General features: G+C 71.1%; 52 protein-coding genes (1 of these 52 only partly in view). 30 read left to right on the top strand and 22 right to left on the bottom strand.

Translation table 11 applies throughout. From position 1 onward, the window contains the following. Positions 1 to 417: 417 nt before the first annotated feature. Both FNV62_RS19190 and FNV62_RS19185 read right to left on the bottom strand, forming a co-directional pair. Positions 418 to 1,221: a DUF3097 domain-containing protein gene (locus tag FNV62_RS19190; RefSeq protein WP_060901962.1), complete on the bottom strand. Its 804-nt coding sequence runs from the start codon at positions 1,219 to 1,221 to the stop codon at positions 418 to 420. 31 nt (positions 1,222 to 1,252) lie between these two features. Beyond that, positions 1,253 to 2,038: an MBL fold metallo-hydrolase gene (locus FNV62_RS19185; protein ID WP_143601604.1), complete on the bottom strand. Its 786-nt coding sequence runs from the start codon at positions 2,036 to 2,038 to the stop codon at positions 1,253 to 1,255. A gap of 226 nt (positions 2,039 to 2,264) precedes the next feature. On the opposite strand from FNV62_RS19185, the gene hrcA reads away from it, so the two are divergent. The 10 genes from hrcA to FNV62_RS19135 all read left to right on the top strand — a co-directional run bounded on the left by hrcA (position 2,265) and on the right by FNV62_RS19135 (position 13,261). Further along, entirely contained in the window at positions 2,265 to 3,287 is a 1,023-nt protein-coding gene (hrcA, locus tag FNV62_RS19180) for a heat-inducible transcriptional repressor HrcA (protein ID WP_054231958.1), read from the top strand. Beyond that, positions 3,288 to 4,424, top strand: coding sequence for a molecular chaperone DnaJ (dnaJ, locus tag FNV62_RS19175; RefSeq protein ID WP_054231959.1), 1,137 nt, complete (start codon positions 3,288 to 3,290; stop codon positions 4,422 to 4,424). Positions 4,425 to 4,535: 111 nt separating this feature from the next. Next, entirely contained in the window at positions 4,536 to 5,624 is a 1,089-nt protein-coding gene (locus tag FNV62_RS19170) for a nitronate monooxygenase (RefSeq protein WP_054231960.1), read from the top strand. Then, the gene (locus FNV62_RS19165; RefSeq protein WP_097284682.1) at positions 5,621 to 6,370 is read left to right on the top strand and encodes a 16S rRNA (uracil(1498)-N(3))-methyltransferase; all 750 of its coding nucleotides are present in this window, start codon (positions 5,621 to 5,623) and stop codon (positions 6,368 to 6,370) included. The genes FNV62_RS19170 and FNV62_RS19165 overlap by 4 nt, the downstream gene beginning before the upstream one ends. Before the next feature lie 24 nt (positions 6,371 to 6,394). Next, a complete protein-coding gene (locus tag FNV62_RS19160; RefSeq protein ID WP_054231962.1) occupies positions 6,395 to 6,787 on the top strand; it encodes a VOC family protein in 393 nt (130 codons plus the stop codon). A gap of 111 nt (positions 6,788 to 6,898) precedes the next feature. Continuing rightward, the gene (locus FNV62_RS19155; protein WP_225900295.1) at positions 6,899 to 7,480 is read left to right on the top strand and encodes a hypothetical protein; all 582 of its coding nucleotides are present in this window, start codon (positions 6,899 to 6,901) and stop codon (positions 7,478 to 7,480) included. A gap of 45 nt (positions 7,481 to 7,525) precedes the next feature. Further along, positions 7,526 to 10,807, top strand: a complete 3,282-nt coding sequence (locus FNV62_RS19150) for a S41 family peptidase (RefSeq protein ID WP_143601603.1) — start codon at positions 7,526 to 7,528, stop codon at positions 10,805 to 10,807. 77 nt (positions 10,808 to 10,884) lie between these two features. Next, positions 10,885 to 11,238 carry a histidine triad nucleotide-binding protein gene (locus FNV62_RS19145; RefSeq protein WP_054231965.1) on the top strand — a complete coding sequence of 118 codons (354 nt, stop codon included), beginning with the start codon at positions 10,885 to 10,887 and terminating at the stop codon, positions 11,236 to 11,238. Positions 11,239 to 11,244: 6 nt separating this feature from the next. Next, positions 11,245 to 12,222 (top strand): ribonuclease Z, encoded by a 978-nt coding sequence (locus tag FNV62_RS19140; protein WP_144315445.1) that lies wholly within the window; start codon positions 11,245 to 11,247, stop codon positions 12,220 to 12,222. A gap of 46 nt (positions 12,223 to 12,268) precedes the next feature. Next, complete coding sequence (locus FNV62_RS19135) at positions 12,269 to 13,261, top strand: adenosine deaminase (protein ID WP_097284679.1); 993 nt, start codon at positions 12,269 to 12,271, stop codon at positions 13,259 to 13,261. Between the two features lie 12 nt (positions 13,262 to 13,273). Here the strand turns inward: FNV62_RS19135 and FNV62_RS19130 are convergent, their stop codons facing one another. Then, positions 13,274 to 14,587: an MFS transporter gene (locus FNV62_RS19130; protein ID WP_143601601.1), complete on the bottom strand. Its 1,314-nt coding sequence runs from the start codon at positions 14,585 to 14,587 to the stop codon at positions 13,274 to 13,276. A 277-nt stretch (positions 14,588 to 14,864) separates the two neighbouring features. Between FNV62_RS19130 and FNV62_RS19125 the strand changes: the two genes are divergently transcribed. From FNV62_RS19125 to FNV62_RS19105, 5 genes are all read left to right on the top strand, one after another. Further along, the gene (locus FNV62_RS19125) at positions 14,865 to 15,974 is read left to right on the top strand and encodes a carbohydrate kinase family protein (RefSeq protein ID WP_179858164.1); all 1,110 of its coding nucleotides are present in this window, start codon (positions 14,865 to 14,867) and stop codon (positions 15,972 to 15,974) included. 188 nt (positions 15,975 to 16,162) lie between these two features. Further along, the gene (locus tag FNV62_RS19120; RefSeq protein WP_060896461.1) at positions 16,163 to 17,230 is read left to right on the top strand and encodes a PhoH family protein; all 1,068 of its coding nucleotides are present in this window, start codon (positions 16,163 to 16,165) and stop codon (positions 17,228 to 17,230) included. 13 nt (positions 17,231 to 17,243) lie between these two features. After that, the gene (ybeY, locus tag FNV62_RS19115) at positions 17,244 to 17,741 is read left to right on the top strand and encodes an rRNA maturation RNase YbeY (RefSeq protein WP_054235448.1); all 498 of its coding nucleotides are present in this window, start codon (positions 17,244 to 17,246) and stop codon (positions 17,739 to 17,741) included. Beyond that, the gene (locus FNV62_RS19110) at positions 17,738 to 19,051 is read left to right on the top strand and encodes a hemolysin family protein (RefSeq protein ID WP_060896462.1); all 1,314 of its coding nucleotides are present in this window, start codon (positions 17,738 to 17,740) and stop codon (positions 19,049 to 19,051) included. The genes ybeY and FNV62_RS19110 overlap by 4 nt, the downstream gene beginning before the upstream one ends. A gap of 40 nt (positions 19,052 to 19,091) precedes the next feature. Further along, on the top strand, positions 19,092 to 19,448 hold the full coding sequence (locus FNV62_RS19105; protein WP_144315444.1) for an MmcQ/YjbR family DNA-binding protein: 357 nt from the start codon (positions 19,092 to 19,094) through the stop codon (positions 19,446 to 19,448). Here FNV62_RS19105 and FNV62_RS19100 read toward each other — a convergent pair. Then, entirely contained in the window at positions 19,410 to 20,861 is a 1,452-nt protein-coding gene (locus tag FNV62_RS19100) for an MFS transporter (RefSeq protein WP_143601600.1), read from the bottom strand. The genes FNV62_RS19105 and FNV62_RS19100 overlap by 39 nt on opposite strands. Before the next feature lie 120 nt (positions 20,862 to 20,981). Between FNV62_RS19100 and FNV62_RS19095 the strand changes: the two genes are divergently transcribed. Then, a complete protein-coding gene (locus FNV62_RS19095; RefSeq protein ID WP_097288952.1) occupies positions 20,982 to 21,803 on the top strand; it encodes a helix-turn-helix transcriptional regulator in 822 nt (273 codons plus the stop codon). A gap of 41 nt (positions 21,804 to 21,844) precedes the next feature. Further along, positions 21,845 to 22,198 (top strand): cytidine deaminase, encoded by a 354-nt coding sequence (locus tag FNV62_RS19090; RefSeq protein WP_060896467.1) that lies wholly within the window; start codon positions 21,845 to 21,847, stop codon positions 22,196 to 22,198. Between the two features lie 349 nt (positions 22,199 to 22,547). Here the strand turns inward: FNV62_RS19090 and era are convergent, their stop codons facing one another. After that, entirely contained in the window at positions 22,548 to 23,507 is a 960-nt protein-coding gene (era, locus tag FNV62_RS19085) for a GTPase Era (protein ID WP_181360885.1), read from the bottom strand. A gap of 188 nt (positions 23,508 to 23,695) precedes the next feature. Here era and FNV62_RS19080 point away from each other — a divergent pair, with 188 nt between their 5' ends. Both FNV62_RS19080 and FNV62_RS19075 read left to right on the top strand, forming a co-directional pair. Beyond that, positions 23,696 to 25,042 (top strand): ammonium transporter, encoded by a 1,347-nt coding sequence (locus tag FNV62_RS19080; protein ID WP_060896469.1) that lies wholly within the window; start codon positions 23,696 to 23,698, stop codon positions 25,040 to 25,042. Next, positions 25,039 to 25,377 carry a P-II family nitrogen regulator gene (locus FNV62_RS19075; protein WP_054235454.1) on the top strand — a complete coding sequence of 113 codons (339 nt, stop codon included), beginning with the start codon at positions 25,039 to 25,041 and terminating at the stop codon, positions 25,375 to 25,377. Before FNV62_RS19080 ends, FNV62_RS19075 begins: the two co-directional genes overlap by 4 nt. On the opposite strand, the gene FNV62_RS19070 is transcribed toward FNV62_RS19075, so the two are convergent. The 8 genes from FNV62_RS19070 to FNV62_RS19035 all read right to left on the bottom strand — a co-directional run bounded on the left by FNV62_RS19070 (position 25,271) and on the right by FNV62_RS19035 (position 34,200). Further along, positions 25,271 to 26,356 carry a WxL protein peptidoglycan domain-containing protein gene (locus tag FNV62_RS19070; protein ID WP_143601599.1) on the bottom strand — a complete coding sequence of 362 codons (1,086 nt, stop codon included), beginning with the start codon at positions 26,354 to 26,356 and terminating at the stop codon, positions 25,271 to 25,273. The two genes, FNV62_RS19075 and FNV62_RS19070, sit on opposite strands and share 107 nt — an antisense overlap. 86 nt (positions 26,357 to 26,442) lie before the next feature. Further along, entirely contained in the window at positions 26,443 to 27,792 is a 1,350-nt protein-coding gene (locus FNV62_RS19065; protein WP_181360884.1) for a beta-xylosidase, read from the bottom strand. Positions 27,793 to 28,031: 239 nt separating this feature from the next. Next, positions 28,032 to 28,508, bottom strand: coding sequence for a hypothetical protein (locus FNV62_RS19060; protein ID WP_075032686.1), 477 nt, complete (start codon positions 28,506 to 28,508; stop codon positions 28,032 to 28,034). 326 nt (positions 28,509 to 28,834) lie between these two features. Continuing rightward, entirely contained in the window at positions 28,835 to 29,647 is an 813-nt protein-coding gene (locus FNV62_RS19055) for a GNAT family N-acetyltransferase (protein ID WP_097284670.1), read from the bottom strand. Between the two features lie 419 nt (positions 29,648 to 30,066). Further along, positions 30,067 to 31,329: an MFS transporter gene (locus tag FNV62_RS19050; protein WP_143601598.1), complete on the bottom strand. Its 1,263-nt coding sequence runs from the start codon at positions 31,327 to 31,329 to the stop codon at positions 30,067 to 30,069. Then, positions 31,326 to 32,654, bottom strand: a complete 1,329-nt coding sequence (locus FNV62_RS19045; RefSeq protein WP_181360883.1) for a GH1 family beta-glucosidase — start codon at positions 32,652 to 32,654, stop codon at positions 31,326 to 31,328. Before FNV62_RS19045 ends, FNV62_RS19050 begins: the two co-directional genes overlap by 4 nt. Before the next feature lie 173 nt (positions 32,655 to 32,827). After that, positions 32,828 to 33,094: a protealysin inhibitor emfourin gene (locus FNV62_RS19040; RefSeq protein ID WP_060896474.1), complete on the bottom strand. Its 267-nt coding sequence runs from the start codon at positions 33,092 to 33,094 to the stop codon at positions 32,828 to 32,830. Positions 33,095 to 33,126: 32 nt separating this feature from the next. Then, a complete protein-coding gene (locus tag FNV62_RS19035) occupies positions 33,127 to 34,200 on the bottom strand; it encodes a M4 family metallopeptidase (RefSeq protein WP_054235462.1) in 1,074 nt (357 codons plus the stop codon). Positions 34,201 to 34,553: 353 nt separating this feature from the next. Between FNV62_RS19035 and leuA the strand changes: the two genes are divergently transcribed. The 3 genes from leuA to FNV62_RS19015 all read left to right on the top strand — a co-directional run bounded on the left by leuA (position 34,554) and on the right by FNV62_RS19015 (position 38,454). Continuing rightward, entirely contained in the window at positions 34,554 to 36,275 is a 1,722-nt protein-coding gene (gene leuA / locus FNV62_RS19025; protein WP_097284668.1) for a 2-isopropylmalate synthase, read from the top strand. 186 nt (positions 36,276 to 36,461) lie between these two features. After that, the gene (locus tag FNV62_RS19020; RefSeq protein WP_060896476.1) at positions 36,462 to 37,157 is read left to right on the top strand and encodes a TerB family tellurite resistance protein; all 696 of its coding nucleotides are present in this window, start codon (positions 36,462 to 36,464) and stop codon (positions 37,155 to 37,157) included. Positions 37,158 to 37,254: 97 nt separating this feature from the next. Next, the gene (locus tag FNV62_RS19015; RefSeq protein ID WP_144315443.1) at positions 37,255 to 38,454 is read left to right on the top strand and encodes a sialidase family protein; all 1,200 of its coding nucleotides are present in this window, start codon (positions 37,255 to 37,257) and stop codon (positions 38,452 to 38,454) included. Positions 38,455 to 38,626: 172 nt separating this feature from the next. On the opposite strand, the gene FNV62_RS19010 is transcribed toward FNV62_RS19015, so the two are convergent. From FNV62_RS19010 to FNV62_RS18990, 5 genes are read right to left on the bottom strand one after another with little or no spacing between them, the layout of a single operon-like run. Next, positions 38,627 to 39,562, bottom strand: a complete 936-nt coding sequence (locus tag FNV62_RS19010) for a dihydrodipicolinate synthase family protein (protein WP_144315442.1) — start codon at positions 39,560 to 39,562, stop codon at positions 38,627 to 38,629. Between the two features lie 19 nt (positions 39,563 to 39,581). Then, the gene (locus FNV62_RS19005; protein ID WP_143608039.1) at positions 39,582 to 40,631 is read right to left on the bottom strand and encodes an ABC transporter ATP-binding protein; all 1,050 of its coding nucleotides are present in this window, start codon (positions 40,629 to 40,631) and stop codon (positions 39,582 to 39,584) included. Continuing rightward, complete coding sequence (locus FNV62_RS19000; protein ID WP_143613342.1) at positions 40,628 to 42,607, bottom strand: dipeptide/oligopeptide/nickel ABC transporter permease/ATP-binding protein; 1,980 nt, start codon at positions 42,605 to 42,607, stop codon at positions 40,628 to 40,630. Before FNV62_RS19000 ends, FNV62_RS19005 begins: the two co-directional genes overlap by 4 nt. After that, positions 42,604 to 43,563, bottom strand: coding sequence for an ABC transporter permease (locus FNV62_RS18995; RefSeq protein ID WP_060896480.1), 960 nt, complete (start codon positions 43,561 to 43,563; stop codon positions 42,604 to 42,606). The genes FNV62_RS19000 and FNV62_RS18995 overlap by 4 nt, the downstream gene beginning before the upstream one ends. Positions 43,564 to 43,568: 5 nt before the next feature. Beyond that, positions 43,569 to 45,197 (bottom strand): ABC transporter substrate-binding protein, encoded by a 1,629-nt coding sequence (locus FNV62_RS18990; RefSeq protein WP_143608037.1) that lies wholly within the window; start codon positions 45,195 to 45,197, stop codon positions 43,569 to 43,571. A gap of 210 nt (positions 45,198 to 45,407) precedes the next feature. On the opposite strand from FNV62_RS18990, the gene FNV62_RS18985 reads away from it, so the two are divergent. Beyond that, the gene (locus tag FNV62_RS18985; protein WP_225900294.1) at positions 45,408 to 46,157 is read left to right on the top strand and encodes a FadR/GntR family transcriptional regulator; all 750 of its coding nucleotides are present in this window, start codon (positions 45,408 to 45,410) and stop codon (positions 46,155 to 46,157) included. A 55-nt stretch (positions 46,158 to 46,212) separates the two neighbouring features. Here the strand turns inward: FNV62_RS18985 and FNV62_RS18980 are convergent, their stop codons facing one another. The 3 genes from FNV62_RS18980 to FNV62_RS18970 all read right to left on the bottom strand — a co-directional run bounded on the left by FNV62_RS18980 (position 46,213) and on the right by FNV62_RS18970 (position 49,195). Then, positions 46,213 to 47,334 carry a hypothetical protein gene (locus FNV62_RS18980; protein WP_144315441.1) on the bottom strand — a complete coding sequence of 374 codons (1,122 nt, stop codon included), beginning with the start codon at positions 47,332 to 47,334 and terminating at the stop codon, positions 46,213 to 46,215. A 101-nt stretch (positions 47,335 to 47,435) separates the two neighbouring features. Continuing rightward, positions 47,436 to 48,284, bottom strand: a complete 849-nt coding sequence (locus FNV62_RS18975) for an ABC transporter permease (protein ID WP_144315440.1) — start codon at positions 48,282 to 48,284, stop codon at positions 47,436 to 47,438. Further along, positions 48,281 to 49,195 (bottom strand): ABC transporter ATP-binding protein, encoded by a 915-nt coding sequence (locus FNV62_RS18970; RefSeq protein WP_179858160.1) that lies wholly within the window; start codon positions 49,193 to 49,195, stop codon positions 48,281 to 48,283. The genes FNV62_RS18975 and FNV62_RS18970 overlap by 4 nt, the downstream gene beginning before the upstream one ends. 134 nt (positions 49,196 to 49,329) lie before the next feature. Here FNV62_RS18970 and FNV62_RS18965 point away from each other — a divergent pair, with 134 nt between their 5' ends. Further along, positions 49,330 to 50,568 (top strand): sensor histidine kinase, encoded by a 1,239-nt coding sequence (locus FNV62_RS18965; RefSeq protein WP_144315439.1) that lies wholly within the window; start codon positions 49,330 to 49,332, stop codon positions 50,566 to 50,568. After that, positions 50,568 to 51,230, top strand: coding sequence for a response regulator (locus FNV62_RS18960; RefSeq protein ID WP_097284658.1), 663 nt, complete (start codon positions 50,568 to 50,570; stop codon positions 51,228 to 51,230). Before FNV62_RS18965 ends, FNV62_RS18960 begins: the two co-directional genes overlap by 1 nt. A 30-nt stretch (positions 51,231 to 51,260) precedes the next feature. On the opposite strand, the gene FNV62_RS18955 is transcribed toward FNV62_RS18960, so the two are convergent. Then, positions 51,261 to 51,752, bottom strand: coding sequence for a GNAT family N-acetyltransferase (locus tag FNV62_RS18955; RefSeq protein ID WP_054235470.1), 492 nt, complete (start codon positions 51,750 to 51,752; stop codon positions 51,261 to 51,263). Positions 51,753 to 51,904: 152 nt separating this feature from the next. Between FNV62_RS18955 and FNV62_RS18950 the strand changes: the two genes are divergently transcribed. The 5 genes in view from FNV62_RS18950 to FNV62_RS18930 are tightly spaced (at most 12 nt apart) and all read left to right on the top strand, a layout consistent with a single transcriptional unit that may run on beyond the window. Continuing rightward, positions 51,905 to 52,714, top strand: coding sequence for an SCO2525 family SAM-dependent methyltransferase (locus tag FNV62_RS18950; protein ID WP_143654989.1), 810 nt, complete (start codon positions 51,905 to 51,907; stop codon positions 52,712 to 52,714). A 12-nt stretch (positions 52,715 to 52,726) separates the two neighbouring features. Next, complete coding sequence (locus FNV62_RS18945; RefSeq protein ID WP_097284655.1) at positions 52,727 to 54,568, top strand: SCO2524 family protein; 1,842 nt, start codon at positions 52,727 to 52,729, stop codon at positions 54,566 to 54,568. 3 nt (positions 54,569 to 54,571) lie between these two features. Further along, a complete protein-coding gene (locus FNV62_RS18940; RefSeq protein ID WP_097284654.1) occupies positions 54,572 to 55,489 on the top strand; it encodes an SCO2523 family variant P-loop protein in 918 nt (305 codons plus the stop codon). Continuing rightward, complete coding sequence (locus FNV62_RS18935) at positions 55,486 to 56,451, top strand: SCO2522 family protein (protein WP_143608031.1); 966 nt, start codon at positions 55,486 to 55,488, stop codon at positions 56,449 to 56,451. The genes FNV62_RS18940 and FNV62_RS18935 overlap by 4 nt, the downstream gene beginning before the upstream one ends. A gap of 1 nt (position 56,452) precedes the next feature. After that, a protein-coding gene (locus tag FNV62_RS18930) for an SCO2521 family protein (RefSeq protein ID WP_054235474.1) crosses the window boundary here: on the top strand, positions 56,453 to 56,764 show its start. 657 nt of this gene lie beyond the right edge of the window; the window shows 312 of its 969 coding nt (coding positions 1–312); the start codon lies at positions 56,453 to 56,455; its stop codon lies beyond the right edge, outside the window.

The raw sequence follows: 56,764 nt of genomic DNA, 5'->3' as shown, positions 1-56,764 counted from the left end.
CTTCGGCTGCGGGTGGGTGGGGGCCGATCGCGCAGTTCCCCGCGCCCCTAGAGGATCGGGGCTGCGCCCCGGATTCCCGGCTGCCCGTTGTTCTTTGGCTGCGGGTGGGTGGGGGCTGGTCGCGCAGTTCCCCGCGCCCCTGGAGGGTCGGGGCTGCGCCCCGGATTCCCGGCTGCCCGTTGTTCTTTGGCTGCGGGTGGGTGGGGGCTGGTCGCGCAGTTCCCCGCGCCCCTGGAGGGTCGGGGCTGCGCCCCGGATTCCCGGCCGCCCGTTGTTCTTTGGCTGTGGGCCGGTGGGGGCTGGTCGCGCAGTTCCTCGCGCCCCTGGAGGGTCGGGGCTGCGCCCCGGATTCCCGGCTTCCCGTTGTTCTTTGGCTGCGGGTGGGTGGGGGCTGGTCGCGCGGTTCCTCGCGTGTTGTCAGTGTGGGGCTGTGACGAAGTCGATGAGTTCTTCCACTCGGCCCAGGAGTTCCGGCTGCAGGTCTTTGTAGGAGTGGACGCGGGACAGGATGTGCTGCCAGGCGGCGCCGGTGTTCTCGGGCCAGCCGAGGGCGCGGCAGACGCCGGTTTTCCAGTCCTGGCCGTGGGGGACCCGGGGCCAGGACGGGATGCCTACGGAGGACGGCTTCACGGCTTCCCAGATGTCGATGTAGGGGTGGCCGAGGACCAGGGCGTGATCGCTCGTGACCGACGCCGCGATACGGGACTCCTTGCTGCCGGGCACCAGGTGGTCGACGAGGACCCCGAGGCGGGCGTCCGGGCCGGGTGAGAAGTCCGCCACGATCGCGGGCAGGTCGTCGACGCCCTCCAGGTACTCGACCACGACGCCCTCGATGCGCAGATCGTCGCCCCAGACCCGTTCGACCAGCTCGGCGTCGTGGCGGCCCTCCACGTAGATCCGGCCGGCGCGGGCGACCCGGGCCCGCGCGCCGGGGACGGCCACCGAACCGGAGGCCGTGCGGGTGGGACGGGTGGTGGTGGAGGAGGGGCGGGTGAGGGTGACCACCTGGCCCTCCAGGAGGAAGCCGCGCGGTTCCAGGGGGAACACGCGGTGCTTGCCGAAGCGGTCCTCCAGCGTCACCGTGCCCGCCTCGCAGCGGATCACCGCACCGCAGAAACCGGTACCCGGCTCCTCGACCACCAGGCCCGGCTCCGCCGGAACCTCCGGCACGGGCTTGGGCTTCTTCCACGGCGGAGTCAGGTCCGGAGAGTACTGGCGCATTCGGATGACGATAGGAGAAGCCCGGCGGGGCTCAACGCGACACGCCGAAATCCGACGCGTCGAAACCCGGCGTGGCGAGACCCGGCTCGCCGAAACCCGACACGCCGAAACGCGCGGCCAGCGCGTCCCGCTGGGACCGTACGAACCCGGCGTCCACGACCGCCCCGTGACCGGGCACGTACAGCGCGTCCTCGCCCCCGAGTTCGAGCAACCTGTCGAGGGCCCCGGGCCAGCGTGACGGTACGGCATCGGGGCCCGCCTGGGGTTCGCCGGACTCCTCGACCAGGTCGCCGCAGAACACCACCGTCGGGTCGCCCGGCACCACGACCACGAGGTCGTGGGCGGTGTGGCCCTCGCCCGTCCGCACCAGCAGGACCTCGACGCCGCCGGTCAGCTCGAGTCGCCGGGTGCCCCACACGTAGTGCCGGGGTCGCACCAGGGTGTCCGCCGCGTCCTCCGCCGCCCGCGCGTCCAGCCCGCCCCGTACCGCGTCCGTGTACAGCTCCTCGCGCCCGTGCTCGTACACCTCGGCCGAGCCGCCCGCGACGAGGACCTCCGCGCCCGCGAACGCCGCCGCGCCGAGGACATGGTCGAAGTGGGGGTGGGTCAGCGCGAGGAAGGTCACACGGCGGCCGGCGAGCGCCTGCGCCTCCTCGCGCAACCGTGCGCCCTCCGCGAGGCTCGACCCCGCGTCGACGATCAGCGCCCCACCCTCGCCCACGACCAGTCCGACCGTGCAGTCCCAGACCGGAAGCCGCCGCCGTCCCACCCGCGGGGTCAGCTGTTCCCACCCCGCCTCTTCCCAAGTCACCTTCATACGCCGACGCTAGCGGGAGGGCGTGGACGCCACGACATTCGGGGGCAGGGACGGTGTGACATCGCGCGACACGTCGGTGTACGTCCGTGCACCTTGCACAAGATCGCGGGGCCGCCCTTGCCGGGGCCGTACCCACCGGCCGTAGACTGGGCCGGGGAATGCTGGCACTCGCACACGCTGAGTGCCAAGCGAGGCGCCGAGGGGTCGACAGCTGGAGGTGTGCGCGATGCTCAGTGAACGCAGGCTCGAAGTGCTGCGCGCCATCGTCCAGGACTATGTCGGCACCGACGAGCCGGTCGCGGTCGGGTCCAAGGCGCTGACCGAGCGGCACCGGCTGGGGGTCTCCCCGGCCACCGTCCGCAACGACATGGCGGCCCTGGAGGACGAGGGGTACATCGCCCAGCCGCACACCAGCGCCGGGCGGATCCCCACCGACAAGGGCTACCGGCTCTTCGTCGACAAGCTGGCCGGCGTCAAGCCGATGACCGCGCCCGAGCGGCGGGCCATTCAGAACTTCCTGGATGGTGCCGTTGATCTCGACGATGTCGTCGGGCGGACCGTGCGGCTGCTCGCGCAGCTGACCCGGCAGGTCGCCGTCGTGCAGTATCCGTCGCTGACGAGATCGACCGTGCGGCACGTGGAGCTGCTGTCGCTCGCGCCTGCCCGTGTGATGCTCGTGCTGATCACGGACACCGGGCGGGTCGAGCAGCGCATGATCGACTGCCCGGTCCCGTTCGGAGAAACGTCACTCGCGGATCTGCGGGCCCGGCTCAACAGCAGGGTCGCGGGCCGTCGCTTCGCGGACGTCCCGCAGCTCGTGCAGGACCTCCCGGACGCGTTCGAGGCGGAGGACCGGGGTACGGTCGCGACGGTGCTCTCCACTCTTCTGGAGACGCTCGTCGAGGAGACCGAGGAGCGGCTGATGATCGGCGGAACCGCCAATCTGACGCGCTTCGGACATGACTTCCCTCTCACCATCCGGCCGGTGCTCGAAGCGCTGGAGGAGCAGGTCGTGCTTCTCAAGTTGCTTGGTGAGGCCGGGGATTCGAGCATGACCGTGCGAATCGGTCACGAGAACGCGTATGAGGGACTCAACTCCACGTCCGTGGTCTCGGTCGGCTACGGTTCGGGCGACGAGGCAGTAGCGAAACTCGGCGTGGTCGGACCGACCCGCATGGATTACCCCGGCACGATGGGAGCGGTACGAGCGGTGGCACGGTACGTCGGACAGATCCTGGCGGAGTCTTAAGTGGCCACGGACTACTACGCCGTACTCGGCGTGCGCCGCGACGCGTCCCAGGACGAGATCAAGAAGGCCTTCCGGCGGCTCGCACGCGAGCTGCACCCGGACGTCAATCCCGATCCGAAGACGCAGGAGCGGTTCAAGGAGATCAACGCCGCGTACGAGGTGTTGTCGGACCCGCAGAAGAAGCAGGTCTACGACCTCGGCGGCGACCCGCTGTCCCAGTCGGGCGGCGGCGGTGCGGGCGGCTTCGGCGCCGGCGGGTTCGGGAACTTCTCGGACATCATGGACGCCTTCTTCGGTACGGCGTCGCAGCGCGGTCCGCGGTCGCGTACGCGGCGTGGCCAGGACGCCATGATCCGGCTCGAGATCGAGCTGGACGAGGCGGCCTTCGGCACGACGAAGGACATCCAGGTCGACACGGCCGTCGTCTGCGCCACCTGCAACGGTGAGGGCGCGGCGCCGGGTACCTCGGCCCAGACCTGTGACATGTGTCGCGGGCGGGGTGAGGTGTCCCAGGTCACGCGGTCCTTCCTCGGGCAGGTCATGACCTCCCGGCCGTGTCCGCAGTGCCAGGGCTTCGGGACCGTCGTCCCGACTCCCTGCCCCGAGTGCGCCGGTGACGGGCGGGTCCGGTCGCGTCGCACGCTGACCGTCAAGATCCCCGCCGGTGTCGACAACGGCACGCGGATCCAGCTCGCGGGCGAGGGCGAGGTCGGGCCCGGTGGCGGTCCCGCCGGTGACCTCTACGTCGAGATCCACGAGCTGCCGCACTCCACGTTCCAGCGGCGCGGGGACGATCTGCACTGCACGGTGACCATTCCGATGACCGCGGCCTCGCTCGGCACCAAGGTGCCGCTGGAGACCCTCGACGGTCTCGAGGAGGTCGACATCCGTCCGGGCACGCAGTCCGGGCAGTCGATTCCGCTGCACGGGCGGGGTGTCACGCATCTGCGGGGCGGTGGCCGCGGCGACCTCATCGTGCACGTCGAGGTGACCACGCCCACGAAGCTCGATCCCGAGCAGGAGCGGTTGCTGCGGGAGCTGGCGCTGCTGCGCGGGGAGGAGCGGCCCACCGGGCAGTTCCAGCCCGGGCAGCAGGGGCTGTTCTCGCGCCTGAAGGACGCGTTCAACGGTCGCTGACGGGTGTTCCTGGGGGCTCCGCCCCCAGGTGCTCGAGCGTCCATCCCGGTGGCCTATGCCAGGCGGAAGGCCCGATTCGGACTTGTTCGGAGGACGTGACAACATGCCGTCATGTCCACCGCACTGACCGATCTCCTCCCTCACCCGATCGTGCAGGCCCCCATGGCGGGCGGCGTCTCCGTCCCGCATCTCGCGGCCGCCGTGTCCGAGGCCGGCGGGCTCGGGTTCCTTGCCGCCGGGTACAAGACCGCCGACGGCATGTACCAGGAGATCAAGCAGTTGCGCGGGCTCACGGGCTGCCCCTTCGGGGTCAATCTGTTCATGCCGCAGCCCGAGTACGCGGACCCCGCGGCGGTCGAGGTCTACGCCCACCAGCTCGCGGGCGAGTCCTCCTGGTACGAGACCGAACTCGGTGAACCCGACAGCGGCCGTGACGACGGCTACGACGCCAAACTCGCCGTCCTCCTCGACAACCCGGTGCCGGTGGTCTCGTTCCACTTCGGCATCCCGAGCACCGACGTCCTGGAGTCCCTGCGCCGCGCCGGCACCCTCACCGTGATCACCGCGACCACGGCGGAGGAGGCCCTCGCCGTCCAGCGGGCCGGCGCCGACGCGGTCATCGCGCAGGGCGTGGAGGCGGGCGGCCACCAGGGCACCCACCGCGACAACCCGGAGACGGACGGCACGGGGATCGGGCTGCTGTCGCTGATCGCGCAGGTCCGCGAGGCCGTGGACATCCCGATCATCGCCGCCGGCGGCATCATGCGCGGCAGCCAGATCGCCGCGGTGCTGGCCGCGGGCGCGAACGCCGCGCAGCTCGGCACCGCGTTCCTCGCCACCCCGGAGTCCGGCGCCAACGCCGTGCACAAGCAGGCGCTGACCAACCCGCTGTTCGTACGGACGGAGCTGACGCGCGCGTTCTCCGGGCGGCCGGCGCGCGGCCTGGTGAACCGGTTCATGCGCGAGCACGGCCCGTACGCGCCCGCCGCGTACCCCGAGGTCCACCACCTCACCTCCCCGCTGCGCAAGGCGGCGGCCAAGGCGGGCGACGCACAGGGCATGGCGCTGTGGGCCGGGCAGGGGCACCGCATGGCGCGCGAGCTGCCCGCCGGGCAGCTGGTGGAGGTGCTGAGCGCGGAGCTCGAGGAGGCCAGGACAGCGTTGTCGGCCGCCGGGGAAGCGGGGGGTGAGGTCCGATGACGGCACCCGTGTTCGTGGTCGAGCACTTCGAGGCGGGCAGCGGCGGACGGTACGTGCTGGACGGCCCGGAGGGGCGCCACGCCGTCTCCGTGAAGCGGCTGAACCCTGGTGAGGACGTCGTCCTCACGGACGGGGCCGGGCGGTGGGCCGAGTGCGTGGTCGTCGCCACCGAGGGCAAGGACCGGCTGATCGTCCAGATGGACTCGTACAGCGAGGAGCCCCCGGAGGAGCCCCGCATCACCGTCGTCCAGGCGCTCCCCAAGGGCGACCGGGGCGAGGTGGCCGTGGAGACGATGACCGAGACCGGCGTCGACGCGATCGTCCCCTGGGCCGCGTCCCGCTGCATCACGCAGTGGAAGGGCGAGCGAGGTCTGAAGGCGCTCGCCAAGTGGCGGGCCACGGCCCGGGAGGCCGGCAAGCAGTCGCGCCGGGTGCGCTTCCCGGAGGTCGCGGACGCGGCGACGACCAAGCAGGTTGCCGCACTTCTGGCCAGTGCCGACTTCGCGGCGGTGCTGCACGAGGACACGGAGGTCGGCACCGAGCCGTTCGTGACGGCCGAACTCCCCACCTCGGGCGAGATCGTGCTGGTGGTCGGCCCCGAGGGCGGGATCTCCCCCGGGGAGATCGAGCTGTTCACCGGGGCGGGCGCGAAGACGTGCCACCTGGGGCGTACCGTGCTGCGTACATCGACCGCCGGGACGGTGGCGACCGCGCTGCTGATGGCGCGCACCGGCCGCTGGTCCTGACCTCGCGCACGCACGGGGGACGCCTTGGAACTCGCCCAAGTACGGCTGCTCGTCTCGGACTTCCCGGTCTGCTACCACTTCTACGCCGAGGTCCTCGGCCTCAAGCCCCAGTCGGGCGCGACCGAAGGACCGTACGAGAAGTTCAGTCCCACCGTCGGTTCGGCGGGCATCGCGCTCCAGGACCGCGCGATGATGGCCCGGATACTCGGTGAACTGGGCGACTCGGCGACCGGCCACCGCTCCCTGGTGGTCCTGCGCGTCGACGACCTCGACTCCTACTGCGAGGCCATCACCTCGCGCGGCGCCGTCCTCGTGCACGGCCCGGACTTCATGACGGACCGGATGCGGGTCGCCCACCTCAAGGACCCCGAGGGCAACCTGGTGGAACTTCAGGAGTGGCTCCTCCTGCGGACCTGACAGAGTTTCACGCATACGCGTTCGACGGGGGCGCACGAGGGTGTGTAGTGGCCGTATGGGGTCTACCGCGACGCCCGGGACAGTGGCACTCTGCCGTCTATGGGGGCATTGATGCGTTTTCGACGAGTGGTGAGGCGACTGGTGACGGGCCGTCGGGGACCGATGGTCGCCGGGCTCGCCGTGGTGAGCGCCTTCGGGGTGGCCGCGTGCGAACCGGTCGGCGGGCTGAGCGCCTCCGCGGTGGCGTACACGACCGACCGGGCCGGGACCGCGGAGCTGCAGCGACAGCACGTCGACGTGCAGTACCTGAGCTGCACCGGGTCCTACGGCGGCGGGAACAAGGCCTACACTCCGGGGCGCACACCGTCGGCCTCGAGTTCCACGCCCTCCGTGGTGGAGGTGGACTGCCGGGGGCAGACCAAGGACCGGCGGCAGATCACCATCACCGGGAAGGTCACCCGCGAGGTCGAGGGCAAGTGCGTCCGCGGGGACCTGACGGCCAAGGTCGGCGGCAAGCAGTGGTTCCACGTGAACGTACTGGGCAACTGCAACGCCCCGAGCACGCCCTCGTACACACCCCCCACCTACGGCGCGCCCACCTACCACCGCCCGGGCCCCACCACCACCGTCACGGTGACGAAGACCATGTGGTGCAAGGGCGATCCCACCTGTTGGCCCTCCCAGGGCAAGTGATCCAAACCCCTGTCGGGCCGAGCTGTCCCTGCATAGGGTGATCGGGTGACTCAGTCTGCATCGTCCGCGTCGTCGGTATCACCCGCGTATCTCCGGTTTCCGCATCTGCACGGTGAGCTGGTCGCCTTCACCGCCGAGGACGACGTCTGGGTCGCCCCCCTCGACGGCGGCGGTCGCGCCTGGCGGGTCAGCGCCGACAACATGCCGGTGAACCACCCCCGCATCTCCCCGGACGGTACGACCGTCGCCTGGACGTCGACCCGCGACGGAGCGCCCGAGGTGCACGCCGCGCCCCTGGAGGGCGGACCGTCCACGCGGCTGACGTACTGGGGGAGTTCGAAGACCCAGGTGCGCGGCTGGACCCCGGACGGGCGCGTGCTCGCGCTCAGTACCCAGGGCCAGGCCAGCCTGCGCCGCACCTGGGCCCGGGCCGTCCCGCTCGACGGGGGCCCCGCGACCACCCTCCCGTACGGGCCGGTCGGCGACGTGGTCCACGGCGATCCGGGTGTGCTGCTGCTGTCCGCTCCCATGGGACGCGAGGCCGCCTGGTGGAAGCGGTACCGGGGCGGCACGGCGGGCAAGCTGTGGATCGACAGGGCCGGCGGCGACGGGGCGGGGGCCGGCGAGTTCGTACGGCTGCACGAGGACCTGGACGGAAACCTCGAATACCCCCTGTGGGTGGGGGAGCGCGTCGCCTTCCTGTCCGACCACGAAGGTGTCGGAGCGCTCTACTCCTCCCTCGCCGACGGATCCGATCTGCGCCGCCACACGCCGGGTGGGGGTACCTCCCGCTTGAGCGAAGCCGAGAGTGGGGGAGGCTTCTACGCCCGGCACGCGGCGACCGACGGCGCCCGGGTCGTGTACGCGTCCGCCGGTGAACTGTGGCTCCTCGACGACCTGGACGGCGCCGAGCCGCGCCGGCTCGACCTGCGGCTCGGCGGACAGCGTGTCGACCAGCAGCCGCACCTCGTGAGCGCCTCCCGCTGGTTCTCGGCCGCCGCCCCCGACCACACCGGACGCGGCAGCGCGGTCTCCGTGCGCGGCGCCGTCCACTGGGTCACCCACCGCTCCGGACCGGCCCGCGCGCTCGCCGCCCGGCCCGGTGTGCGCGCCCGGCTGCCCCGCGCCTTCCGGGTGGAGGGCGAGGAGTACGTGGTGTGGGTGACGGACGCGGCGGGTGACGACGCGCTGGAGTTCGCCCCGGCGACCGGTCTCGCGCCCGGAGCGACCCCGCGCCGGCTCGCCGCCGGACAGCTGGGGCGGGTCCTCGGGCTCGCCATGGCACCGGACGGCAGCCGCGCCGCCGTCGCCTCGCACGACGGACGGGTGCTGCTCGTCGAGCGGGAGACCGGCGAGGTACGGGAGGTCGACCGGAGCGAGGACGGCGAGGTCTCCGGGCTCGTCTTCTCGCCGGACTCCGCCTGGCTCGCCTGGTCGCACCCCGGCCCGCGCCCGCTGTGCCAGCTCAAGCTGGCCAACACCGCCGACCTGTCGGTGACCGAGGCGACTCCGCTGCGTTTCCGCGACTACGCGCCCGCGTTCACCCTCGACGGCAAGCACCTCGCCTTCCTCTCGGCCCGCTCCTTCGACCCCGTCTACGACGAACACGTCTTCGACCTCGCGTTCGTCGGAGGCTCCCGGCCGTATCTGATCACCCTGGCCGCGACCACCCCGTCCCCCTTCGGACCGCAGCGCCACGGCCGCCCCTTCGAGGCACCCGACAAGGACGAGACACCCGACAGCGAGGGCGCCCCCACCACCCGTATCGACCTCGACGGACTCGCCGACCGGATCGTCCCGTTCCCCGTCGAGGCGGCCCGCTACTCGACCCTGCGCGCCGCCAAGGACGGGCTGCTGTGGCTGCGCCACCCGGTCGTCGGAGTCCTCGGCGCCTCCCGCGCCACCCCGGACGACCCGGACCCGAAGACCGAACTGGAGCGCTACGACCTCGCCCAGCAGCGCGTCGAGCACCTCGCCGCGGACGCCGACCACTTCGCCGTCAGCGGCGACGGCAAACGCGTCCTGCTGTGGACCGACGGCAAGCTCAAGGTCGTCCCCAGCGACCGCCGCGCCTCGAACGACGACGAGAGCGACACGAACATCACCGTCGACCTCTCCCGGGTCCGCCAGACCGTCGACCCGGCCGCCGAGTGGCGGCAGATGTACGACGAGACCGGCCGCCTCATGCGCGACAACTTCTGGCGGCCCGACCTGGGCGGGGTCGACTGGGAAGGCGTACTGGACAGGTACCGGCCGGTGCTCGAACGGGTCGCCACGCACGACGACCTCGTCGACCTGCTGTGGGAGGTGCAGGGCGAACTCGGCACCTCGCACGCGTACGTGACCCCGCGCGGCGGCTGGGGCGGCGGCGACCGGGCGCAGGGACTGCTCGGGGCGGACATCTCCCGTCATGAGGACGGCAGTTGGCGCATCGACCGGATCCTCCCCTCGGAGACGTCCGACCCGGACGCGCGGGCGCCGCTCGCCGCGCCCGGCGTCGCGGTGCGCGCCGGGGACGCGATCGTCGCGGTCGCCGGGCAGCCGGTGGACCCGGTGGCCGGACCCGGGCCGCTGCTCGTCGGCACCGCGGGCAAGCCGGTCGAGCTGACCATCTCTCCGTCGGGCGGCGGCGATCCGCGGCACGCCGTGGTCGTCCCGCTCGCCGACGAGGAGCCGCTGCGCTACCACGCCTGGGTCGCGGACCGGCGTGCCTACGTCCACGAGAAGTCCGGCGGACGGCTCGGCTATCTCCATGTGCCCGACATGCAGGCGCCCGGCTGGGCCCAGATCCACCGCGACCTGCGCGTTGAGGTGGCCCGGGAGGGGCTGGTCGTGGACGTCCGGGAGAACCGCGGCGGCCACACCTCCCAGTTGGTCGTGGAGAAGCTCGCGCGGCGGATCGTGGGCTGGGACCTGCCGCGCGGGATGCGGCCGTACAGCTATCCGGAGGACGCGCCGCGCGGACCGGTCGTCGCCGTCGCCAACGAGTTCTCCGGCTCGGACGGCGACATCGTCAACGCGGCGATCAAGGCGCTGGGCATCGGGCCGGTCGTCGGGACGCGGACGTGGGGCGGGGTCATCGGCATCGACAGCCGGTACCGGCTCGTCGACGGCACCCTCGTCACCCAGCCCAAGTACGCGTTCTGGCTGGACGGTTACGGGTGGGGCGTGGAGAACCACGGTGTCGACCCGGACGTCGAGGTCGTCCAGACGCCGCAGGACTACGCGGCCGGGCGCGACGCGCAGCTCGACGAGGCGATCCGGATCGCGCTGGCCGCGCTCGAGGAGAACCCGGCGAAGGCGGCACCGACGCTGCCGGACCTCTGATCCGGGCACCCACCCGTACCTACTGAGGCCGATACGATGCACGACGTAATGATCAGACGGCGTGAGGAGGCACACGCATGACGGGAGAGCCGCAGGACGATTGCTTGTTCTGCAAGATCGTCGCGGGGCACGTTCCCGCGAACGTCGTCCGGGAGACCGACACGACCGTCGCCTTCCGCGACATAAACCCCCAGGCGCCCACGCACATCCTGGTCATCCCCAAGGTGCACCACCCGGACGTGGCCTCCCTCGCCGCCGCCGAGCCCGCCATCGCCGCGGACCTGCTGCGCGAGGCCGGCGAGGTGGCGTCCGAGGAGAAGCTGGAGAGCTACCGCATCGTGTTCAACACGGGCGGCGGCGCGGGCCAGACCGTCTTCCACGCGCACGCCCACCTCCTGGGCGGCCGTGGCATGCAGTGGCCGCCGGGGTAACCGACCTTGTCCGTACGTGAACTGGTGGTCCTCGGCACCGCCAGCCAGGTCCCCACCCGGCACCGCAACCACAACGGCTATCTGCTGCGCTGGGACGGGGAGGGCCTGCTCTTCGACCCCGGTGAGGGCACCCAGCGGCAGATGCTGCGGGCCGGGGTCGCCGCGCACGACCTGCACCGGATCTGCGTCACCCACTTCCACGGCGACCACTCCCTCGGCCTCGCCGGGGTGATCCAGCGCATCAACCTCGACCGTGTCCCGCACGAGGTGACCGCGCACTACCCGCGCTCCGGGCAGCGCTTCTTCGACCGGTTGAGGTACGCGACGGCCTACCGCGAGACCGTCGAGCTGACCGAGGCACCGGTCGAGACGGACGGGGTGCTCGCGACCACCCCCTCGTACACCCTGGAGGCCCGCAGGCTCTCCCACCCCGTGGAGTCCTTCGGCTACCGGCTGGTCGAGCCGGACGGTCGGCGGATGCTGCCCGAGCTGCTCGCGGAGCACGGGATCAAGGGGCCGGACGTGGGGCGGATCCAGCGCGAGGGCGTGCTCGGCGGGGTCTCCCTCGACGACGTGAGCGAGTTGCGGCGTGGACAGCGGTTCGCGTTCGTCATGGACACGCGGCTGTGCGAAGGCGTGGACGCCCTCGCCGAGGGCTGCGACCTCCTCGTCATCGAGTCGACGTTCCTGGACGGTGATCACCAGCTCGCCGTCGACCACGGTCACCTGACGGCCGGTCAGGCGGGCCGGGTGGCGCGGGACGCGGGCGTACGGCATCTCGTGCTCACGCACTTCAGCCAGCGGTATGCCGAACCTGGGGGCACCTCCCAGGCGGAGTCCGGGGGAGAATTCGAGCGGCAGGCCCGGGCCGCCGGGTTCGAGGGGGAGCTGACCGTGGCGCACGATCTGGTGCGGGTGCCGGTCCGAAGCGGCGATGAGCCGTCGTCGTACGAGTCGACGAGCCGTCGTCGTACGAGTCGCTGAGGCGTCATCGCACGAGATCGTCGGTACACAGCCGTACGATATTTCGATGCCCCTCCCCAAAGCAGAACTGCACCTCCACATCGAAGGCACTCTCGAACCCGAGCTGGCCTTCGAGCTCGCCGCGCGCAACGGCGTCACGCTCCCCTACGCGGACACCGAGGAGCTGCGCAAGGCGTATCTCTTCGACGACCTCCAGTCGTTCCTGAACCTGTACTACGAGCTCATGGCCGTCCTGCGGACCGAGCAGGACTTCGCCGACCTCGCCGACGCCTACCTCGCACGGGCCGCCGCGCAGGGCGTGAGGCATGCGGAGATCTTCTTCGACCCGCAGGCCCACATCGCCCGGGGCGTCGGCATGGGGACGGTCGTCGAGGGGCTGCACCGGGCGCTCTCCCGCAGCGAGGAGACGCACGGCGTCTCCACCCAGCTGATCATGTGCTTCCTGCGCGACGAGTCCGCCGAGTCGGCGCTCGCGACCCTGGAGGCCGCGAAGCCCTACCTCGACCGGATCGTCGGCATCGGCCTCGACTCCGCCGAGGTCGGGCACCCGCCGGTCAAGTTCCGCGAGGTCTACGAGGCCGCCGCCGCGCTCGGCCTGCGGCGCGTCGCCCACGCGGGCGAGGAGGGGCCGCCGGAGTACATCACCGAGGCGCTGGACGTGCTCGGCGTCGAGCGCATCGACCACGGGCTGCGCTGCATGGAGGACCCCGAGCTGGTCGAGCGGCTCGTACGGGACCGGGTGCCGCTGACGCTCTGCCCGCTGTCGAACGTACGGCTGCGCGCCGTGGACGTCCTGGAGGACCACCCGCTGCCCGCGATGCTGGACGCCGGGCTGCTGTGCACGGTCAACTCCGACGACCCCGCGTACTTCGGCGGGTACATCGGCGACACCTTCCACGCCGTGCACGGGGCGCTGGGGCTGGACCGGGAGCGGATGCGGGAACTGGCGCGCAACTCGTTCGTGGCGTCCTTCCTCGAGCACGACGAGGAGCGGCGGGCGCGCTACCTCGCCGAGGTCGAGGCGTACGAGTTCGGATAGACCGCGGCGGGACTACCTGCTTCCGGGCCCCGGTCCGGCCACCGCACCCGCGGTCGCCTGCCGGGGCCCTGCCGTGTCGTACGCCGTCCGGGGAACCGGGACGGCGTCCAGCGGGATCTCCACGACCGGGATCTCCACGACCGGGTGCTCCACGACGGGGTGCTCCTGCGGGAGCGGCGCGGCGCGCCGGGTGCGCAGGGCCACGGCCGTCATCGGGACGGTGATCAGGAGCAGACCGAGGGCCAGGATCACGCCCATCCCCGGGTATCCGACCCGGGCGGAGAGCAGACTGCCCGCGAGCGGGCCGCACGCCGTGCCGAGCGAGGAGGCGGAACCGACGAGGACCGCCCACCGGCCGCGCCGGTCCAGGGACGCGGCGAGGCCGATGACGTAGGAGAGCACGACCGGGTAGACCGTGTTCCAGGCGATCTCGCCCGTCGCGAAGGACGTCAGGTCGGTGGCCGCCGCGCTGAGCGCGATGCATCCGGCGATCAGGGCCGTGCCCGCGCCGATGGGCAGCGCCCGGCCCAGGCGTTGGCCGAGCGCGCCCGCGCCGATCACCCCGAGCAGCCCCGCGCCGAGCGCCACCGCGAAGACCGCGCCGACGGTCACCTCCGTCAGCCCCGCCTGCCGCAGACCGATCCGGCCGCTGACACCCCAGAGTGAATTCTGGGCGAGGGACCAGCAGAGCATCGAGGCGGCCAGGACGAGACCGGCGCGGCGGTGGGGGAGTGGAGTGGTGGTGGCGCGGAGGATGCGGGCGGCGGGGGTGTGGGGGGTCTCAGGGGCGCCGGCGGTGGGGAGGCGGCGGGTCACGGGCAGCACGAGCAGCGCGGTGACGGCGATCGCGGCGAGGGGGTGGCCGTGGCCAGGGCCCAGGTGGGGGATCGTCAGATACAGCGCGCCCGCGAGGGCGGAGACGCCCAGCAGGCCCAGGGTGGTGGTGCGGTGGGGGTCGCGCTGGCCGGCGATCCCGGTGGCGGCGACGCTGGTGATCGTGCCGGAACCGAGGCCGCCGACGATCGCGCCGAGGACGACCAGGGGGATGGTCGTCGTGAGGGCGGCGGTGCCGTAGCCGGCGGCGGCCAGGAGCAGGCCGCCGCGGGCGAGCCCGCGGGGGCCGAAGCGGTCCACCCGGGACGCGAGCAGGAAGCCCGCCGTCGCCGAACTCAGCAGCAGGGCGCTGCCGATGGAACCGGCCTCGGTGGCGGAGAGGGGGAGACCCGCGCTCAGCCGGCCGACGGTGGTCGGGAGCAGGTACGGGGCGAGGTACCCGGCCGTGAAAAGGGCGACGAGGGGCCAGGGCGTGGTGGTGCGGGCGGACACGGGCGTTCCCAGGGCATGCGAAAGAGCGGCTCGATAAGGGGGGTTGGGCGGCTGTCGACGGACAGGAACGCGCGGGCAATTTGTATCAAGCGGGTGGGGGTGCGACGTAGGCGGGGAGGTGTGATCCGGGTCACGTTCTGTTTGCGGGGGGAAGGGTGGGGTAGGCGCAGGCTTTTTACCCGGCTGTTCATCGGTCCCATCCGGCCTCGACCGGCGCCGTGCCGTGTGCCGTTTGGTGCACACTGGCCTGAATCCGCACCACCTCAGGGAGCGCACCGTGATCGAGACCAACGGAGAGCGACCGTACTGTCACGCTCACGTCGACCCGCTCGCCGGTCTGCGCACCCCTCAGGACCCGCCCTGGGACGTCTACCTCACCGGCACCGTCTTCCTCGACATCATCTTCACCGGGCTCGACACCGCCCCGGTGCGTGGCACCGAGTCCTGGGCGCGCGGGATGGGGTCGAGCCCCGGCGGCGTCGCCAACATGGCGACCGCGCTCGCCCGCCTCGGCCTCAAGACCTCCCTGGCGGCGGCCTTCGGGGACGACCACTACGGGGAGTACTGCTGGGACGCCCTGGAACAGGGCGAGGGCATCGACCTCGCCCCGTCGCGCACCGTGCCCGACTGGCACTCGCCGGTCACCGTGTCGATGGCGTACGAGGGCGAGCGGACGATGGTCAGCCACGGGCACGAGCCGCCGCCGGAGGAGCCGGCGCCGGAACACGCCCCCCGCGCGCGTGCCGCCGTCGCCTCGCTGACGCCCGGCACGCGCGCGCACTGGATCGCCGAGTCCGCGCGCGCGGGCACCCGGATCTTCGCTGACGTCGGCTGGGACGACACGGGGCGCTGGGACCTGGCCGGGCTCGCGGACCTGGAGCACTGCGAGGCGTTCCTGCCGAACGCGGACGAGGCGATGCGGTACACCGGCGCGGACTGCCCGCGGGCCGCCGCGCACGCGCTGACCGAGTACGTGCCACTGGCCGTCGTCACCCTCGGTGCCGAGGGCGCGTACGCCGTGGACGGCCGTACCGGGGAGACCGCCGAGGTCCCCGCGATCGCCGTGGAGGCCCTCGACCCCACCGGTGCCGGGGACGTCTTCGTCGCCGGGTTCGTGATGGGCACCCTCGCCGACTGGCCGCTCGCCGACCGGCTCGCCTTCGCCGGGCTGACCGCCGCGCTCTCCGTCCAGGAGTTCGGCGGCTCCCTCTCGGCGCCCGGCTGGGCCGAGATCGCGGCGTGGTGGCGCCGGGTCCAGTCCGTCGACGACCAGGAACCGGCCGCGCTGCGCCGGTACGCCTTCCTGGAGAGCCTCCTCCCGGAGGTGACCCGTCCGTGGCCGCTGCGACGGGCGGTCCCGACCATCGGCTTTCGCCGGTCGGTCTGACGCTCCCCGCCCCGCGCGACCGGTTCCGCCTGCCCCTGGGTGCGGGGCCCCGCCCCGCCCCGGCCCCGAACCCGCGCCGAAAAGCCCTACGGCACTGTCACCCCACCGTCGTACCCTTGGAACCGCAAGGCTGCCCCCGTGGCAAGCGTGCCGATCAAGGAGGAAAAGCAGGCCTACAGAGCCGGCCCATGACTCAGACACCCACAGCTCACAGCCCCGCTTCGGGGCAGGCACGAGCGCATTTCACCGTCCCGGCCAAGCACCCCATGGTGACCGTGCTGGGTTCCGGGGACGCGCTGCTTCGCGTGATCGAGAAGGCCTTCCCGGCGGCCGACATCCACGTCCGGGGCAATGAGATCAGTGCGGTCGGCGACGCCGGTGAAGTCGCTCTCGTCCAGCGCCTGTTCGACGAGATGATGCTGGTGCTCCGCACGGGGCAGCCGATGACGGAGGACGCAGTGGAACGCTCGATCGCCATGCTCAGGGCGAGCGAGAACGGGGAGGGCGACGGTCAGGAAACCCCTGCCGAAGTGCTCACGCAGAACATCCTGTCCTCGCGCGGCCGCACCATCCGACCCAAGACGCTCAACCAGAAGCGGTACGTCGACGCCATCGACAAGCACACCATCGTCTTCGGCATCGGCCCCGCCGGCACCGGCAAGACGTACCTCGCGATGGCGAAGGCCGTACAGGCGCTCCAGTCCAAGCAGGTCAACCGGATCATCCTCACCCGCCCCGCGGTGGAGGCGGGCGAGCGGCTCGGCTTCCTGCCCGGCACGCTCTACGAGAAGATCGACCCCTACCTGCGGCCCCTCTACGACGCGCTGCACGACATGCTCGACCCCGATTCCATCCCGCGGCTCATGGCGGCGGGGACCATCGAGGTCGCGCCGCTCGCCTACATGCGCGGTCGCACCCTGAACGACGCCTTCATCATCCTGGACGAGGCCCAGAACACGAGCGCCGAGCAGATGAAGATGTTCCTCACCCGCCTCGGCTTCGAGTCGAAGATCGTCGTCACGGGCGACGTGACACAGGTCGACCTCCCGAACGGGACGAAGTCGGGCCTGCGCCAGGTCCAGGACATCCTGGAGGGCCTCGACGACGTCCACTTCTCGCGGCTCACGTCCCACGATGTCGTACGGCACAAGCTGGTCGGCCGTATCGTCGACGCGTACGAGAAGTACGACAGCGAGAACGGCACCGAGAACGGCTCCCACAAGAGCCGCGGCAAAGCCGGCCACAAGGGGAAGTAGACAAGCGAGCACCATGTCGATCGACGTCAACAACGAGTCCGGAACCGAGGTCGACGAGCAGGCGATCCTCGACATCGCCCGCTACGCACTCGCGCGGATGCGCATCCACCCGCTCTCCGAACTCTCGGTGATCGTCGTGGACGCCGACGCCATGGAGCAGCTCCACATCCAGTGGATGGACCTTCCGGGGCCCACCGACGTGATGTCGTTCCCCATGGACGAGCTGCGGCCGCCGTCCAAGGACGACGACGAGCCCCCGCAGGGACTCCTCGGTGACATCGTCCTGTGCCCGGAGGTCGCCGAGCGGCAGGGCAAGGAAGCTCCCACACAGCACTCCATGGACGAGGAACTGCACCTCCTCACCGTCCATGGAGTGCTGCACCTGCTCGGCTACGACCACGAGGAGGCGGACGAGAAGGCCGAGATGTTCGGTCTGCAGGCCGCCATCGTGGACGGCTGGCGCGCGGAGAAGGGCATGACGGGCCCCTCGCCGGCCCCGACCGTTTCATGAGTCCCCAGCTCGTCATCGGCGCCATCGCGCTGGTCGTGGTCGCCTGGCTCGCCGCCTGCGCGGAGGCGGGCCTCGCGCGTGTCTCCAGCTTCCGCGCGGAGGAGGCCGTACGGTCCGGGCGGCGCGGCAGCGCCAAGCTCGCCCAGGTCGCCGCCGACCCGACCCGCTATCTGAACGTGGCGCTGCTGGTGCGTGTGGCCTGCGAGATGGCCGCCGCCGCGCTCGTCACGTACGCCTGCCTGAAGGAGTTCGACGAGACCTGGGAGGCCCTCGTCGTCGCCATCGGGGTCATGGTCCTCGTGTCGTACGTCGCCGTGGGCGTCTCGCCGCGCACCATCGGCCGCCAGCACCCGCTGAACACGGCGACGGCGGCCTCGTACGTCCTGCTGCCGCTGGCCAGGATCATGGGCCCGATCCCGCCCCTCCTCATCCTCATCGGCAACGCGCTGACGCCCGGCAAGGGCTTCAGGCGCGGTCCGTTCGCCTCCGAGGCCGAGCTGCGCGCGCTGGTCGACCTCGCCGAGAAGGAGTCCCTGATCGAGGACGAGGAGCGCCGCATGGTGCACTCCGTCTTCGAGCTGGGCGACACCCTCGTACGAGAGGTGATGGTGCCGAGGACCGACCTCGTCGTCATCGAGCGGTACAAGACCATCCGCCAGGCCCTCACGCTGGCGCTGAGGTCCGGCTTCTCGCGCATCCCCGTCACGGGGGAGAGCGAGGACGACGTCGTCGGGATCGTGTACCTGAAGGACCTGGCCCGCAAGACGCACATCAGCCGTGAGGCCGAGTCCGAACTCGTGTCCACGGCCATGCGGCCCGCGACCTTCGTGCCCGACACCAAGAACGCGGGCGACCTGCTGCGCGAGATGCAGCAGGAGCGCAACCACGTCGCCGTCGTCATCGACGAGTACGGCGGCACGGCCGGCATCGTCACCATCGAGGACATCCTCGAGGAGATCGTCGGGGAGATCACCGACGAGTACGACCGTGAGCTGCCGCCCGTGCAGGAACTCGGCGACGACAGCTACCGGGTGACCGCCCGTCTCGACATCGGTGACCTCGGCGAGCTGTACGGCTTCGAGGCGTACGACGACGAGGACGTGGAGACGGTCGGCGGACTGCTGGCGAAGGCACTCGGGCGGGTTCCGATCGCCGGTGCCTCCTCGGTGGTCGAGTTGCCCGACGGACGCGAGCTGCGGCTGACGGCGGAGGCCGCGGCCGGGCGCCGGAACAAGATCGTCACGGTGCTCGTCGAGCCGGTCGGCCCGGTGGACCCGGAGCCGTCCGAGGAGGAGAAGAAGCCGGAGTGACGCCGTCGGAGAGGGCGATGTGGGCGAAGGAGACGTGGGAGTGAAACCTCAGCAACTGCGTGCGTTCTGTCTGTCCTTCAACGCGACCGTCGAGGACTTCCCCTTCGCCCCGGACATCTCCGTCTTCAAGGTGCTGGGCAAGCTCTTCGCGCTGACACGACTGGACGCGCGCCCGCTCACGGTCCTCAAGTGCGACCCGGAGGACGCGGTCCGGCTGCGCGGCGAGCACCCGGGGCTGATCGTCCCGGGCTATCACATGAACAAGCGGCACTGGAACACGGTGACGGTCGACGGCGAACTCCCGGACCGTCTGGTCCGGGAGCTCATCGAGGACTCCTACGATCTCGTCGTCGCCGGTCTACCGAAGGCCGAGCGCCTCCGCCTCGACCGGGCGTGAGCGGTCGCGGCCCAGCCCGGTCGCTACCAGCACCGCCGCCGCCAGGACGATCACCGCGTCCAGGGCGAGGACCGTGTGGACACCGGCCAGCAGGTCGCTCGACGTCGTCGCCAGGACACCCAGCAGCGGGATGCCGATCGTGATGCCGACCTGCTGGGTGGAGGTCACCAGGCCGGTGGCCAGACCCTGCTCCTCGTCGGGGACGCCCGAGGTCACGGTCAGCCCGTACGAGATGATCGCGCCGAGGTGGCACATGCTGGCCAGCGAGATCGCGGCGGTGGCGAGCCAGACCGACCAGGTGTGGGCGTTCAGCAGCACCAGCCCCGCCACGAACAGGCCCTGGCCGGCCAGCGAGCCGACCAGCGTACGGCGGGCGCCGAAGCGGCCGATGACCTTCGGGGCGTACACCCCGGCGACGGCCGACATCACGCCCTGGACCCCGAAGACCAGCCCCGTCTCGAACGCGGACAGACCGAGGGTCTCCTGCAAATACAGCGTCAGCACGAAGACGACCGTCGACATCATCGAGAAGGTGACCAGACCGCCCAGGTTGCCCCACGCCACCGTGCGGCGGCGCAGCATGGGGAGGCTGACGAGCGGGGCGTGGGCGCGCGACTCGACGTACACGAAGGCGGCGAGCAGGAGCACGCCCGCGACGAGGGTCACGATGACGTCGGTGCCGCCGAAGCCGCGCTCGGCCGCCGTCGACAGGGCGTAGATCAGGGCCAGCAGACCGCCGGTGACGGTGACCGCGCCGGGCACGTCCAGGCGCGGCCGGTCGGGGGTGCGGGACTCGGGCAGCAGGCCCGGGGCCAGCGGCAGCACGATCAGCGCGAAGACCGACAGCAGGCCCATCGTCGAGCGCCAGCTCAGTACGTCGGTCAGGACGCCGCCGGCCACCATGCCGACCGTGAAGCCGAGGGAGAGGAGTGTGCCGGAGATGCCGAGCGCACGGTCGCGCGCCGGGCCCTCGGGGAACGTCGTCGTCAGCAGCGACATGCCCGTCGGCACGATCGCCGCCGCGCCGAGGCCCTGCAACGCCCGGCCCGTCAGGAACGACGCCGGGTCCCAGGCGAAGGTCGCCAGCAGCGAGGCCGTACCGAAGAGGGCGAGGCCGGTCAGGAAGAGCCTGCGACGGCCGTACAGGTCACCGATGCGGCCGAAGAGGAGCAGGAAGCCGCCGGACGGCAGGGCGAAGGCGGTGACCGCCCACTGCAGCGCGGACTGGCTCATGCCCAGGTCCTTGCCGAGCACGGGCAGCGCCACGTTCAGTACGGAGAAGTCGAGCGCGACCATGAACTGCGCGGCGCACAGCACGAAGAGGACGAGCTTGTCGCGGGTCGACAGCCGGGTGCCGAGCGGGGAGTGGGCAGTTGGGGAAGCGGATGTGGTTTCGGTGGTGTCGATCGCCATGACAAGAGCGTGCGGCCGTCGGAAGCTGGTGGTCGCACCACCAGTCACCAACAGGGGGATTCACACGTGACGGAGGACGCGCTCAGGACCCACCGACGGCGTGAGCTGCGGGACTTCCTGATGAGCCGTCGGGCGAGGGTGTCACCGGCGGAGGCCGGTCTGCCGGACGGTGGGGCCCGCCGCCGCACGCCGGGGCTGCGCCGCGAGGAGGTGGCCGTGCTCGCGGGCGTCGGCGCGTCCTGGTACCAGTGGCTGGAGCAGGGGCGGGACATCTCGGTCTCGCCCCAGGTACTCGACGCGGTCGCCCGCGTCCTGCGGCTCAGCAACGCCGAACGACGCCATCTGTACCTGCTCGCCGGGCTGAACCCGCCCGCGCCGGAGGTCGCGCCCGAGGTCCGGGACATGTGCGACGGGCTGCGGCGGCTGATCGACACGTGGATGCCGTATCCGGCGCACATCATGGACCCCTACTACAACTGCGTCATGTACAACGACGCCGCCGGGATGGTCCTCGGGATGCGGCCCGACAACACGCAGAACTGCATCATCGACTTCTTCACCGACCCGCTGTACCGGGGACAGTCCCGGACCTGGGAGAAGAACGCGCGCACGGTCGTCGCCCAGTTCCGCGCGTCGTGCGCGGCGGCGCCGGACGACGAGGGGTACCAGGAGGTACTGGACCAACTCCGGGACGCCTCACCGGAGTTCGCCGCGCTGTGGGAGGAGCGGGACATCGAGGACGCCGGGCAGATCCGCAAGGAGCTCGACCACCCGCTCGTCGGGCTGCTCGCCGTCGAGTCCACCGCGATGAAGGTGCCGGCGCGGCCCGACCTCACGATCGTGCTGCACACGCCGCTGCCGGAGGCGAACACGGCGGCGAAGCTGGAGTGGCTGGCCTCGCCTGAGGGCCGACGGGGCTCGATGTATCCCGTGGCGGGCTAGGCCTGTGCGTGCGGCTTTCGATCCCTTCGTATGCTCTGAACATGACCGACAGCAGCGCGCTTGACCCCGAGGACCGCAAGATCGTCACCCTGGCCCGTTCCGCGCGGGCGCGCAACGGGGTGCCGGAGGGGGCGGCCGTACGTGATGAGACCGGCCGTACGTATGTCGCGGGGACGGTGGATCTTCCCTCCCTGCGGTTGAGCGCGTTGCGTACCGCGGTGGCGATGGCGGTGGCTTCCGGGGCGAAGTCTCTTGAGGCGGCGGCGGTGGTGTCCGAGGCGGGGGAGGTCTCTTCGGAGGACCGGGCGGCGGTACGGGATCTCGGTGGGCCGGCGACGCCGGTGCTGCTGGCGGGCACCGACGGCACCGTCCACCTGACCACGCCCGCAGGCTGAGCCCGCTCCTTCGCCCCCGCCGCCCCTACCCGACCCATCCTCGACCTGGGGCTCCGCCCTAGACCCCGGCGTTGTCCGTCGGCTGCGGGTGGGTGGGGGCCGTTCGCGCAGTTCCCCGCGCCCCTGGGGCCGGGGCTGCGCCCCGAATCCCCGCCCGGCCCTGGTCGTTCGGCTGACGGCCGGTGGGGGCTGGTCGCGCAGTTCCCCGCGCCCCTGAAAGCCTCGGCTCGCCCTCGTTTTCAGCCCGTCCGGCGTTTGAGGACGAGGCCGTTCAGGCCGAAGCGGGGGTCTGGGGGCGGCAGCCCCCAGGGATGGGACGGGTAGGGGCGGCGGGGGCGAGGGAAAGGGGTCAGAAGCCGAGTTTGCGGAGTTGGCGCGGGTCCCGTTGCCAGTCCTTCGCGACCTTCACATGGAGGTCGAGGAAGACCGGCGTACCCAGCAGCGCCTCGATCTGCTTGCGGGACTTGATGCCGACCTCCTTCAGGCGCTTGCCCTTGGGGCCGATGATGATGCCCTTCTGGCTGGGGCGCTCGATGTAGACGAAGGCGTGGATGTCGAGGAGGGGCTTGTCGGCGGGGCGGTCCTCGCGGGGAAGCATCTCCTCCACGACGACGGCGATGGAGTGGGGGAGCTCGTCGCGCACACCCTCCAGCGCCGCCTCGCGGATCAGCTCCGCGATCATGACCTGCTCGGGCTCGTCGGTGAGGTCACCCTCCGGGTAGAGCGCCGGGCCCTCGGGAAGGAGCGGGACGATCAGGTCGGCCAGCAGGTCCACCTGCTTGTCCGCGACCGCCGACACCGGCACGATCTCCGCCCACTCGAACCCCAGCTCCCGCCCGAGCTGATCGATCGCGATGAGCTGCTCGGCGAGCGTCTTGCTGTCGACGAGGTCGGTCTTCGTGACGATCGCGATCTTCGGCGTCTTCTTGATGGACGCCAGTTCCTTCGCGATGAAACGGTCACCCGGACCGAGCTTCTCGTTCGCGGGCAGGCAGAAGCCGATGACGTCCACCTCGGCCCACGTCGTGCGCACGATGTCGTTCAGACGCTCACCCAGCAGCGTGCGCGGCTTGTGCAGACCAGGGGTGTCGACCAGGATCAGCTGGGCGTCGGGGCGGTGCACGATGCCCCGTACCGTGTGCCGCGTGGTCTGCGGCTGGTTCGCGGTGATCGCCACCTTCTGGCCGACCAGAGCATTCGTGAGGGTGGACTTGCCCGCGTTGGGGCGGCCCACGAAGCAGGCGAAGCCGGCGCGGTGGGGTGCCTCGGACGGCTCGGATGACTGGGTACGAACGCTCATGGCGCCCATTGTCCCTGATCCACAGGCCCGCGCCGTACGCCACATGCCTTTGACCGCTCCCGCGCGGCTCCGTGAGGTTTCGGAAACCCCCACGCAATACGAAACACGCCGGAAACGCACACGTGCACAACCGGAAACGCGAGCCCGTGACTCTCTGACGACGCCCCCGCACCCAGGAGAACCGAGGAGAGCCGTCCGTGGAGTTCGTGCAGAGCGTGGAGACCCTGGACACCGTCAACCTGGCCGCCGCACCGCACCTCGACACGGGCGACACCGCCTGGCTGCTCGCCGCCACCGCCCTCGTTCTCCTGATGACACCGGGCCTGGCCCTCTTCTACGGCGGCATGGTCCGCACGAAGAGCGTCCTCAACATGCTGATGATGAGTTTTGTGTCGATCGCCCTGGTCACCGTCGTATGGCTGGTGGGCGGTTACTCGCTCGCCTTCGGAGACGACGCCTTCGGGGGGCTCATCGGCGGGCTGCGGCACGTCGGCATGAGCGGTATCGGGCCGGACAGTGTGCACGGGACGGTGCCCACCCTGCTCTTCGCCACCTTCCAGCTCACCTTCGCGATCATCACCGCGGCGCTGATCAGCGGGGCGATCGCCGACCGCGCGAAGTTCGCGGCGTGGCTGGTGTTCGTGCCGGTCTGGGCGCTGCTCGTATACGTTCCCGTCGCGCACTGGGTGTGGGGTCCGGGAGGCTGGGTCCTGGCGAAGCTGGGGGCGCTGGACTTCGCGGGCGGGCTGCCGGTCGAGATCACCTCCGGCGCCTCCGGCCTGGCTCTCTGTCTCGTCCTCGGCCCCCGTCTCGGCTTCAAGAAGGACGCCATGCGGCCGCACAACCTGCCGATGGTGATGCTGGGCGCGGGGTTGTTGTGGTTCGGCTGGTTCGGCTTCAACGCCGGGTCCGCGCTGGGCGCCAACGGACTCGCCGCCGCCGCTTTCCTCAACACCCTCGCCGCCGGCTGCACCGGTCTGCTCGGTTGGCTCTTCGTCGAGCAGAGGCGCGACGGCCACCCCACCACCCTCGGCGCCGCCTCGGGCGCGGTCGCGGGTCTGGTGGCCATCACCCCGTCCTGCGGGTCCGTGTCGCTGCTGGGCGCGCTGGTCGTCGGTCTCGCCGCCGGTGTCGTCTGCTCGTACGCCGTGGGCTGGAAGTTCAGGCTGAACTACGACGACTCGCTGGACGTCGTCGGCGTTCACCTGGTCGGCGGCATCATCGGCACGGTTCTCATCGGTGTCTTCGCCGACGCGACGATGACCGGTGGCGCCGAGGGGCTGCTGTACGGCGGTGGGTTCGGACAGCTCGGCAAGCAGCTGGTGGCGGTCGTGGCCGTTGGGGCGTACGCCTTCACCGTCACGTACGGCATCGGGAAGGTGCTCGACAAGGTCGTGGGGCTGCGGGCGGACGAGGAGCACGAGCACACCGGACTGGACCTTACGGTGCACGCCGAGACCGCTTACGATCACGGGGTCCTGGGCCACGGCGCCCCGGTCTCGTCATCCCTCCCCACCGCTCAGAAGGCCAAGGCCCAGGCATGAAGCTCATCACCGCCATCGTCAAGCCGTACCGCCTCGACGAGGTCAAGACCGCTCTCCAGGAGCTCGGCGTGCACGGGCTCACCGTCACCGAGGCCAGCGGGTACGGGCGCCAGCGCGGCCACACGGAGGTCTACCGCGGCGCCGAGTACCAGGTCGACCTGGTCCCCAAGGTCCGTATCGAGGTCGTCGTCGAGGACGCGGACGCGGAGGCCGCGATCGACGCGATCGTCAAGGCCGCGCAGACGGGGAAGATCGGCGACGGGAAGGTGTGGTCCGTACCGGTCGAGACGCTCGTACGGGTACGGACGGGCGAGCGCGGCCCCGACGCACTCTGAGCCACCACGGGCGGGTACCGCTCCTGCGCGCTCCGAGCGGCCACGGGCGGGTACCGCCCCTGCGCGCCCTGATCACCACCACGGCGGCGGCGATCCCCGCGCCCGCCAGCACCGCCATCAGCCACGGCAGCGCGACGAACGACGTGCTCGCCGACTCCCGGGTGCCGGGCGCGCTGGCCGTCAACGTCACGTGGCCCCAGTCGAGTTGGGGCGCCCCGCGCCACGGCTCGGTCAGCCGGACCCGTTGCCCCGGCAGCAGCTCCGAGGGGACCTTCGTGAGCCCCCGGGACAGCAACGTACGCCCGAAGAGGCCTTCGGCCCTGAGCCGCACCTTCGGGTTCAGGGTCACGTTCCCGGTGTTGTGGAGGGTGTACGAGACGGTGGCGCCGCTCTCGCCGAGGCCGGGGACCAGGGGCTGGTGATGGCTGATGCGGACCTTCTCGACGGCGAGGGCGGGGACGGTGGGTCCGCCGACCCGGAGGTAGATCCGGGCGCCGACCGCCCGTTGCACCGCCACCGAGGAGGTCGCCGCGTCCCCGGACTCGAGGCGCTCGTCGAGTGCGACCAGTGCGCCCGGGTGGTCGCCGGGTTCGGCCTTCTCGGGCACCCGGAGGGTGAACGGCACGGTCACCGAACCGTGCGCGGGCACCGTCACCCGGGAGCGGGCGGGGTGTGCCCACGCGCCGACCCCGAGCTGCCTCTCCTTCACCGTCCGCACCGCGAACCCGCCGTCGCGCGCGGTGTTGTAGGCGTCGGCGGCGTACAGCCGGAAGGTCAGCGGGGCGCCGGTCTTGTTGGCGACGGTGACCTTGTCCCGGAGGGTCTGGCCGGGGTCGGCGGAGAGGTAGAAGTACGGGCGGGCCGCGATCTGCGTGGAGACGGGGTAGACGGACCAGCTGCCGTTGTCGGCGGCGTACGAGGCGGGTGTGGTGAGCGCGAGAAGGAACACGGACAGGACGAGGACGTACAGCTTGCGCATGGGTGCGGACCCCCGCGGACGTGGGTGGACAGGCCCTGGGTGGACGGGCGGGTGCGCGCCCGGCCACCGGGGTGCGGAGGGGTGGATCAGGTGAGCGTCAGCGTGAGCACGCCGGAGTAGGAACCCGGCGGTGTGAACGCCGGTACGTCCAGTGACAGCCCGGCGTCGACGGTGAACTCACCACCGGTGAGCGCCCCGTTGGGGGTGGACGCCAGGGTCGCCCCCGCACCGCCCACCGCGCCGGACGAACCGGCCTGGCAGGTACTCGGGCTGCCCGCCTTGGTCGCGCAGGCGGGGGTCCAGCTCAGCTTCCCGGCGTCGATCTTGGCGCCGGGACCGGTGAAGTCGGTGACCTTGCCGGTCAGGGACCAGCCCGCGGGCCCGCCGCGGAAGTCCTTGACGGTCACGGTCCGCAGGGCACCGGTCGAGGCCCCGCCCTTGCCGAAGTCCACCGCCGACAGCTGGACGGCGTCCCCGGCCTGGGACATCGACAGGGTTCCCGCCTTCACCGTGGTGGTGAGTTTCTGGGAGCCCGCGGGGATCGGGGTGTCGTCGACGACCACGTACGCCGCCGGCCCCGCGCCCTTGGTGTCGCTCCAGCTCGCGCCCTCGTACGCCACCACACCGGTCGTCGTCTTGTCGTTGACGGCCAGCGTGCCGTTGATCGAGCCCTGTGCGTCGGCGGTCGTGGTGGCGGTGTCGGCGGTCTGGGTGGCCCCCGACCGTCCGGCGAGGGTCACGCTCGCGCCCGGGGTGAAGTTGCTGCCGGTGACGGTCACGCTGTCACCGGGCTTCCCGGAGGCCGAACCGAGCGAGATGGCACGGTTGTTGGTCTGGGTTCCGTCCGTCGCGGTGATCGTCCCGGAGACCGGGGCGGGCGGGTTGGTGACCGTGCAGGGAGTGTCCAGCTCCAGGATGTAGCTGGTGTGGATGTTGTAGTCGCCGGGCGCGAGGGTGATGGCGCCCGGGCTGGTGACGGTGAAGGTGCCCGTCATGCTGAACCCCGGGAAGGGCGCGTTGCCCGCCACCGGGTCGTTCTTCCTGGGGCCCGCGACCGTGACGTCTCCCGTCTGCGCGCCGCCGAGGGCGACCTTGCCGGTGGGCGTCATGATGTCGGCGGGCAGGGCGAGGGCGGTCGGGTTGTTCGCGGCGGGCGTGACCACCTTGTACGTCACGGTGACGGTGTCACCGACCTTGGGACTGGGGTTGTCCACCGTGATGATCGCGGTGGTGGTGCCGTCGATCGGCGGGATGCCCGCGATCGCCGGCGGGATGCAGTGCGTGGCGAAGTCCACGTTGTGGGAGTCCGCGGCCGCGGCGCCCGCCGGGGCCGCCAGCGCGCCTCCCGCGGTGACCGCCAGCGCGGTCACCCCGAGCAGTGCCGCCCAGCGGCGTCTTCGGGCGTGCGAACCCCTGGTTCCCCTGTGCGTTGCCATGTGCCCCCTCCTGAGGGATGCGGGCGCAGCGGCTCGTCTGCGCCGACAGGGGGCCATTGATGTGCGGGTTGTGTGAAAAGTCAATGGAGGGCCAAGGCGATAACTGATGGGCCATCAGATCGTGTCAACATCGTCAACTGGGCACCCCCGTAGGCCAGTTGGCTGTCATCAGGCAGTACGAGGACCGGTGCCGCCGCGCGACGGCGACACCGGTCTTCACGTAGGTGCGGTGGCGGGGCTCAGCTGAACACGAACGGGCCCGGTGCCTGCGCCGCGCTCGCGGTGCAGGTGATGGTGATGCCGAAGACGACCATCTTCAGCGAGCCCCCGTACGCGTCGAGGCTGTCGCCGGAGGCGACGGTGCCGCTGAGCGGGCCCACCGTGACCCCGCCGCCCAGCGGAATGGCGGGGTTCTTCGTGCCGGTGAACGCGACGGTGCCGCCGCCGGACTTCGCCATGGTCAGGGTGGAGGCGATGGAGTCCTGCGCCAGCGCGATCGGCGCGGTGATCGAGGTGGAGCTGAGGGTGATGGTCGCGGCCGTGCCGGTCTGGGTGGCGGTGAGGGTGGCCGCACCACCGCCGCCGATCGTGCAGGTCGCGTTGATGGTCGCGGTGAGCGGGGTGACGGCCGCGGCGGTCGGCGCGAGGGCCAGGCCGGTCGCGGCGAGGGTGCCGGCGGCTAACGCCGCGGCGATTCCGAGTTGCTTGCGTCTCATCGGGTTCCCTTCCCTTGTACGGGAATTGCCATGTGGGGATGGAGGGACGGAACCGTCTGCTCAGAGGCCGGGGCCGGGCCGGGCACACGGACGCGTCACCGGTGAACGCCGGTGCGGGTGCGGAGAGATGTGTACACGGACCGTCCGCGAGCGGGGTGCGGGACGCCAGCGGAGGCGTTTCTGACGGTCCGTCGGAACTAGCGGTTCCATTGATGCGCGAGCGGCTTGGGATTGCAAGGCATGCCAGGCGGTTTCTTCAGGGGTTGTCGAAAGTGGCCGAAGTTCGTCCCTGGCCCCTGATCGGCCCGCTACTCGTGATCGGCCCGCTACTCGGCGAGTTCCGCGATCAGCGCCGTCGCCACCGTCCGGAACCCCAGGCGGCCGTACATCCGCGCCACGTCCTCGTCCCCGGCCGACAGGAACAGCGTCTCGACGCCCCGCTCACGCGCGTCGGCGACGAGGGCGGCCGTGACGCCGTACGCCAGCCCGCGGCGGCGTTCGGCGGGCAGGGTGCCGACGCCCGCGATCTCGCTCACGCGGCCGACGGGCAGGTGCATCCCGGAGCAGACCACGGCGCCGTTCTCGACCGCCGCGGCCAGTACGGTGCGGCCCACGCGGATGCGGTCCGCGGCGGCGGGTACCTCGGCGGCGCGGGCGGTGATCTCGGTGGCCAGTTCGCCGGTTCCGGCCTCCCCCACCGCCGTGCCCGGCGCCGCGAACGCCACATGCGGCACCGCCAACGCGCCCGCCAGGAAGGGGTCTTCGGGATCCAGGACGCGGACCAGGGGATGCGGGTCGGGCAGCGGCGCGTCCTCGTCGCGGATCATCAGGGGATGCGCGTGTACCCGTAGCCCCGTCGCCTCGACCACCTCCCGCAGGCCCGGCGTCACCTCCGCCACCCACTCGAAGGCCTCCGGCACACACAGCTCCCGCTGCCGCGCCCGCACCCGTTCGACGTCCTCGGCGGTGGCCGCCGGGCCCGTCCAGTCCAGGGTGGGTCGCGCGTAGTAGGGCCAGCCCGTGGCCTCCCGCACGAAGAGCGTCAGCGGGCCGAAGTCCTCGGCCCGCGCCGCGGCGCGCGGTACCGAGTCGTAGTAGCGCTCAAGACGGTCGAGGGGTGTGTCGTTCACCGTGGTCATGGCGCCATCCAAGACGAAGAGACCAGGCGAGGGCACCTGAATTCGGGCCAGTGGCTTCAGCGGGATTCTTATGGGGAACCCCGGGCGTTTACGCCTGCGAATGCGAGGCTCGCGGGTGGCCGGGTGGCCGGGTGGCCGGGTGGCCGGGTGGCGTCGCGGGTGTGAAGCTGGTGGTGCAGGTGAAGCTGCTGCCGGCGCCCCTGCAGGCGGCGGCACTTGCCGGTCCTGCGGATTCGTTGATCACGCGGACCGGAACGGCTCCCGCAACATCCGTGCTCGTGCGTGGGAATTGCGGCGACGCGGGGCCCCGTCAACGGCCTCCGCCCCACTCCGGACACCCAGGAGCGGGGCTGGACGCAAACGCAGCATCACCGCCAGTGATGCCCGTTGTGCAAGCCCGGCGCTTTAGCGCGGGCGGTTTACTCCACGCCCCTGATCCGCCCCACCAGCAGTGCCCCCGCCAGGCCGATCACCGCCGCCACCAGGTACAGCACCCGGTAGCCGCCCAGATACGTCACGATCGGGGCCGCCAGGGCGGGGGCGGCGACCTGGGGGAGGGCGTTGGCGACGTTGATGACGCCGAGGTCCTTGCCGCGGTCCATGGCCTTGGGCAGGACGTCCGTCATCAGCGCGAAGTCGACGGACGTGAAGACGCCGAAGCCGATGCCGAGGACCGCCGCCGCGACGATCGCGCCCGGCCAGGTCTGCCACCCGGAGAGGACCGCCGTCGCCACCGCCATGAGGACGCCCGACCAGATCACGAACGGCTTGCGGCGGCCCACCCGGTCCGACCACACCCCGCCGACCACGACCGTGGCGAGGAGGGTGACGCCGTTGACCGCCGTGAGGATCAGTACGCCGTTCTCGGGGTCGTCGTAGTGGAGCCGGTCGCGGAGGTAGTACAGGAGGTAGAGCAGGACCAGGGCGTTGCTCAGGTTGATCAGGAAGCGGGTCAGCCAGGCCCAGGCCAGGTCCGGGTGGCGGCGCGGACTCAGCCAGAAGGAGGCCGCGAACGTGCGCCAGGACCAGGCGGGCCGGGCCGAGGCCGGCAGCCGCAGGTCCTGGTAGCGCAGTACGTACGGCAGCACACCCACCAGCGTGAACACCGCGCACGCCGCGTAGCCGCCGCCCACACCCCCCGCCGCCGTCGCGAGGCCCGTTCCGCCCACCACGCCCAGGATCTGTGCCGCGCCCAGCCAGCCGCCCACCGAACCCCGCTGGAGCCGGGGCACCCGGTCGGGGACCGCCGCGGTGATCGCGGCGAAGGCGGCGTTCAGGGTGAGCTGGACCAGGCACCAGCCGGCCGCCATCGTCCAGACCCCGCCCGCTCCCGCCAGGAGCAGCAGGGAGAGGGCGCCGCCCGCCGAACCCGCCACGATCCACGGCGTACGGCGGCCCCACCGCGCCGTCGTCCGGTCGGACAGCGCGCCGAAGAGCGGGTTGGCGACCAGCGACACCACGGCGCCCGCGCCCGTGACCCACGCCAGCATCGTCTCCTTCGACATGCCGGTGCCGGGCGCGAAGTCCTCCGCCTGGGAGGCCAGCAGGATCTGCAGCGGGCCGTACCAGCCCACCCAGATCGCCCCGTTGGCGAGCGAGAGCGCCGAGGTCCAGCCCCGGCCGACCCGCTCGACGGGCTCGGCGAGCGCCCCCACGTCCGCGACGGGGTCCGCCGCCGTCATCCCCGCGCCCGCAGCGCGTCGCGCAGCCAGGTGTACGACGCCTTCGGGGTCCGCTTCAGCGTGTCGTAGTCGACGTGGACCAGGCCGAAGCGCCGCGCGTACCCCTCGGCCCACTCGAAGTTGTCCAGCAACGACCACACGAAATACCCGCGAACGTCCACGCCCTGTTCCAACGCCCGGTGCAGCGCCCGGACATGGCCGTCGAGGAACGTGATCCGCTCCTGGTCGTCGATGCCCTCGTAACTGCAGCCGTTCTCGGTGATGACGACCGGGAGGAGGCGGTCCCCGTAGCGCTCGCGGAAGCCCACGAGCAGCTCGGTCAGCGCCTCGGGGACCACCGGCCAGCCGAAGTCGGTGACCGGGTAGCCCTCCAGTTCCCGTACGGAGAAGGGGAGTTCGGCGGGCAGGGTCAGTCCGCTGAACTCGATCTCCGCGCCCTCGGGGGCGCCCACCTTGGTCGGCTGGTAGTAGTTGATCCCGTACCAGTCGATCGGCTCCGCGATGACCTTCAGATCCGCCTCGACATCGCCCGGCATCAACTCCCCGATGCCGTCCGGGTATCGGCCGAGCAGCAGCGGGTCCGCGAACAGGCGGTTGAGGAGGAGGTCGTAGAAGTCGGCGGCCTCCACGTCCTCGGGCTGCCCGGAGGCCGCCCAGGTCGGTCCGTGCGAGTTGGCGATGCCGATGTCCGTGACGCCGGCCGCGCGCAGTGACCGGACGGCGAGGCCGTGAGCCAGGAGCTGGTGGTGGGCGACCGGCAGCGAGTCGAACAGGAGCTGTTTGCCCGGAGCGTGGGCGCCGAGCGCGTGGCCGAGCAGGGTGTGTTCGGCGGGCTCGTTGAGGGTGATCCACTTCTTGACGCGGTCGCCGAGACGGGCGGCGACGACACCGGCGTACTCGGCGAAGCGCTCGGCCGTGTCGCGGTTCAGCCAGCCCCCCGTCTCCTCCAGCTTCAGCGGGAGGTCCCAGTGGAAGAGGGTGGGTACAGGGCGGATGCCCGTCGCGACCAGGGCGTCCACCAGCCGGTCGTAGAAGTCGAGGCCGCCGGGGGAGTTCACGCGGGGCCAGGAGATCGAGAAGCGGTACGCGTCCACGCCGAGGTCGGCGAGGAGGGCCACGTCCTCGGGGTAGCGGTGGTAGTGGTCGCAGGCCACGTCCGCCGTCGAGCCGTCCTTGATGTGGCCGGGCTCGGCCGTGAACGCGTCCCATACCGACGGGTCGCGTTCGGCCGCGGCTCCCTCGATCTGGTGGGCCGAGGTGGACACGCCCCAGAGGAAGCCGGGCGGGAACTGCGGTAGGGGGTTCGTCGCCATGCGCGCGATCATCCTTACCGACAGTAAGGGAAGTCAACGGGTTGGTGTGAACTGGAAGTTACGGCTTTTAGGGCGCCCATACGGAGGGGCGGTGCGGTGGGTTTCGCGGCTGCGGGCCGGTGGGGGCTGGGCGCGCAGTTCCCCGCGCCCCTAAAAGATCAGGACCGTGCCCCTTGCTTCGAAAGCTACGCGCCCTCCTTCAGGACCCTCGAAATCAGACTTCGCTGCTCCTCCGTCAGTCTCGGATCGGCGGCGTAGACCGTCTTCCCGTTCACCGTGATCTCGTAGCTGAAGCCGTCGGGGACCCCGGCGGGGCGCGTGCCCTGGCCGGAGGCGATCGCCTGCTCGGCCAGGGCATGCCACTCGGGGGCGTCGGAGCGCCCCGAGGTGTCCACCTCGGCATGGCGCTCGATGCCCGCGAATCCGCCCGTGCGCCTTACCTGAATACGCATGGGTCCTGTCTAGTACGAGTCGGGCGCCGAAGCTACGACGTCGCCACCCCGACCTGTTCCCAGGCCTTCGTGACGGACTGGAGCTCCTCGCCCTCGCCGTACCGGCTCCTGGCCTGGGCGACCGTCAGCTTGGCGAAGTCGGAGAAGCTCGCCTGGGACTGGAGCTCGCCGCCGGTGAGGACGTCGTACCAGATCTGCCCGGCGCGCTCCCAGGCGTGCCCGCCGAGGGACTGGGCGACCAGGTAGAAGGCGTGGTTGGGGATGCCGGAGTTGATGTGGACACCGCCGTTGTCGCGGCCGGTCTTCACATAGCCGTCCATCGTCGCGGGCTGCGGGTCCTTGCCGAGCACGTCGTCGTCGTAGGCCGTGCCGGGCTCCTTCATGGAGCGCAGCGCCTTGCCGGTGACGCGCGGGGCGAGCAGGCCCGCGCCGATCAGCCAGTCGGCGTCGGCGGCGGTCTGGCCGAGCGTGTACTGCTTGATCAGCGAGCCGAAGACGTCCGACATGGACTCGTTCAGGGCACCCGGCTGGCCGAAGTAGGTGAGGTTCGCCGTGTACTGGGTGACGCCGTGGGTCAGCTCGTGGCCGATGACGTCGACCGGGATGGTGAAGTCGAGGAAGATCTCGCCGTCGCCGTCGCCGAACACCATCTGCTCGCCGTTCCAGAAGGCGTTGTTGTAGTCGACGTCGAAGTGGACGCTCGCGGTGAGGGGCAGGCCCTCGCCGTTGATCGAGTTGCGGGCGTAGGCGTTCAGGTAGAGGTCGAAGGTGGCGCCGAGTCCGGCGTAGGCGCGGTTGACCGTGGCGTCCTTGCCGGGCTTGTCGGCCTCGCCGCGGACCTTCTTGCCCGGCAGGTCCTGGTGGTGCCGGGCGTCGTAGATGGTGCGCTGCGGCTTGTCCGCGGGCGCGCCCTGGGGCGGGGCCACGGTGGGCGCGCCGATGACCGTGGTCAGCCGGCGGTGGGTGCGCTCGAAGGCGTCGCGCTCCAGGGTGCGGCGCGCGGGCCCGGCGAGCGCGGGGTCCTCGTGCTGGGCCAGCGTGTCGAGGACGTGGGGCGGCACGATGGTGCAGAAGACAGGCTCGAAGCCTGCCGGGTTCGCGGTCATGCCCGGCACAATTGCACTGAGTTACCCCGCTGTCACTACCGGCAACCAAGATTGTGTGAAATGCGGCGATAAGGAGCCCGGCGGTCCGCTCTCCAGTGGTATGAGGATTCACTCTGAGTGGTGCGCCACACTTTTTGTCCGTTTTCTTCCTTATGTGGTCACGATCCCGCATACTGATACAGCCCTCCGGAGAGAGTGAGGCTCGGCTAGGCTGCGGAGCATCATGCGTATCGGGCTGCTTCTCCTTAGCTGCCGCGGCGAGGGCCTGTAGTCGAGGCCGACCCCCTCCCCGCGGAGTTCGGCGTTGCGCCGTCGGCCGTCCTTCCGGACACCCTCTGAGGAGCCCACGCATCATGCCGAACTTCCAGCAGTCCACCTCCATGCCGGTCCACAAGTACGGCAAGTACGAGCAGGTGGACATCCCTGACCGCACCTGGCCGGACAAGCGTGTCACCGTCGCCCCCCGCTGGCTGTCGACGGACCTGCGGGACGGCAACCAGGCGCTGATCGACCCGATGTCCCCGGCCCGCAAGCGCGAGATGTTCGACCTGCTCGTGAAGATGGGCTACAAGGAGATCGAGGTCGGTTTCCCGGCCTCGGGGCAGACCGACTTCGACTTCGTCCGTTCGATCATCGAGGACGAGACCGCGATCCCGGACGACGTCACGATCTCCGTACTGACCCAGGCCCGCGAGGACCTGATCGAGCGCACGGTGGAGTCCCTGGTCGGCGCCAAGCGCGCCACGGTCCACCTGTACAACGCGACGGCCCCGGTCTTCCGCCGGGTCGTCTTCCGCGGCTCCAAGGACCAGATCAAGCAGATCGCCGTCGACGGCACGCGGCTGGTCATGGAGTACGCCGAGAAGCTGCTCGACGAGCGGACGGCGTTCGGCTACCAGTACAGCCCCGAGATCTTCACCGACACCGAGCTGGACTTCGCCCTGGAGGTCTGCGAGGCCGTCATGGACGTCTGGCAGCCCGGCCCCGGCCGCGAGATCATCCTCAACCTGCCCGCCACGGTGGAGCGTTCGACGCCGTCCACGCACGCGGACCGCTTCGAGTGGATGTCGCGCAACCTGTCCCGCCGCGAGTTCGTCTGCCTGTCCGTGCACCCGCACAACGACCGGGGTACGGCCGTCGCCGCCGCCGAGCTGGCCCTGATGGCCGGCGCCGACCGCATCGAGGGCTGTCTGTTCGGCCAGGGCGAGCGCACCGGCAACGTCGACCTGGTCACCCTGGGCATGAACCTGTTCTCGCAGGGCGTCGACCCGCAGATCGACTTCTCGAACATCGACGAGGTCCGCCGCACCGCCGAGTACTGCAACCAGATGGAGGTCCACGCCCGTCACCCGTACGTCGGCGACCTCGTCTACACCTCCTTCTCCGGCTCCCACCAGGACGCCATCAAGAAGGGCTTCGACGCCATGGAGGCGGACGCCGCCGCGAAGGGCGTCACCGTCGACGACATCGAGTGGGCCGTCCCGTACCTGCCGATCGACCCGAAGGACGTCGGCCGTTCGTACGAGGCCGTGATCCGCGTCAACTCGCAGTCCGGCAAGGGCGGAATCGCCTACGTCCTGAAGAACGACCACAAGCTGGACCTGCCGCGCCGGATGCAGATCGAGTTCTCGAAGATCATCCAGGCGAAGACGGACGCCGAGGGCGGCGAGGTCACCCCGAAGGACATCTGGGCGATCTTCCAGGACGAGTACCTGCCGAACCCCGACAACGCGTGGGGCCGTATCCAGGTCAAGGCCGGCCAGACCACGACCGACCGCGACGGCATCGACTCGCTGACCGTCGAGGCCTCGGTGGACGGCACCGACACGGTCCTGACCGGTACCGGCAACGGTCCGATCTCCGCGTTCTTCGACGCCCTGCAGTCCGTCGGCATCGACGCGCGCCTCCTGGACTACCAGGAGCACACGATGAGCGAGGGCGCCTCCGCGCAGGCCGCCTCGTACATCGAGTGCGCGATCGACGACAAGGTCCTGTGGGGAATCGGCATCGACGCGAATACGACACGCGCGTCGCTGAAGGCCGTGGTCTCCGCGGTCAACCGCGCGGCCCGCTGAGGACTTTGACCGGCACTTTCGGGGCCCCGCCCGCCTTTCGAGGCGGGCGGGGCCCCGTCGTATACCGGCCAATCGCCGTGGAGATCACGGAAAGGTCTCGTCCAAGGTACTGACTCTGCCTCAACAATGTGGCTAACATCACGCCAGCGCGGCGATGTTGCCGCGGCGTTACGGAGGTGTGCGAGCGTGCTGCCAGGATGGGGACGAAACGGTCGTGCAGTGCAGATTTCCCGCATCCTAGGCACCCGTACCGCGTGGACCACCATGGGGGACGGCGAGTTCTTCTGCCCGGGCTGCGGGGGCGACCGCAACTACCAGCGGCTGACCGGCCGGCGCCGCTTCACCCTCCTCGGCGTCCCGGTCCTGCCGCGCGGTGACACGGGACCCGTCGTCGAGTGCGCCGCCTGTGGCCGCCACTACGGCGCGGACGTCCTCGACCACCCGACCACCACCCGCTTCTCGGCGATGCTCCGCGACGCCGTCCACACCGTCGCGCTCGCCGTGCTCGCCGCCGGCGGCGCCTGCTCCCGTACGTCCCTGGAGACCGCGGCGACCGCGGTGCGCTCGGCCGGCTTCGACGACTGCACGGAGGACCAGCTCGGCGCCCTCGTCGAGGCGCTCGCCGCGGACACGGGCCGGATCTTCGGGGAGCCGTGCGGGGCGGGCCTCGCCATAGAGCTGCACGAGGCCCTGGATCCGCTGGCGCCGCACCTCGCCGCGACGGGGCGCGAGTCGATCCTGCTCCAGGGTGCCCGGATCGCCCTGGCGGACGGCCCGTACACGCCCGCCGAACGGGACGTCCTCGCCACCGTGGGCGCGGCGCTGACGATCTGCGCGGACGACGTGACGCGACTGCTGGCGGCGGCGCGCACGCCCTCGTAGGGAGGGGGCGGGAGTGACAGTCGGTGACTCAGGGTACGGTGTGAGCGACACGCCGTAACCGGACCCTCGTCTTGCGCGGGGGAGAGCGGGGACCACCCTGAGCCGCAGTCTCGCCGCCGCCCTGGCCGTCGGCCTCCTCGCCACCGGCGCCGGCGTCGCGTCCGCCGCCGCCCCCCGTCCCCGTACCGACTGCGCCTCCTCCGTGCCGTACGCCGCGGGAAAGGGCGGTTACGACACCTACCGCATCCCGGCGGTCGTCACCACCCGCGCGGGCACGGTGCTCGCCTTCGCCGAGGGGCGGCGCGACGGCGCGGGCGACAGCGGCCACATCGACGTCGTCCTCAGACGCTCCTTCGACGGGGGCTGTACGTGGGGTTCGCTGCGGGTCGTCGCGGCGGGGGCCGGGGACACCCGGGGCAACCCGGCGCCCGTCGTGGACCCGCGCACCGGCCGGATCGTCCTGGTCACCTCCTACAACAGCGGCGCGGTGAGCGAGGCGCGGATCATGCGGGGCGAGGTCACGGCGCGCCAGGGCCGCCGCGTCTTCGTCCAGACGAGCCGCGACGACGGCGTGCGCTTCTCCGCTCCCCGGGACATCACGGCCGAGGTGAAGCCGCCGGGCTGGCGCTGGTACGCGACGGGCCCCGGCCATGCGATCGCCCTCCGCCACGGCCCGCACGCCGGCCGTCTGGTCGTTCCCGCCAACCACTCCGCCGCCCCGCCCGCGGGCTCGACCGACACCGGCCGGGAGGCCAAGTACTACGGGGGGCACGCGATCTACTCCGACGACGGCGGCCGTACCTGGCACCTGGGCTTCACCGACCGCACCTACGACGGCCGGGTCGACGCCAACGAGAGCGGCGCGGCCGAACTCCCCGACGGGCGCCTGTACTTCAGCGCCCGCGACCAGGGCGGCAGCACCCCCGGCAACCGCCTGGACACCTACTCCAGCGACGGCGGCGAGACCCTGGACCGCCCCTACGCGATCCAGCCCACCCTGGACGACGTCCCCGCCGTCCAGGGCAGCGTCCTCCAGCTCCAGGGCGCCCACGCCCCCTTGCTCTTCTCGGCCCCCTCCGTACCCACCGCCCGCCGCGCGATGGCCCTCTGGCGCAGCACGGACGGCGGCACCACCTTCACCCGGGCGACGACCCTCTCCTCCGCGCCCGCCGCCTACTCGGACCTGGTGGACCTCGGGCACGACCGGGTCGGGATCCTGTACGAGACGGGCTCGACACGGCCGTACGACAGGATCGAGTTCCGGCGTCTGCGCCTGCCGGGTCCGCCCGTCAGGTGAACGCGGGCAGGACCTCGCGCTCGAACAGGCGCATGCGATGCCAGTGACGGAGCGGAAGGGGGCGGCGAGGTCGTCCTGGGCCCGCCAGGCCCCGTAGGCGTTCGTCTCGTGGAGGAAGAAGGACAGACGGTCGGCCCACCTCTACGGCTTGCTCTCACTTCCAGGGCTTGCTCTAGAGCAGGCCCGCCCCCGCCAGGTACTTCCCCACCCGCTCGACCTCCGCCTCCGACAGCGGCACCTGCGGCTCCGCCGTGGCCGGGCAGGCGATGACGCCCCGCAGGTGCAGGGCCGCCTTGAACGCCCCGAGCGCCGACGAACCCCCGCCCATCCGGGCCGGGTCGCCCACCCCGACCATCCCGAACAGCCCGCACAGCCGCTCCTGTTCGGCCCGCGCCCGCTCCCAGTCGCCCCCTCGGCAGAACCGGTCGAGCCGTACGTACCCGTGCGGGTCGACGTTGGCGAGACCCGGCACGGCCCCGTCCGCCCCGAGTGCGAGCGCGGAGTCGACGACGAGTTCGGACCCGGTGAGAGTGGTGAAGCCGGTGATGTCGGGGTGGGCGCGGGCGCCCGTGACGACGGCGCGGAAGGCGGCGAGGTCGCCGCTGGAGTCCTTGAGGCCGCTCAGCACGCCCTCCGCGGCGAGGGACAGGACCAGCTCCGCGCCCAGCTTGGTGTGGACGGACACCGGGATGTCGTAGGCGAAGACGGGGACGGACGAACGGGCGGCGACCAGGCGGAAGTGGCGCGCGATCTCCGCCGGATGGGTGCGGGCGTAGAAGGGCGCGGTCGCCACGATCGCGTCCGCGCCCGCCGCCGTCACATACGCCACATGGTCCAGCACCCTGGGCGTGGTCATGTCGATCACCCCGGCCAGCACCGGGAGCCGGCCGGCCGCACGGGCGACCACCGTCTCCACCACCAGCCGTCGCTGGGCGTCCGTCAGGAACGCCGCCTCCGAGGACGAGCCAAGGACGAACAGGCCGTCGACGCCGCCGTCCACCAGGTGCTCCACGAGCCTGATGAGTGAGGGGACGTCCACCTCACGGTCCGGTGTCAGGGGCGTGCAGACGGGCGGAACGACACCGGTCAGCGGGGTGGGGATCGGCATGAAGGCTCCCTCGGGACGATCAAGGCTGCTGCTGGGCGGGGATGTCGGCCACGGCGGGCGCCGCGGACACGGCCTGGGCCACCAGGTCGCGCGTCGACTGGTCCTCCTCGACAGGATGGTGGCACCGGAAGCGGTGGTCCGGCGTCGACGCGGCCGTGAAGTCCGGCATCACGCTCACGCAGTCCTCGTCGGCCTTCCAGCAGCGGGTGCGGAACGGGCAGCCGGTCGGCGGGTGGGTGGCCGAGGGCACCGGGCCCACCAGCGGGATCGGGTCGATCGGGTGCAGAAGGCCGGGCGTGGCGGAGAAGAGGGCCCGGGTGTACGGGTGCCGGGCGCGGTCGGTGACCCGGGCGGCCGGGGACTCCTCCACGATCCGGCCGAGGTACATCGTGATCACCCGGTCGCTCATCCTCCGTACCGTCTGGATGTCGTGCGAGACGAAGACCAGGGCCAGGTCCAGGCGCTCCTTCAGGTCCAGCAGGAGGTTGAGGATCTGGGCGCGGACCGAGACGTCCAGCGCGCTCGTCGGTTCGTCCGCCACCACCAGGTCCGGGTCGAGGGCCAGGGCGCGCGCGATGGCCACCCGCTGGCGCTGACCGCCGGACAACTGGCCGGGCAGGGCGTCCGCCAGGGCGCGGGGGAGGCCCACCAGGGACATCAGCTCCCGCACGCGGTCGTCCCGTTCCCGTGCCGTGCCGCGCCGGTGCACGTCGAGGGGGTCGCGCAGGATCCGGCGTACGGGCAGGCGGCGGTTCAGGGCCGTCGACGGGTCCTGGAAGACCATGCCCGTGCCGGCGCCGACGGACGCCCGTCGCTCGGCGGGCCGCATCGACCACAGGTCACGGTCGCGGAAGCGCACGGTGCCGGACGTCGGCCGCTGGACGCCCACCAGCACCTTCGCCAGCGTCGACTTCCCGCACCCGGACTCGCCGACGACGCCGACCGTCTCGCCGGGCGCGACGGTGAGGTCGGCGCCGGTCAGGGCGTACACCCGGTCGCGGGTGAACAGGCCGCCGGAGCGGGCCTTGTGGACGACATGGGCGTCGGAGAGGGTGATGAGCGCGTTCACTGGACGGCCTCGCTCTCCGTGGTGATCAGATCGACCGCGGGGTGATGGCACGCGGCCGTGTGTGTCCGGATGCCCAACAGGTCGGGCGCCGTCGTCCGGCACACCTCGCTCGCCAGCGGACAGCGGTCGGCGAACCGGCAGCCCGCCGGGAAGTCGGCGGGGGCGGGCACGACCCCCTTGATCTGCGTCATCCGTTCGGCCGCCGACTCCAGGGACAGGACGCTGCCGAGCAGGCCGCGTGTGTAGTGGTGGGCCGGTGCCTCCACCAGGTCCGCCGTCACGCCCGTCTCCACGATCTGCCCGCCGTACATCACCACCACCCGGTCCGTGACGTCCGCGACGAGGGCCAGGTCGTGCGAGACGAGGATCAGCGCGAAGCCCAGCTCTTCCCGCAGCTTCAGCAGCAGGGTGATGATCTGCGCCTGGACCGTCACGTCCAGGGCCGTGGTCGGCTCGTCCGCCACGATCAGTTTCGGGCCCCGGGACAGGGCCATCGCGATCAGGACACGCTGGCGCTGGCCGCCGGAGAGCTCGTGGGGGTAGCTGCGCAGGGTGCGTTCGGGGTCGAGACCGACCAGGGCGAGCAGCTCGGCGGGGGTCTGCCTCCCGCCCCGGCGCACCAGCTGCTTCAGCTGCGCCCTGATCGTCATCGCCGGGTTCAGGGACGACAGCGCGTCCTGGTAGACCATCGCCATCTCGTGGCCCAGCAGACGGCGTCGTACGCGCATCGGCTCGCCCACCAACTGGCGCTGGTCGAAACGGACATGGCCCCGGACCCGGGCCCCCTTCGGTTCCAGGCCCATCACCGCGAGCGCCGTCAGCGACTTGCCGCAGCCCGACTCGCCGACCAGGCCCAGGACCTCACCGGGGTGCACGTCGAAGCCGATGCCGTCGACGATGTCCACCCCGCCGTGCCGGGCCTCGAAACCGATGGCGAGGTTCTCCACGGAGAGGACGGGCCGGCCGGTGGGCAGGGGGCGGGCCCGGGAGCGCAGCCGGGCGGCGGCCTCCGTCAGACCGGGGAGCTCGAGGACCTCTCCGCTGCCGGGCTCGGGAGCCTCCAGCCGGTCACCGGCGGTCGCCTTCGCCGCCACCTCCCGCGCCACGGGTGCCGCCCACGCGTCCGAGACGCCCTCGGAGAGGATGTTCAGCGACAGTACGGTGATCAGCATCAGCAGACCCGGGAAGACCGTCGCCCACCAACCGCCGGTCAGCACCATGTTCTTGCCGTCCGCGATGACACTGCCCCAGGACGGGTCGGGCGGCCGGACGCCCGCGCCGATGAAGGACAGCGAGGCCTCGAAGACGATGGCCTCGGCGACCTGGACCGTGCAGAACACCAGCACGGGGGCGGCGCAGTTGACCGCCACGTGGCGCAGCACGATGTGCGGGGTGCGGGCGCCGATCACCCGTTCCGCCGTCACATAGTCCTCGCCGTACTGATCGAGGACGTTCGCGCGGACGACCCTGGCCACCGACGGCGTGAACAGGAACGCGATCGCGCAGATCAGCACCGTGATGCCGCCGCCGAAGACCGCGACCAGGACGGCGGCCAGCGCGATGCCGGGGAACGCCATCACGACGTCCAGGCAGCGCATCAGCGTCTCGTCGACGGCCCCCCGCGAGGTCGCGGCGATCGCGCCGAGGAGCGCGCCGACGACGAGGGCGAGGGAGGTTGCGCCCAGGCCGATCGCGAGGGACCAGCGGGCGCCGTACATCAGCCGGCTCAGGATGTCCCGGCCGAGGCTGTCCTGCCCCATCCAGTGACCGCCTGAGGGGGCGCCGGTGCCGTCGACCTGCGGTTGCTGGTCGAGCGGGTCGTGCGGGGCGAGCAGGGGCGCGAACACGGCCAGCAGGACCACGAGGGTGAGGAAGCCGAGGGCGATCCGGGAGAGGACGGGCAGGCGTCGCAGTCGGATGCCGGGCCGGGTGAGGCCCTCGGTGAGACGTCGGCGGGAGAGCGGGGGGATCGTCACGTGGCATCCCTCAGTCGCGGATTGACCAGCAGATACAGGATGTCGATGGCGAGGTTCACGACCACGAACCCGGTGGCCGTGGTCAGGACGACGCCCTGGACGACCGCCGGGTCGCCGTTCTTCACGGCGTCGATCATCAGCTTGCCCATGCCGGGGAGCGAGAAGATCGTCTCGATGACGACCGCGCCGCCGAGCAGATAGCCGACGCGCAGGCCGAGCACGGTCAGCGGGTTGATCAGCGCGTTGCGGAGCACATTGCGGCCGACCACGACCACCGGCGGCAGTCCGCTGCCGATCGCCGTGCGGACGTAGTCCTTGTCCAGTTCCTCGACCACGGCCGTGCGCACGATCCGGGTGAGCTGGGCGGCGACCGGGAGGGAGAGCGCGAAGGCGGGGAGCGTCATCGTCTTCAGCCAGCCGCTCAGCGAGTCACCGGGGTTGATGTATCCGCCGGTCGGGAACCAGCCCCGGTCCACGGCCAGGTACTGGATCATCAGCAGCGCCAGCCAGAAGCCGGGTGCCGCGACCCCGGTCAGCGACACGACCCGGATGACCTGGTCGGGCAGCCGGTCGCGGTGGATCGCGGCGGTGACACCGCCGAGCAGCGCGAGCACCACCGCGATGGCGAGGCCGAGAAAGGTGAGCTGGAGGGTGAGCGGCAGCGCGGTGGTGACCTGGTCGACGACCGGCGCCCGGGTCAGCGCGCTGGTGCCCAGGTCGCCGTGGAGCAGATCGCCGATGAAGTGGACGTAACGCACCGGGAGGGGGTCGAGCAGGCCGTTCTGCTGCCGGAAGTCGTGCAGTTGCCGCGGAGTGGGGTTGGCGCCCTGGAAGAACGCGGACGCCGGGTCGACGTCCGAGAACCGCATCACCAGGAACACGAACAGCACGATGCCGAGCATCAGCGGCACGAGCAGGGCGACACGGCGGGCCAGGATGCGGACGATGGCCGTCATCTACGTCAGGCCCACTTGGCCTGGAGGAGGTTGACGCCCGGATAGGGCTGGGCCCTGATGCCCGTGAGTTTCCCGGGGTCCCAGGCCGTCATCAGCTCGTTGTGCACGACCGGGTAGAGCACGGCCTGTTCGGCGACGACGTCGATGTAGTCCTGGATCATCGTCTTCTTCTTGTCGGCGTCCGGCTCCCGCGTCGCCCGGTCCATGTCCTTGAAGAGCTGTTTCGCGACCGGGTCGCCCGCCCACCGGGCGTACTGCATCCACAGGTTCTCGGGGCCGTAGTTGTAGTGCATGATCAGGTCGGCGTCGAGGCCGAACTGGTTGGGGTTCGAGGCGGCGGCCACCACCTGGTAGTCCTGTTTCTGGTCCATCTTCGTGAAGACGGCCGTCGTCTCCTGCGGTGACAGTGTGGTCTCGACCCCGATCGCGTCCCAGGACGCCTTGATGGTCGGCAGGCAGTCGACGATCCAACTGACGTTCACGGACAGGATCTCGATCTTCAGCCCGGAGACCCCGGCGGCCTTCAGGAGCTGCTTGGCCTTCCGCGGGTCGTAGCCGTACACGGTCTTCGCCGGCCGGTAGGCCGGGTTCCCCTCGTTGAGGAACGAGCTCGACGGCCTGCCGTGTCCGTGGAGGGCGACCTCGACCATCTTGCCGGTGTCGATGGCGTAGTGCAGGGCCTGGCGCACCCGTACGTCGTCGAAGGGCTGGTGCTTGGTGTTGAACATCAGGAAGAGGTTGTTCATCCCCGCGCCGCCCTCGACGGTCATGCCGCCCTTCCTCAGCTGCTCGATGTTGGCGTACGGGATGTTGTCGGCGATCTGGGCCCCGGCGCTCGCGCCCGAGATCTTCGCGACGCGCGGCGCCGCGTCCACGATCGTCAGCCAGTTCATCTTCTTGAAGGCCGGCCTGCGTGGACCGTTGTAGGCGGTGAACGCCTCGAAGGTGGTGTTCGACTTGGGGTGGTGGGCGGTCTGCCGGTACGGCCCCGAGCCCACCGCCTTCCCCTTGATCGCGTCGTCCCAGGCACCGGGCTGGGAGAACACGTGCTTGGGCATGATCTTCGCGAGGGTGAGTCGTGCGATGCCTTCCGGGAAGGGGAACTTCAGCACCAGTTCGACGTTCGACGCGTCGATCTTCCGGACCTCCTTCAGCCAGCTCGCGAAGAAGCCCTTGCCGAGGGTCTGCGTCTTCGGGTCGAGGATCCGGTCGAAGACGAAGACCACGTCGTCGGCGGTGACGGGCTTCCCGTCGTGGAAGGTGGCCCCGGCCCGCAGCGTGAACTTCCAGGACGTGCCGCTGAGATCGCCCGGCACCTGGGTCGCGAGCGCCGCGTACGGCTCGCGCGAGATCGGGTCCGTGTCCAACAGCCCCTCGTAGATGTGGTTGTTGGCCGCCATGGCGAAGGCGGACGCGGTCTGCGTCGGGTCCCAGCTGCCGTCGTTCCCGTAGCCGATGACGGCGGTGAGCGTCGCGTCCTTGCCGCCCTTCCCGCCGCCGGTGTCATTGGTGGACTGCGGCCCGGACGAGCAGGCCGCCAGCGAGGAGGAGAGGGCCCCGGCCGCGGCGAGGGCGCCGGAGTACTTCAGGAAACGTCGGCGGTGCAGCGCCGAGTGGTCGGTCACGTCGCGCACGGTTCCTCCAGAGAGAGGCGGGAGATACGACGTCCTACGTCATGGTGGGCAGCGTGACCATAAGAGGGCCCGTGAGGGCGGTCAAGGGATCGCACACGAATGGCGTATCTTCCAGAGGTGCGACCAATGAAGCCCTGAAACACGGGTAGTTGGTGCTGAATCCGCCCGGAGGTGGGACGTCGGATGTCCAGTGAGCGTACGATGCGGCGCATGTCTGAGGAGACCGGGAACCGGCGCGGGCCCGAGCGCAGGTCCGAGCGCCGGGTGAGCAGTCAGATCCAGCGCGAGGTCATGCAGCTGATCCTCGACCGCAGACTCCAGGCGGGCGCCCCGCTGCCCACCGAGACCGAGCTGATGCAGGACCTCGGCGTCAGCCGCAACTCCGTCCGCGAGGCCCTCAAGGCCCTGCAGGCCCTCGACATAGTCGACATCCGGCACGGCTACGGCACCTACGTGGGCGAGGCCTCGCTGACCCCCTTCGTGGACGGCCTGACCTTCCGTACGCTCGCCCAGCCCGACGACAAGAACGAGACCGGGGCGCTGGCGGAGATCCTCCAGGTACGGGAGGTGCTGGAGGAGGGGCTGATACGCCGGGTCGCGGCCGTGCTCACCGAGCCGGAGCTCGACCGCCTCGAAGCCGTCGTGGCCGAGATGGAGGAGGCGGGCCGCTCAGGGCGCCCCTTCCCGGAACTCGACCGCGAGTTCCACGAGTTGCTGTACGCCTCGCTCGGCAACGCGCTCGTGCCGCAGCTCCTGGGCGCCTTCTGGACCGTCTTCAGCCGGGTCGCCGGCATACGCGGCTGGACCGACGACCCGTCCCCCGAAATGACCGTCCGCCGCCACCGCGACATCGTCACCGCTCTGCGCGCCCGAGACGTGGAGGCCGCCCAACGCGCGATGGCCGACCACTTCCGCGGCATCGAGGCGAGGGCGGCCCAGGAGTCCAGGGGAGTGGGCTGAGTACGGGGTCGTAGGGGGTCGTACGTTCCTGTCCGGCCCTGGGTCCTGTCCGCCTCTAGACGTCGGCCAGACGCCACACCTGGAGTTCCTTCGTGTCCTCGGCGATCGTGTACCAGCTGCCGTCGCCCAGGGTGTTCGGCACGCCGGACGTCGGGAAAGGGTAGGTGACCTCGCCGAGCAGCCGCATGTCCCGCACGTCGACCAGCCAGTGCCGTCCCGTCCCGTACTCCTCGTCGGCCTCGGTGGTGCCCGCGATGACGGTGTGTTCGTCGAGGAAGCCACCGTAGTAGTCCCAGTGCACCTCGGGCTCGTCGTTGTTCGGGTCCAGGGCGGGGTGATCGGGTATGACCTCCTCCGCGTCCAGCTCCGACACCACCGAGCCGTCCTCGACCCGGTGCAGGGACAGGAGCTCCTGATAGTGGGTCACGGTCAGGAAGTGCTCGCCCGACGGGCTCACGGCGAGCAGACACCGGTCGTCGTCGATCCGTTCGACGGAGAGCCGCTCACCGTCCCAGCGGCCCCACAGCAGCGGCGCCCCGTCCTGCCCCTCGCCGACGCTCAGCCCCATCTGTCCGGGGTCCGGGTGCGACACGTGCCCCGAACCGGCGGCCACGGTCTGGGTGTCCGCCCGCCCGAGGACCGTCCCGTCCGTGGCGTCCAGCACCAGCCACTCCTCGATCACTTCCGGATCCCCGCCCCCCGCCGCGAGCGGCCCGCGCACATGGGCCCACACGAGCTTGCCGTCCGCGGAGAAGACCACCGAGCCGCTGTCGGCGTACAAGTGCCCCCGACTGTCGGTGTGTTCGCCGGGTTCGCCGTATTCGTCGAACGAGGCGTGCATCTCCCGGCAGCTCCCCTCCCAGCAGCCGTGCCGCACCTCCCACAGGCTGGCGCCCCGCCGGTCCACCGCCCGCACCGCGTGCACGCCCGCGAAGACGGCGACGTCCAGCCCCGGCGACACGGTGCACGTCCCGAAGCGGCGCGGCCACGGCAACGGGAAGCGGGCCACCGACGCCTCCCCCGCGAGCGCCGCGGCCAGGTCGTACGCGGCCAGCTGGGTGTCGTCGCTCTGGAGGATCAGCGTCCGGCCGGGCAGGCACCGCTCTCCTGGGAAACCGGCCGTGGCCGACTCCAGCGGGCCTGCGAGCGTGGTGACGAGACGGGCGCTCGCGGACATGGTTCCTCCAGTGCGCGTGATGCCGTACGGCGTTGTGTGCGTGAGGTGCACAGTACGGCCGCCCACTGACAATCCCGTACGCGGCCGTCCCGTACGACCTCTCACACGTCCCGGCGGTCCACCGCCACCACGACGATCACCGCCGACACCACCGCCCACGCCCCCAGCACCACCCAACTGCCCGTCACCGTCGCCCCGTAGCGAGGGAGCCGGGTGAAGGGATCGTGGCCGTAGGCGATGTCGGTCAGCCGCGTCCAGGCGTTGACGGGCATGGCGTGCCGCACGGCGGCCGTCCAGCGGTAGCGGTCGGTGATGAAGCTGGGGACGAGGAGCAGGACGGCGGTGACGGCGACCATCGTGCTCGCGCTGTGCCGGATCAGGGCCCCCAATGCCATGCCCGCCAGCGCGCAGACCGGGGCGAGCAGCGCGGAGGCGACGACCACGCGCAGAGCACCGACGTGGGTGATCGACACGGCGGCGTCACGGGTGGTGAGGATCGCCTGCGTCGAGGCGAAGGAGGCACTCGCGACGAACGCGCCGTACAGCGTCATGACCGCCGTCACCACCACGACCTTCGCCGCCATCAGGGCACGCCGGTCCGGGACGGCCGCGAGGGTCGTACGGATCAGGCCCGTCGAGTACTCCCCGACGACCGTGATCGCGCCGATGCTCGCCGCCGCGAGGACCAGGATCAGTGCCGATCCGTCGGTGAAGGCGTCACGCAGGGCCAACTCCCACGCGATGGAACGCATTTGGGGGTTGTAGCGCGGATAGTCGTGCGCGTGCACCCGTGCCGCGTTGGCGTTGAAGCCGATGACGGCGAGGGCGCCCGCGCCGAGCGCCCAGTAGGTCGAGCGCAGGGAACGGAGTTTGATCCACTCGGCGGCGAGGAGATCGGTGAACCGCGCGGCGGGGTGTGCGGGAGTCGGGATGAGGGCGAGAGTGGTCATCGGGCGTCTCCGGCGAGGAACTCGGTGCTTTCGGCGGTCAGTTCCATGAAGGCGGCCTCCAGGGACGCGGTCTGCGGGGTCAGTTCCTCGAGCAGGATCCGGTGACGGAAGGCGAGTTCACCGATGCGGGCCGCGCTCAGGCCCGTCACCTTGAGGGTCCGGTCGTCGTACGGCGCCACCGCCGCGCCCTCCTCGGACAGCGCGGCCGTGAGCTGCGCGAGGTCCGGCGTCCGCACGGTCACCGTCGGCCGGGTGCCACGCTCCGCGAACGCGGTCACGCTCTCCGCCGCGATCAGCTCACCCCGGCCGATGACGATCAGCTCGTCCGCGGTGTGCTCCATCTCGGACATGAGATGGCTGGAGACGAAGACGGTACGACCCTCGGCCGCGAGCCTGCGAAAAAGCTCCCGCACCCACAACACACCTTCAGGATCCAGCCCGTTGAGGGGTTCGTCGAAGAGCAGCACCGGAGGTTCGCCGAGCAGCGCGGTGGCGATGCCGAGCCGCTGCCGCATGCCCAGCGAGAACCCGTCGACCCGGCGCCGCGCCGCCGCCCCCGCGAGCCCCACCTCCTCCAGCACCTCGTCCACCCGGCTCCGGGGGATGCGATTGCTCCGCGCCAGCGCCTCCAGATGGGCCCGCGCGCTGCGTCCGCCGTGCACATCGCCCGCGTCGAGCAGCGCGCCCACGTGCCGCAGCCCGCGCGGATGACGCCGGAACGGCTGCCCGTCGATCGTCGCGCTCCCGCCGGTCGGGCCGATCAGCCCGAGCAGCATGCGCAGCGTCGTCGTCTTGCCCGCGCCGTTCGGGCCGAGGAACCCGGTGACGCGCCCCGGGCGCACCTGGAACGTCAGATTCCGTACGGCGGTGGTGTCGCCGTACCGTTTGGTCAGTTCGTTGACTTCGATCACACGGACCACCGTCTCGTCGGCGCCCCGCCGCGCGGTATCGCCCGGTGGCCGACACTCTCCCCGGCCGGTGTCGACCAGGGGTGTACGTCCCCGGACCGATGCCCGTCCACGGCCCCCGTGCCTACGATCGCCGCATGCATGCCATGCCGCTCCTGCCCCGCCTCAAACTCGTGCCGCCCGGTGTCTGGGTGGCCCTGGCCTGGAGCGCGAGCACGGCGTTCACCTTCCTCGCCCGCGTACGGCTCCCGGGTGAGGAGACGGCCAACGAGTTCACCGCCGTCCAGTTCTACCGCTGGGACGGCGTGCTGATCCTGACCATCGCCTGCGCCCTGGCGCTGCTCGGCAGCATGTGGTTGCACCGACGGCCGCTGAGGGCCCTCGCCCTGCTCCTGACGGCCGCCGCCTTCCTCACCACCAACCTGGCCGTGGGAGCGATCCAACTGGCCCAGTTCCTCGCCGTCGACCTCGCCCTCTACTTCATCGCGGCAGGCCGCCCCCGTCGTACCGGAGTCACCGCCCTGTCCATGGCGCTCGCCGTCCTGCTGGTCTGGGAGACCGTACGGCTGCTGCGCGGATGGGGCATCGGCACGCTGGAAGAGCTGACCGTGGCGCTGACGGCCGTCGTCGCCTGGCTCCTCGGCGACGCCTCCCACCGCACCCGCGAGTACGGCGAGAGGCTCCGCGCCCAGGCCGCCACCCAGGCGATCACCGACGAACGCCTGCGCATCGCCCGCGAGATGCACGACATGGTCGCCCACAGCATCGGCATCATCGCCCTGCAGGCCGGGGCGGCGGCCCGCGTGGTCCACACCCAGCCGGATGCCGCGCGCGAGGCGATGACGGCGGTGGAGACGACCGGGCGGGAGACCCTGTCGGGGCTGCGCCGGATGCTGGTCGCCCTGCGCCATGCGGACCAGGACGGGGACCGGGACCGCGCCGCGGCCTCGGTCGAGGCCGACCGCTTGCACCCGGCCGAGGGCCTTGCCGACCTCGACCGCCTGGCCGCCGCGACAACGGCGGCGGGCGTCCAGGTCGACGTCCACTGGAAGGGCGCGCGCCGCCAACTCCCCCCGGACATCGACCTCTCCGTCTTCCGGATCATCCAGGAGTCGATCACGAACGTCGTACGCCACGCGGCGACGACCGCCTGCCGGGTGACGGTCGACTACCTGGAGGAGCACGTGGCCGTCGAGGTCACCGACGACGGCCGGGGCCGGGGCAGCACCACCGACACCGGCTTCGGCCTGGTCGGGATGCGCGAGCGCGTGGCCCTGCTGCACGGCGAGTTCACGGCGGGCCCCCGTCCCGAGGGCGGCTTCCGGGTGACGGCCCGCCTCCCGGTCCCGGCGACCGCGGCGACGGTGGCCGCGTGATGCCGGTCCGTGTCGTCCTCGCCGACGACCAGCAGCTGATCCGCACGGCCCTGCGGATGGTCATCGCCGACATCGAGGACGTGGAGGTGGTGGGGGAGGCCGCGGACGGCGAGGAGGCGGTGACCCGCACCGAGGAACTCCGGCCCGACGTCGTGGTGATGGACATCCGCATGCCCGGCGTGGACGGCATAGAGGCGACCCGCCGGATCACGACGGGTGCGGGCGAGTCGAGGATCGTCGTCCTGACCACCTTCGACGACGACGACTACGTGTACGGGGCGCTGCGCGCGGGCGCGTCGGGGTTCCTGGTCAAGGACATGGCCCTGGACGACATCATCGGAGCCATACGGGTCGTGGCGGCCGGCGACGCCCTCATCGCCCCCAGCGTCACCCGCCGCCTGATCCAGGACTTCACCTCCGCGCGCTCCTCGGAGCCGGCGCGCCCACGCCGCGACCTGACCGCGATCACGGAGCGCGAGCGCGAGGTCCTCACCCTGGTCGGCACGGGCCTGTCCAACACCGAGATAGCCGAGCGGCTCTTCATCAGCGTCGCCACGGCGAAGACGTACCTGACCCGCCTGCTGTCCAAGCTGGACGCGCGGGACCGGGTCCAGCTGGTCATCATCGCGTACGAGGCGGGGTTGGTGTCCGTGACCCGGTGAGCGGGCCCCGGGCCGGGCGGCTTGTCGAGGTCAGTGGCGCAACGCCAGCAGAAGACGGTCGTTGCCCGGCCCGAAGTAGCCCTCTCGGGCGCCCTGTTCGGCGAATCCCAGGGACCGGTAGAGGGCGATCGCGGCGGTGTTGGTCGGCTCCACGGTGAGCCACACCTCGTGCACTCCGTCGATGGGCAGCCTCCGAAGCGTCTCCTGCATGAGCCGTCGGGCCAGTCCCTGCCCCCGCAGCTGCTTGGCGACGCCCAGGCCCAGGATCCAGCTCCTGCACCCGTCCGCGGAGGGTGCGCTCAGCGCGTAGCCGTGGAGGCAGGAGCCGTCGTCGAGCACGAGGAGATGGTCCGTGTACATGTCGAGGAACTGGCGCAGCGCGAAGTACGGGTACGCGAAGTCCGGGAAGAGCTCCGTGTCCAGGCGGACGAGCGCGGGCAGGTCGTCCTCTGATGCCGGTCGTATGCGAAAGGGCCCAATGTCGGAAGGCGGCGAGAACGGAACCAAAGGATGAGCGGACATCCGGTCAGCATCGCGTGGCGCGGCACGATCCTTCAAGGGGTGAATCGAAGATCGCTTCTCCTATTGCCGCAATGCGCCCCCCTTGCATCCGCCGGTGCGCCGGATCGGGTTGAAGGAGAGTCGACGGCCTGGTCGTGTTGATACCTTGGGGCATGGATTCGAGATCACCGGGGCACGTCGACCAGTTGAATGCGGACGCACCCTGGGACTACTTCGACCCTCGTACCTACATTGAACACAACTACCGCTCCATGGTCGCCGAGGACGAAGAGATCATCGCCGTCGTGCGAAGCCATTTCAGTGATCATTTCCGCAGGAATCCCACTGAACGGATTCAGGGTATCGACGTGGGCGCCGGAGCCAATCTCTACCCCGCTCTCGCGATGCTGCCCTGGTGCGAGGAGATCACGCTGCTCGACCGCTCGGCCGCGAACGTGAGCTATCTGGAAGCTCAGGTGGACCGGTACGACCCGAACTGGGACCAGTTCTGGGACGCCCTGAGCCGGAGCGGGCCGTACGCGGCGCTCGGCAGCGACCCCCGGACGAGGTTCCGCCGGGCCGTCCGGATCGAGAAGGGCAATCTCTTCGACCTGGTCCGCCGGGAGGGGAAGTGGTCCATGGGGACCATGTTCTTCGTGGCCGAGTCCATGACGACCTCCCGCAAGGAGTTCCGGAGCGCGGTGGAATGCTTCATGCGAGCCCTCGCACCGGGAGCACCCTTCGCGGCCGCGTTCATGGAGCATTCCATGGGCTATGCGGTGGGCCAGAATCAATTTCCCGCATGTGACGTGAGTGAATCCCAGGTACGCGACAGCATCGTGGGATTCGCGGGAAATGTGGAGACGTGCCGGATGGGGCAGCCGAACGTTCTCCGCGAGGGATACACGGGAATGATCCTGGCCTGCGGGCTGCGTGATCCTGATACCGTCGAAAGCAGGCCGTTTGGGCGACATCACCTGTGAGGGGGCATGGGGATGCGGATCGAGCCGCGTCAGCACCTGTTGGACATATGGCGGGCGATGGCCAGAAATTCGATCGACGACGGTGCCTGGTCCTGGGGGAAATGGGGCGGGCTCAGCAGCGTGGCGGATGCCGAGCGGCTGCTCTGTCTGATGTACCCGGCCACCGAGATCGCCGGATTCCGTCTCGACGACCCGGACCTCACCCAGTACGACGTGGAGAAGGCGCTGGGACGGCCCGGCGGGCGGACGGAGATCCCCGGGCTCCTCCTGACGGCCGTCGGCGACTTCATGCGCAGGCACACCGGTGACGACGAGCGGCCGACCTTCGCCGGCGGCCACTACTTCGCCCCCCAGGAGGACGGCCGGGAACTCACCGGGAAGCAGCGGGAGATGGAGGTCGTCGACTCCTACTCGATGTCGGTCACCCTCTGCCTCGCCACCCTCGGCTTCCTCAGGACGTACGAGGCCAGGACCGGCCGCCGCGACATGCTGCACCTGATCCAGGAACTCAAGACCGCCTGCAGCAACCGGCTCACCGCCGCCATGGTGAGCCTGCTCCGCTCGTTCACCGTCAACGTCTTCGACGCCGAGTCCCCCCAGGGCCGTACGCTCTGCGAACTCCTCGGCCAGGGGCGGCTGCCCCCACGGCTCGTCCTGCAGACCTTCCAGCGCCGCTTCCGGTCGTTGCGCGCCACCCTCACGGAGAGCGTCGTCCTCGGTGTCGACGTCGAGGAGGCCCTCCGCGACGAGAGCGGGCTCTTCGAGTGCGGCTGGACCTGGAGTCTGGTGAAGGACGCGCCCGAAGTGGCCACCGACGAACCGATCGGGCCGCAGCCGAACGGCGTCGCCGACCCCGTGCCGTACCTCTACTTCACCGTCGTCGCCCTGGACGGCATCCAGGACCTGTTCTCGGACCGCACCCTCACCCTCGGCCTGCTCAACCCCGAACAGCAGAAGCTCGCCGAAGCACTCCGACTCCGCTGGGAGATCACCCAGCAGTACTGGTCGGGCATCGCCCGCTTCGACGCCCAGCGCTGGCCGCTGGAGGACATCCCCTGGCGGACCACGGGCCAGCAACTGGAGTCCCCGTACTTCTCGCTCTCCGTCGCCGCCATCCTCGTCCACGACCTGGTACGCCGCCGCGCCACCGACGACGACCTCACCCGCACCGTCGACGTCATGGAGCGCCTCGCCGAACACGGCCGGATCACCAGCAGGATGGCCCGTGACGACGCGACCGCCCTGCTCCTGCACCGGCCCGGTGTCGCACTGCCGCTGCAGGGCAGCGAGGCCCTGGGCCCACCCATGCGGTGGACCATCGCCGACTTCTCGGCGCAGCTGCTCAAACGGACCGTGCAGCTCTGCACGCTGTCCCGCAACCCGGACTCCCACGACCGGCTCCTGCGGCTCGCGGAACAGGTCTTCGAGCATCTGTGGCAGCGCCGCATCGAGGAGGGCGAGGGAACCGGTCTGTGGGACGACGTCCACGCGGTCTACCCGTCGGCGCCGCGGAGCGAGGAACCCCCGTCCTGGAGCGTCACCGAGCGCGTCACCGAATGCATGGTCGCCGCCCACGACCTCTACTCCCAGCGACCCATACGCAGCACCGAACTCACCACCCTCGCACGGGCCCTGCTCAGCGAATCCACCCACCTCCTGGGCCATGAACAACTGGAGGTGCCGGCCATCCCGGGCAGCGGGCAGGGGAGGGCGCTTAAGAGCCTGGAGATCAGGCTCCGCCGCGCCCGCAGGATCGTCGACGAACGGCCCGGATCGGCCTGCGCGTTGGCCCTGTCGGTGCTCGGCGAACTCGAAACCCTGGCCCAGGCCAGGGACGACGCTCAGGGGGCCTGAACCGTGTTCGTCTTCGCCGCCTCCGACAAGGGAGGCACGGGCCGCTCCGTCACCAGCGCGAATCTCGCCTACCAGCGGGCGCTCGCCGGGGACGACGTGTGCTACGTGGACTTCGACTTCGGCTCACCCACCGCCGTGGCCGTCTTCGACATACCGACAGCCCCGCGCGGCACCGAGGGCAGCGGCCTGCACTCCTATCTGGAGGGCACGATCGGCGAGCCGGCCCGCTTCGACATCTGGAAACTCACCGAGCACCCCGTCCTGCGGAACAAGCCCAACGGCGCGGGCCGACTCGTCCTGCTGCCCGGCGACCCCAGCGGCGGCGAGTTCGCCACGAACCAGGGGACCCTCCGCCGTTGCGCGGACCTGATGCTCCGCCTGAACGGAGAGTTCGACCTGATCATCGTGGACCTGAGCGCCGGCCGCAGCTACGCGGTGGAGATGGCGCTGGAAGTGACCGCGCAGCCCGAGATGCGCGGCGTCGAGACCCGCTGGCTGGTCTTCCACCGCTGGACCCGGCAGCACGTGATCGCCGTGCACGGGCTGGTGTTCGAGAAGCACGGCATCCTGGAAGCCGGCGAGGCCAGGGGACACGACAAGCGCGTACTCCGGGACGCCATCCGCTTCGTCCGCGCCGCCGTGCCCGACCCCGAATCCCCGCTGTGGTCCCATGTGTCACCCGCGCAGATCGCCTGGATGCACAAGTGCCAGGAGGAACTGCGCGTGCTGGCCTCGGAACACGGCATCGGTGACAGCCGGGTGCTGGGAAGCGTCCCCCTCGAACCCGTCCTGCAGTGGCGCGAGCAGCTCATCACCGAAGAGGACGTCCTCTCCACCCAGATCGCCAACAAGCAGACCCTGGAGGCGCTGGAGAACCTCGCCCGAAGGCTGACCGACGACATGTACTGGGGGCAGCCGTGACAGAAGCCGTATTCCGGGAGACCACCGCGGAGCCCAGCACCCGATCCGTACCGCTCTCCCATCTCTCCCTGGAACTGGGCCACTTGTACATGGAGGACTTCGAGGAGGGCCCCGACCGACTGCGCCGGCACTTCGCACGGGTACGGCCCTGGGTGGACGCGGCCCGCGCGGAGGCCGCCGTCCGGGCAGCGGGCAGGCGGCCCCGCATCAGCACCTGCTTCCTGATCGACGACTACTTCACCCGCTTCTCCTCGCCCGCCGACCTCGTCCCGCTGCTGCTCGCCGAGGCCGAGCGGGCCGGGCTGGTCATCGACTACCTGGCCAGGGAATCCGGCTGCGCCGTCGCGGACAAGGTGCCCCTCGCCGAGTCCGTCTCCCACCGCCTGGTCGAATCACCCCCGCCCGGCACCTACGGCCTGCGTCCACCCGTCGGGGTGACCGGCTGGCTCGCCAACGGCGAACGCACCCCGTCCGCCGGCACCACGCGGGCGATGACGACGGCCGCCGCCTGGCGGCCGCCCCACGAGACCGCGGCACGCCGTCACTCCGTCTTCCTGGACATCGAACTGTGGGACGACGACAAGGAGGGCCACCGCACCTGGTCCTGCCCCTTCCTCGCCGCGGTCTGGCAACTGGCCCGCCTCGGCCTCCTGCGCAACGAGGGCGAGCCCGTCCTCGCACCGCGCCCCTGGAGCTCCGGCGACTTCCCGCGCGACTGGGACGAACTCCCGCCGCTGCTTCAGCTCAACACCTCCGCGGCACCCTTCAGCGCCTACCGCACCTGTTCCGTGCTCCCCAACCGGTTCGTGCCCGTCGAGCACGCGGTGCGCGTCATCCTCGACCAGACCGACGTGGACTCCGGAGCGCTGCGGCAGGTCACCGAACGCGCCACCCGTGAGGGCACGCCCGTGCCGGACGCCGTCGCGGACCGTGTCGCGTACGTCTTCTACGCGGGCCTGTGACATGCGGAGCCCCAGGGACTCGACCCACGCGGTGCTCGCCTGCGGCGAAGTACGCACCTGTCTGCTGCCGTCCTTCCAGCCGCTGGACACCCGGGCCGCCGCCCACCTCCTGCAACTGCGCTCCGACGAACGCGTCCTCGTCTCCGAACGGCCCCAGGTGTACGCGCTCTCACCGGACACGCTCACCGGGGTGGACTGCCGGCTGCCGGCCGCCGGCGGGGCGAAGGTGCGCGCGGTCGGTACGGTCGTCGCCCGCGCCGCGCTCACCGAAGGCCGTGTCCTGCAGGCCACCGCGTACTTCCGGGCCCCGGCC

Source organism: Streptomyces sp. RLB3-17, from assembly GCF_007113425.2.
Classification (GTDB): domain Bacteria; phylum Actinomycetota; class Actinomycetes; order Streptomycetales; family Streptomycetaceae; genus Streptomyces; species Streptomyces mirabilis_D.
Note: the sequence above shows the minus strand (reverse complement) of the source record. Positions and strands in the feature narration are given on the sequence as shown.

What these genes read in the sequence shown, in the direction of transcription:
- FNV62_RS19060 (WP_075032686.1), bottom strand. Translation starts at nt 28,508, where the DNA reads ATGAGACGCAAGCAACTCGGAATCGCCGCGGCGTTAGCCGCCGGCACC.
- era (WP_181360885.1), bottom strand. Translation starts at nt 23,507, where the DNA reads ATGGGCGCCATGAGCGTTCGTACCCAGTCATCCGAGCCGTCCGAGGCA.
- FNV62_RS19035 (WP_054235462.1), bottom strand. Translation starts at nt 34,200, where the DNA reads ATGACCGCGAACCCGGCAGGCTTCGAGCCTGTCTTCTGCACCATCGTG.
- FNV62_RS19070 (WP_143601599.1), bottom strand. Translation starts at nt 26,356, where the DNA reads ATGCGCAAGCTGTACGTCCTCGTCCTGTCCGTGTTCCTTCTCGCGCTC.
- FNV62_RS19010 (WP_144315442.1), bottom strand. Translation starts at nt 39,562, where the DNA reads ATGCCGATCCCCACCCCGCTGACCGGTGTCGTTCCGCCCGTCTGCACG.
- FNV62_RS19155 (WP_225900295.1), top strand. Translation starts at nt 6,899, where the DNA reads ATGCGTTTTCGACGAGTGGTGAGGCGACTGGTGACGGGCCGTCGGGGA.
- FNV62_RS19190 (WP_060901962.1), bottom strand. Translation starts at nt 1,221, where the DNA reads ATGCGCCAGTACTCTCCGGACCTGACTCCGCCGTGGAAGAAGCCCAAG.
- FNV62_RS19120 (WP_060896461.1), top strand. Translation starts at nt 16,163, where the DNA reads ATGACTCAGACACCCACAGCTCACAGCCCCGCTTCGGGGCAGGCACGA.
- FNV62_RS19095 (WP_097288952.1), top strand. Translation starts at nt 20,982, where the DNA reads ATGAGCCGTCGGGCGAGGGTGTCACCGGCGGAGGCCGGTCTGCCGGAC.
- FNV62_RS19040 (WP_060896474.1), bottom strand. Translation starts at nt 33,094, where the DNA reads ATGCGTATTCAGGTAAGGCGCACGGGCGGATTCGCGGGCATCGAGCGC.
- FNV62_RS19050 (WP_143601598.1), bottom strand. Translation starts at nt 31,329, where the DNA reads ATGACGGCGGCGGACCCCGTCGCGGACGTGGGGGCGCTCGCCGAGCCC.
- FNV62_RS19090 (WP_060896467.1), top strand. Translation starts at nt 21,845, where the DNA reads ATGACCGACAGCAGCGCGCTTGACCCCGAGGACCGCAAGATCGTCACC.
- FNV62_RS19055 (WP_097284670.1), bottom strand. Translation starts at nt 29,647, where the DNA reads ATGACCACGGTGAACGACACACCCCTCGACCGTCTTGAGCGCTACTAC.
- FNV62_RS19100 (WP_143601600.1), bottom strand. Translation starts at nt 20,861, where the DNA reads ATGGCGATCGACACCACCGAAACCACATCCGCTTCCCCAACTGCCCAC.
- FNV62_RS19185 (WP_143601604.1), bottom strand. Translation starts at nt 2,038, where the DNA reads ATGAAGGTGACTTGGGAAGAGGCGGGGTGGGAACAGCTGACCCCGCGG.
- FNV62_RS19145 (WP_054231965.1), top strand. Translation starts at nt 10,885, where the DNA reads ATGACGGGAGAGCCGCAGGACGATTGCTTGTTCTGCAAGATCGTCGCG.
- hrcA (WP_054231958.1), top strand. Translation starts at nt 2,265, where the DNA reads ATGCTCAGTGAACGCAGGCTCGAAGTGCTGCGCGCCATCGTCCAGGAC.
- FNV62_RS19110 (WP_060896462.1), top strand. Translation starts at nt 17,738, where the DNA reads ATGAGTCCCCAGCTCGTCATCGGCGCCATCGCGCTGGTCGTGGTCGCC.
- FNV62_RS19075 (WP_054235454.1), top strand. Translation starts at nt 25,039, where the DNA reads ATGAAGCTCATCACCGCCATCGTCAAGCCGTACCGCCTCGACGAGGTC.
- FNV62_RS18955 (WP_054235470.1), bottom strand. Translation starts at nt 51,752, where the DNA reads ATGTCCGCTCATCCTTTGGTTCCGTTCTCGCCGCCTTCCGACATTGGG.
- ybeY (WP_054235448.1), top strand. Translation starts at nt 17,244, where the DNA reads ATGTCGATCGACGTCAACAACGAGTCCGGAACCGAGGTCGACGAGCAG.
- FNV62_RS18950 (WP_143654989.1), top strand. Translation starts at nt 51,905, where the DNA reads ATGGATTCGAGATCACCGGGGCACGTCGACCAGTTGAATGCGGACGCA.
- FNV62_RS18960 (WP_097284658.1), top strand. Translation starts at nt 50,568, where the DNA reads ATGCCGGTCCGTGTCGTCCTCGCCGACGACCAGCAGCTGATCCGCACG.
- FNV62_RS19065 (WP_181360884.1), bottom strand. Translation starts at nt 27,792, where the DNA reads ATGGCAACGCACAGGGGAACCAGGGGTTCGCACGCCCGAAGACGCCGC.
- FNV62_RS19045 (WP_181360883.1), bottom strand. Translation starts at nt 32,654, where the DNA reads ATGATCGCGCGCATGGCGACGAACCCCCTACCGCAGTTCCCGCCCGGC.
- FNV62_RS18975 (WP_144315440.1), bottom strand. Translation starts at nt 48,284, where the DNA reads ATGACCACTCTCGCCCTCATCCCGACTCCCGCACACCCCGCCGCGCGG.
- FNV62_RS19170 (WP_054231960.1), top strand. Translation starts at nt 4,536, where the DNA reads ATGTCCACCGCACTGACCGATCTCCTCCCTCACCCGATCGTGCAGGCC.
- leuA (WP_097284668.1), top strand. Translation starts at nt 34,554, where the DNA reads ATGCCGAACTTCCAGCAGTCCACCTCCATGCCGGTCCACAAGTACGGC.
- FNV62_RS18995 (WP_060896480.1), bottom strand. Translation starts at nt 43,563, where the DNA reads ATGACGGCCATCGTCCGCATCCTGGCCCGCCGTGTCGCCCTGCTCGTG.
- FNV62_RS18965 (WP_144315439.1), top strand. Translation starts at nt 49,330, where the DNA reads ATGCATGCCATGCCGCTCCTGCCCCGCCTCAAACTCGTGCCGCCCGGT.
- FNV62_RS19135 (WP_097284679.1), top strand. Translation starts at nt 12,269, where the DNA reads ATGCCCCTCCCCAAAGCAGAACTGCACCTCCACATCGAAGGCACTCTC.
- FNV62_RS18945 (WP_097284655.1), top strand. Translation starts at nt 52,727, where the DNA reads ATGCGGATCGAGCCGCGTCAGCACCTGTTGGACATATGGCGGGCGATG.
- FNV62_RS19165 (WP_097284682.1), top strand. Translation starts at nt 5,621, where the DNA reads ATGACGGCACCCGTGTTCGTGGTCGAGCACTTCGAGGCGGGCAGCGGC.
- FNV62_RS18980 (WP_144315441.1), bottom strand. Translation starts at nt 47,334, where the DNA reads ATGTCCGCGAGCGCCCGTCTCGTCACCACGCTCGCAGGCCCGCTGGAG.
- FNV62_RS18985 (WP_225900294.1), top strand. Translation starts at nt 45,408, where the DNA reads ATGTCTGAGGAGACCGGGAACCGGCGCGGGCCCGAGCGCAGGTCCGAG.